52 protein-coding genes (1 of these 52 running past the window's edge) are annotated in these 57,671 nt (G+C 31.6%); 27 read left to right on the top strand and 25 right to left on the bottom strand.

The features are described 5' to 3' along the window. On the bottom strand, positions 1 to 1,120 hold the 5' portion of the coding sequence (locus tag ACKTTV_RS08700; protein ID WP_408030448.1) for a peptide chain release factor 3. 470 nt of this gene lie to the left of the window's left edge; 1,120 of the gene's 1,590 nt are visible here — the first part of the coding sequence; it begins with the start codon at positions 1,118 to 1,120; its stop codon lies beyond the left edge, outside the window. Positions 1,121 to 1,294: 174 nt separating this feature from the next. Between ACKTTV_RS08700 and idi the strand changes: the two genes are divergently transcribed. Genes idi through ACKTTV_RS08685 form a run of 3 tightly spaced genes read left to right on the top strand, consistent with a single transcriptional unit; the run spans position 1,295 to position 3,231 of the window. Next, a complete protein-coding gene (gene idi, locus ACKTTV_RS08695) occupies positions 1,295 to 1,816 on the top strand; it encodes an isopentenyl-diphosphate Delta-isomerase (protein ID WP_408030447.1) in 522 nt (173 codons plus the stop codon). A 3-nt stretch (positions 1,817 to 1,819) separates the two neighbouring features. Continuing rightward, the gene (locus ACKTTV_RS08690; protein WP_408030446.1) at positions 1,820 to 2,236 is read left to right on the top strand and encodes a 6-pyruvoyl trahydropterin synthase family protein; all 417 of its coding nucleotides are present in this window, start codon (positions 1,820 to 1,822) and stop codon (positions 2,234 to 2,236) included. Between the two features lie 17 nt (positions 2,237 to 2,253). Further along, entirely contained in the window at positions 2,254 to 3,231 is a 978-nt protein-coding gene (locus tag ACKTTV_RS08685; RefSeq protein WP_408030445.1) for a type I phosphomannose isomerase catalytic subunit, read from the top strand. Positions 3,232 to 3,249: 18 nt separating this feature from the next. Here the strand turns inward: ACKTTV_RS08685 and ACKTTV_RS08680 are convergent, their stop codons facing one another. From ACKTTV_RS08680 to ACKTTV_RS08665, 4 genes are all read right to left on the bottom strand, one after another. Further along, positions 3,250 to 3,714, bottom strand: coding sequence for a hypothetical protein (locus ACKTTV_RS08680; protein ID WP_408030444.1), 465 nt, complete (start codon positions 3,712 to 3,714; stop codon positions 3,250 to 3,252). 1 nt (position 3,715) lies between these two features. Further along, entirely contained in the window at positions 3,716 to 4,261 is a 546-nt protein-coding gene (locus tag ACKTTV_RS08675) for a hypothetical protein (RefSeq protein WP_408030443.1), read from the bottom strand. 30 nt (positions 4,262 to 4,291) lie between these two features. Then, positions 4,292 to 4,837, bottom strand: a complete 546-nt coding sequence (locus ACKTTV_RS08670; protein ID WP_408030442.1) for an RNA polymerase sigma factor — start codon at positions 4,835 to 4,837, stop codon at positions 4,292 to 4,294. A gap of 64 nt (positions 4,838 to 4,901) precedes the next feature. Next, positions 4,902 to 6,347 (bottom strand): TonB-dependent receptor, encoded by a 1,446-nt coding sequence (locus ACKTTV_RS08665; protein ID WP_408030441.1) that lies wholly within the window; start codon positions 6,345 to 6,347, stop codon positions 4,902 to 4,904. A gap of 82 nt (positions 6,348 to 6,429) precedes the next feature. Between ACKTTV_RS08665 and ACKTTV_RS08660 the strand changes: the two genes are divergently transcribed. The 3 genes from ACKTTV_RS08660 (at position 6,430) to ACKTTV_RS08650 (ending at position 8,881) form a co-directional block, all read left to right on the top strand. Next, positions 6,430 to 7,215 carry an MBL fold metallo-hydrolase gene (locus ACKTTV_RS08660; RefSeq protein ID WP_408030440.1) on the top strand — a complete coding sequence of 262 codons (786 nt, stop codon included), beginning with the start codon at positions 6,430 to 6,432 and terminating at the stop codon, positions 7,213 to 7,215. 168 nt (positions 7,216 to 7,383) lie between these two features. Beyond that, complete coding sequence (gene yaaA / locus ACKTTV_RS08655) at positions 7,384 to 8,142, top strand: peroxide stress protein YaaA (RefSeq protein WP_408030439.1); 759 nt, start codon at positions 7,384 to 7,386, stop codon at positions 8,140 to 8,142. A gap of 94 nt (positions 8,143 to 8,236) precedes the next feature. Next, positions 8,237 to 8,881: a SanA/YdcF family protein gene (locus tag ACKTTV_RS08650; protein WP_408030438.1), complete on the top strand. Its 645-nt coding sequence runs from the start codon at positions 8,237 to 8,239 to the stop codon at positions 8,879 to 8,881. Between the two features lie 28 nt (positions 8,882 to 8,909). Here ACKTTV_RS08650 and ACKTTV_RS08645 read toward each other — a convergent pair whose 3' ends face one another. The 6 genes from ACKTTV_RS08645 to ACKTTV_RS08620 all read right to left on the bottom strand — a co-directional run bounded on the left by ACKTTV_RS08645 (position 8,910) and on the right by ACKTTV_RS08620 (position 13,315). Next, the gene (locus ACKTTV_RS08645) at positions 8,910 to 10,337 is read right to left on the bottom strand and encodes an L-serine ammonia-lyase (RefSeq protein ID WP_408030437.1); all 1,428 of its coding nucleotides are present in this window, start codon (positions 10,335 to 10,337) and stop codon (positions 8,910 to 8,912) included. 84 nt (positions 10,338 to 10,421) lie between these two features. Continuing rightward, on the bottom strand, positions 10,422 to 10,763 hold the full coding sequence (locus ACKTTV_RS08640) for a DUF2853 family protein (RefSeq protein ID WP_408030436.1): 342 nt from the start codon (positions 10,761 to 10,763) through the stop codon (positions 10,422 to 10,424). Positions 10,764 to 10,889: 126 nt separating this feature from the next. Continuing rightward, complete coding sequence (locus ACKTTV_RS08635) at positions 10,890 to 11,903, bottom strand: hypothetical protein (protein ID WP_408030435.1); 1,014 nt, start codon at positions 11,901 to 11,903, stop codon at positions 10,890 to 10,892. Next, positions 11,900 to 12,082, bottom strand: coding sequence for a hypothetical protein (locus tag ACKTTV_RS08630; RefSeq protein WP_408030434.1), 183 nt, complete (start codon positions 12,080 to 12,082; stop codon positions 11,900 to 11,902). Before ACKTTV_RS08630 ends, ACKTTV_RS08635 begins: the two co-directional genes overlap by 4 nt. Next, entirely contained in the window at positions 12,079 to 13,056 is a 978-nt protein-coding gene (gwsG, locus tag ACKTTV_RS08625) for a grasp-with-spasm system ATP-grasp peptide maturase (protein ID WP_408030433.1), read from the bottom strand. Before gwsG ends, ACKTTV_RS08630 begins: the two co-directional genes overlap by 4 nt. Positions 13,057 to 13,102: 46 nt before the next feature. Further along, positions 13,103 to 13,315, bottom strand: a complete 213-nt coding sequence (locus ACKTTV_RS08620) for a hypothetical protein (protein WP_408030432.1) — start codon at positions 13,313 to 13,315, stop codon at positions 13,103 to 13,105. Positions 13,316 to 13,629: 314 nt separating this feature from the next. Here ACKTTV_RS08620 and ACKTTV_RS08615 point away from each other — a divergent pair, with 314 nt between their 5' ends. From ACKTTV_RS08615 to gap (ACKTTV_RS08595), 5 genes are all read left to right on the top strand, one after another. Beyond that, complete coding sequence (locus ACKTTV_RS08615) at positions 13,630 to 16,113, top strand: M14 family metallopeptidase (protein WP_408030431.1); 2,484 nt, start codon at positions 13,630 to 13,632, stop codon at positions 16,111 to 16,113. Positions 16,114 to 16,251: 138 nt separating this feature from the next. Beyond that, positions 16,252 to 17,622: a tetratricopeptide repeat protein gene (locus ACKTTV_RS08610; protein ID WP_408030430.1), complete on the top strand. Its 1,371-nt coding sequence runs from the start codon at positions 16,252 to 16,254 to the stop codon at positions 17,620 to 17,622. A 330-nt stretch (positions 17,623 to 17,952) separates the two neighbouring features. Continuing rightward, entirely contained in the window at positions 17,953 to 18,939 is a 987-nt protein-coding gene (pfkA, locus tag ACKTTV_RS08605; protein ID WP_408030429.1) for a 6-phosphofructokinase, read from the top strand. 14 nt (positions 18,940 to 18,953) lie between these two features. Further along, positions 18,954 to 19,988: a type I glyceraldehyde-3-phosphate dehydrogenase gene (gap, locus tag ACKTTV_RS08600; protein WP_408030428.1), complete on the top strand. Its 1,035-nt coding sequence runs from the start codon at positions 18,954 to 18,956 to the stop codon at positions 19,986 to 19,988. A 161-nt stretch (positions 19,989 to 20,149) separates the two neighbouring features. Beyond that, positions 20,150 to 21,142 carry a type I glyceraldehyde-3-phosphate dehydrogenase gene (gene gap / locus ACKTTV_RS08595; RefSeq protein ID WP_408030427.1) on the top strand — a complete coding sequence of 331 codons (993 nt, stop codon included), beginning with the start codon at positions 20,150 to 20,152 and terminating at the stop codon, positions 21,140 to 21,142. A 147-nt stretch (positions 21,143 to 21,289) separates the two neighbouring features. Here the strand turns inward: gap (ACKTTV_RS08595) and ACKTTV_RS08590 are convergent, their stop codons facing one another. Both ACKTTV_RS08590 and ACKTTV_RS08585 read right to left on the bottom strand, forming a co-directional pair. Continuing rightward, positions 21,290 to 21,670, bottom strand: a complete 381-nt coding sequence (locus tag ACKTTV_RS08590) for a Rid family detoxifying hydrolase (protein WP_408030426.1) — start codon at positions 21,668 to 21,670, stop codon at positions 21,290 to 21,292. A 127-nt stretch (positions 21,671 to 21,797) separates the two neighbouring features. After that, a complete protein-coding gene (locus ACKTTV_RS08585) occupies positions 21,798 to 24,428 on the bottom strand; it encodes a putative LPS assembly protein LptD (RefSeq protein ID WP_408030425.1) in 2,631 nt (876 codons plus the stop codon). Positions 24,429 to 24,592: 164 nt separating this feature from the next. Between ACKTTV_RS08585 and ACKTTV_RS08580 the strand changes: the two genes are divergently transcribed. The 12 genes from ACKTTV_RS08580 to ACKTTV_RS08525 all read left to right on the top strand — a co-directional run bounded on the left by ACKTTV_RS08580 (position 24,593) and on the right by ACKTTV_RS08525 (position 36,073). Further along, positions 24,593 to 25,822 (top strand): N-acetylmuramoyl-L-alanine amidase family protein, encoded by a 1,230-nt coding sequence (locus ACKTTV_RS08580; RefSeq protein ID WP_408030424.1) that lies wholly within the window; start codon positions 24,593 to 24,595, stop codon positions 25,820 to 25,822. Positions 25,823 to 25,889: 67 nt separating this feature from the next. Beyond that, positions 25,890 to 26,846: an MlaD family protein gene (locus tag ACKTTV_RS08575; protein ID WP_408030423.1), complete on the top strand. Its 957-nt coding sequence runs from the start codon at positions 25,890 to 25,892 to the stop codon at positions 26,844 to 26,846. Positions 26,847 to 26,849: 3 nt separating this feature from the next. Continuing rightward, on the top strand, positions 26,850 to 27,452 hold the full coding sequence (locus tag ACKTTV_RS08570) for a carboxymuconolactone decarboxylase family protein (protein ID WP_408030422.1): 603 nt from the start codon (positions 26,850 to 26,852) through the stop codon (positions 27,450 to 27,452). 14 nt (positions 27,453 to 27,466) lie between these two features. Next, positions 27,467 to 28,783, top strand: a complete 1,317-nt coding sequence (locus ACKTTV_RS08565; protein ID WP_408030421.1) for a 4Fe-4S dicluster domain-containing protein — start codon at positions 27,467 to 27,469, stop codon at positions 28,781 to 28,783. Between the two features lie 65 nt (positions 28,784 to 28,848). Beyond that, positions 28,849 to 29,628 (top strand): (Fe-S)-binding protein, encoded by a 780-nt coding sequence (locus ACKTTV_RS08560; RefSeq protein ID WP_408030420.1) that lies wholly within the window; start codon positions 28,849 to 28,851, stop codon positions 29,626 to 29,628. A 102-nt stretch (positions 29,629 to 29,730) separates the two neighbouring features. Then, positions 29,731 to 30,141, top strand: coding sequence for a hypothetical protein (locus tag ACKTTV_RS08555; protein ID WP_408030419.1), 411 nt, complete (start codon positions 29,731 to 29,733; stop codon positions 30,139 to 30,141). Positions 30,142 to 30,717: 576 nt separating this feature from the next. Beyond that, entirely contained in the window at positions 30,718 to 31,659 is a 942-nt protein-coding gene (gene menA, locus ACKTTV_RS08550) for a 1,4-dihydroxy-2-naphthoate octaprenyltransferase (protein WP_408030418.1), read from the top strand. 104 nt (positions 31,660 to 31,763) lie between these two features. Then, a complete protein-coding gene (locus ACKTTV_RS08545) occupies positions 31,764 to 32,441 on the top strand; it encodes a metal-dependent hydrolase (RefSeq protein WP_408030417.1) in 678 nt (225 codons plus the stop codon). Positions 32,442 to 32,456: 15 nt separating this feature from the next. Beyond that, the gene (locus ACKTTV_RS08540; protein WP_408030416.1) at positions 32,457 to 33,014 is read left to right on the top strand and encodes an SRPBCC family protein; all 558 of its coding nucleotides are present in this window, start codon (positions 32,457 to 32,459) and stop codon (positions 33,012 to 33,014) included. Beyond that, the gene (locus tag ACKTTV_RS08535) at positions 33,007 to 34,044 is read left to right on the top strand and encodes an o-succinylbenzoate synthase (RefSeq protein WP_408030415.1); all 1,038 of its coding nucleotides are present in this window, start codon (positions 33,007 to 33,009) and stop codon (positions 34,042 to 34,044) included. Before ACKTTV_RS08540 ends, ACKTTV_RS08535 begins: the two co-directional genes overlap by 8 nt. Before the next feature lie 3 nt (positions 34,045 to 34,047). Continuing rightward, complete coding sequence (locus ACKTTV_RS08530) at positions 34,048 to 35,019, top strand: CPBP family intramembrane glutamic endopeptidase (RefSeq protein ID WP_408030414.1); 972 nt, start codon at positions 34,048 to 34,050, stop codon at positions 35,017 to 35,019. Beyond that, the gene (locus ACKTTV_RS08525) at positions 35,012 to 36,073 is read left to right on the top strand and encodes an AMP-binding protein (RefSeq protein ID WP_408030413.1); all 1,062 of its coding nucleotides are present in this window, start codon (positions 35,012 to 35,014) and stop codon (positions 36,071 to 36,073) included. Before ACKTTV_RS08530 ends, ACKTTV_RS08525 begins: the two co-directional genes overlap by 8 nt. A gap of 79 nt (positions 36,074 to 36,152) precedes the next feature. On the opposite strand, the gene ACKTTV_RS08520 is transcribed toward ACKTTV_RS08525, so the two are convergent. Beyond that, positions 36,153 to 37,025: an aldose 1-epimerase family protein gene (locus ACKTTV_RS08520; protein WP_408030412.1), complete on the bottom strand. Its 873-nt coding sequence runs from the start codon at positions 37,023 to 37,025 to the stop codon at positions 36,153 to 36,155. A 272-nt stretch (positions 37,026 to 37,297) separates the two neighbouring features. On the opposite strand from ACKTTV_RS08520, the gene ACKTTV_RS08515 reads away from it, so the two are divergent. After that, a complete protein-coding gene (locus ACKTTV_RS08515) occupies positions 37,298 to 38,740 on the top strand; it encodes a hypothetical protein (RefSeq protein ID WP_408030411.1) in 1,443 nt (480 codons plus the stop codon). A 76-nt stretch (positions 38,741 to 38,816) separates the two neighbouring features. Here ACKTTV_RS08515 and ACKTTV_RS08510 read toward each other — a convergent pair whose 3' ends face one another. After that, positions 38,817 to 39,290, bottom strand: coding sequence for a nucleoside deaminase (locus ACKTTV_RS08510; protein WP_408030410.1), 474 nt, complete (start codon positions 39,288 to 39,290; stop codon positions 38,817 to 38,819). Positions 39,291 to 39,539: 249 nt separating this feature from the next. On the opposite strand from ACKTTV_RS08510, the gene ACKTTV_RS08505 reads away from it, so the two are divergent. Next, complete coding sequence (locus ACKTTV_RS08505; protein WP_408030409.1) at positions 39,540 to 41,006, top strand: hypothetical protein; 1,467 nt, start codon at positions 39,540 to 39,542, stop codon at positions 41,004 to 41,006. Between the two features lie 154 nt (positions 41,007 to 41,160). Then, positions 41,161 to 41,811: a hypothetical protein gene (locus tag ACKTTV_RS08500; RefSeq protein WP_408030408.1), complete on the top strand. Its 651-nt coding sequence runs from the start codon at positions 41,161 to 41,163 to the stop codon at positions 41,809 to 41,811. Between the two features lie 93 nt (positions 41,812 to 41,904). Here the strand turns inward: ACKTTV_RS08500 and ggt are convergent, their stop codons facing one another. The 8 genes from ggt to ACKTTV_RS08460 all read right to left on the bottom strand — a co-directional run bounded on the left by ggt (position 41,905) and on the right by ACKTTV_RS08460 (position 53,571). Then, the gene (gene ggt / locus ACKTTV_RS08495) at positions 41,905 to 43,602 is read right to left on the bottom strand and encodes a gamma-glutamyltransferase (protein ID WP_408030407.1); all 1,698 of its coding nucleotides are present in this window, start codon (positions 43,600 to 43,602) and stop codon (positions 41,905 to 41,907) included. A gap of 15 nt (positions 43,603 to 43,617) precedes the next feature. Further along, complete coding sequence (locus tag ACKTTV_RS08490) at positions 43,618 to 44,211, bottom strand: acyl carrier protein phosphodiesterase (protein ID WP_408030406.1); 594 nt, start codon at positions 44,209 to 44,211, stop codon at positions 43,618 to 43,620. Between the two features lie 46 nt (positions 44,212 to 44,257). Beyond that, complete coding sequence (locus tag ACKTTV_RS08485; RefSeq protein WP_408030405.1) at positions 44,258 to 45,916, bottom strand: hypothetical protein; 1,659 nt, start codon at positions 45,914 to 45,916, stop codon at positions 44,258 to 44,260. 11 nt (positions 45,917 to 45,927) lie between these two features. Beyond that, positions 45,928 to 47,145, bottom strand: coding sequence for a DUF4249 domain-containing protein (locus ACKTTV_RS08480; RefSeq protein WP_408030404.1), 1,218 nt, complete (start codon positions 47,143 to 47,145; stop codon positions 45,928 to 45,930). A gap of 11 nt (positions 47,146 to 47,156) precedes the next feature. Continuing rightward, entirely contained in the window at positions 47,157 to 48,374 is a 1,218-nt protein-coding gene (locus tag ACKTTV_RS08475) for a DUF4249 domain-containing protein (RefSeq protein ID WP_408030403.1), read from the bottom strand. 5 nt (positions 48,375 to 48,379) lie between these two features. After that, the gene (locus ACKTTV_RS08470) at positions 48,380 to 51,106 is read right to left on the bottom strand and encodes a TonB-dependent receptor (protein ID WP_408030402.1); all 2,727 of its coding nucleotides are present in this window, start codon (positions 51,104 to 51,106) and stop codon (positions 48,380 to 48,382) included. Between the two features lie 31 nt (positions 51,107 to 51,137). Then, on the bottom strand, positions 51,138 to 51,827 hold the full coding sequence (locus tag ACKTTV_RS08465; protein ID WP_408030401.1) for a hypothetical protein: 690 nt from the start codon (positions 51,825 to 51,827) through the stop codon (positions 51,138 to 51,140). Positions 51,828 to 52,107: 280 nt separating this feature from the next. After that, positions 52,108 to 53,571: an aminoacyl-histidine dipeptidase gene (locus ACKTTV_RS08460; RefSeq protein WP_408030400.1), complete on the bottom strand. Its 1,464-nt coding sequence runs from the start codon at positions 53,569 to 53,571 to the stop codon at positions 52,108 to 52,110. Between the two features lie 128 nt (positions 53,572 to 53,699). Here ACKTTV_RS08460 and recR point away from each other — a divergent pair, with 128 nt between their 5' ends. Beyond that, positions 53,700 to 54,317 (top strand): recombination mediator RecR, encoded by a 618-nt coding sequence (recR, locus tag ACKTTV_RS08455; protein ID WP_408030399.1) that lies wholly within the window; start codon positions 53,700 to 53,702, stop codon positions 54,315 to 54,317. Positions 54,318 to 54,332: 15 nt separating this feature from the next. On the opposite strand, the gene ACKTTV_RS08450 is transcribed toward recR, so the two are convergent. Beyond that, entirely contained in the window at positions 54,333 to 55,598 is a 1,266-nt protein-coding gene (locus tag ACKTTV_RS08450) for a hypothetical protein (RefSeq protein WP_408030398.1), read from the bottom strand. A gap of 339 nt (positions 55,599 to 55,937) precedes the next feature. After that, on the bottom strand, positions 55,938 to 56,783 hold the full coding sequence (locus ACKTTV_RS08445; RefSeq protein WP_408030397.1) for a LytR/AlgR family response regulator transcription factor: 846 nt from the start codon (positions 56,781 to 56,783) through the stop codon (positions 55,938 to 55,940). Between the last annotated feature and the right edge of the window lie 888 nt (positions 56,784 to 57,671).

Raw genomic sequence — 57,671 nt, 5'->3', positions numbered from 1 at the left:
CTCCAATTTTAAAGTTTCCTGTATCATGTAATCCTACAATATCTCCAGGGAAAGATTCATCAACGATTTCTTTCTTTTCCGCGAAGAATGCATTCGGACTAGAAAACTTAACTTTTTTACCCAATCGAACATGTAGGTAAGGAGTATTTCTTTTAAAAGTTCCAGATACAATCTTAACAAAGGCTAAACGGTCTCTGTGTTTAGGATCCATATTAGCATGAATTTTAAAAACAAATCCACTTAATTTTTCCTCTTTAGAGTCAACCAAACGTGTATCAGATTGTTTAGGTTGAGGATTAGGAGCAATGTCAATAAAGCAATCAAGTAATTCTTTTACTCCAAAGTTATTTAATGCAGAACCAAAGAACACGGGTTGTTGATCACCAGCAACATAATCTTCCATACTGAAAGGAGGATATACTTCGTATACCAATTCTAATTCCTCACGTAAAGTATCAGCAGCTGTTTCGCCAATAATTTTATCTAATTCTGGAGAATCTACATTATCAAACTCAACACCTTCAGAAATAGTTTGTTTATTATCTCCAGAAAATATGTTTAATTTTTTATCCCATATATTATAGATACCCTTAAAATCATATCCCATTCCAATAGGGAAACTTAAAGGAGTAACTTTTAATCCAAGTTTTTGCTCTACTTCATCTAATAAATCAAAGGCATCTTTTCCTTCACGATCTAACTTATTGATAAAAACAATCATTGGAATTTTACGCATTCGACAAACTTCAACAAGTTTTTCAGTTTGTGCTTCAACCCCTTTTGCAACATCAATTACAACAATAACACTATCTACTGCCGTTAAGGTTCTAAAAGTATCTTCAGCAAAATCCTTGTGACCAGGAGTATCCAGAATATTTATCTTCTTGTCTTTGTATATAAAAGCTAAGACAGAGGTTGCTACAGAGATTCCTCTTTGACGTTCAATTTCCATGAAATCAGAGGTAGCTCCTTTTTTTATTTTATTGTTTTTTACAGCACCCGCTTCTTGAATAGCTCCACCAAAAAGAAGCAATTTTTCTGTTAAGGTTGTTTTACCAGCATCCGGGTGAGATATAATACCAAACGTTCGTCTTTTTTGTATTTCTTCTAAAAAACTCATCTATAAAATTTAAGGTTGCAAAGTTAGTCTTTTATAAGAGTTTTGACAATACCGAGTAATAAAATGTGGAAAAGGTTATAAGTGCTATGTATTTACTTAAATAAATATTAATTAGATGGTAAAATGAAGTTCTCTAAATTCTATTTTGTATGTTTGTTTTAGGAAAAACAACATATGAAGGAACAAGTAATTTTAGTGGATGAACAGGACAATCCTGTTGGTATGATGGAAAAAATAGAAGCACATGAAAAAGCCTTGTTACACAGAGCATTTTCAGTTTTTGTTTTTAATAAGAAAGGTGAATTAATGTTGCAACAAAGAGCAAAAGAAAAATACCATTCTCCTTTACTTTGGACTAATACATGCTGTTCTCATCAGCGCATGGGAGAAACCAATTTAGAAGCAGGTAAAAGAAGGCTTCAGGAAGAAATGGGGTTTAGTTGCGATTTAGAGGAAGTTTTTAGCTTTATTTATAAAGCTCCTTTTGATAATGGATTGACTGAACATGAACTCGATCATGTAATGGTGGGAAAGTATGAAGACGATCCGTTAATAAACAGAGAAGAGGTTGAGGCTTTTAAGTGGATGCCTTTAAATGAAGTTAAAGAAGATATAGATAACAAACCTGAGTTATATACTGAATGGTTTAAAATTATATTTAAAGAGTCTTACGAAAAAATTTCAAAATATATTTAAAGTATGCCGAGAGTAACGGTTCATAGAAAAGCACATTTTAACGCTGCACATCGTTTGCATAATCCGAATTGGTCAGATGAGCGTAATTTGGAAGTTTTTGGTAAATGTAACAATCAATACTATCATGGTCATAATTATGAATTGATAGTTTCATTGACTGGAGAAATTGACCCTGAAACTGGATATGTTTATGATTTAGGAAAATTGAAAGACTTGATAAAAACGGAGATTGAAGATGTATTTGATCATAAAAATATAAATATAGAAGTAGAAGAGTTCAAGAATATACCTGCTTCAACAGAATACATGTCCGTGGTTATCTATAATAAGTTAAGAAAAGTAATTGAAGAAAAGTTCGATTTAAAAATAACATTGTACGAAACACCTAGAAACTTCGTAACCTATTCTGGAGAAGAATAAGAAATAAATTATACCTCATGTCTATTAAACAAAACTTTATCAAATTTACCCCAATTTTAAAAGAAAAGATTTGGGGAGGAGAGAAATTAGTTTCACAATTAAATAAGGAATCAAAAAGTAATAATGTTGGAGAAAGTTGGGAGATTTCTGATGTGGAAGGAGACACTTCAATTGTAGCTAATGGTGAGTTGGTAGGAAAATCTTTAAAAGAGTTAATTGCTAACTACAAGGACGATTTAGTTGGGAAAAAAGTATACAAGCAATTTGGAGAAAAATTCCCTTTGCTTATTAAATATATTGACGCAAAAGAGGCTTTAAGTATCCAGTTACACCCTCATGATGATTTGGCGAAAGAAAGACACAATTCGTTTGGTAAAACGGAAATGTGGTATGTTATGCAGGCCGATGAAAAGGCGAATTTAATAGTTGGTTTTAAGGAAGACTCGAACAAAACTGAATATTTAGAGCATTTAGAAAACAAGTCGCTATTAGATATTTTAAATGTTGATGAAGTATCTAAAGGAGATGTATATTTTATTCCTACAGGTAGAATTCATGCCATTGGAGCAGGGGTTATGTTAGCAGAAATCCAACAAACATCAGATATAACTTACCGTATTTATGACTGGGATCGCCAAGATAGTCAAGGTAATTATAGAGAACTTCACACAGAACAAGCACTAGATGCTATTGATTATGTGGCTCAAGAAAAATATTATACGGATTATAATAAGTCTGTTAATCAGTCTTCTGAGATCGTTTCATGTCCATACTTCACTACCAATGTATTGCCAGTAAATGGAAATGTATCAGTTACCAATCAGGAAGATAGTTTTAAAATATTTATGTGTGTTGACGGAGAGGTTACTTTTTCAAGTAATGGTCAATCAGAAATATTAAAATACGGAGAAACATTATTGGTTCCTGCCAATGTAAAGGAATTTACGATTATTTCTGAAAATAATTCAGAAGTGTTAGAGGTTTATATTCCTTAATATTTAAAGCTTGTTCAATTAGTGTTTGTACTTTTTAGAACCTCTTAGTTTTCTTAAAAGTTTCCTGTTGAATTCATGTTCAGCAACTTCTAATTTTAAAATTTTCCTATAAGATAAGAACTTAGATACCTTATTAAAAAATGAGGATTTAAGTTCATTTCTTTTTGTTTCAACATCTGTTATACGACCAAGTATTTCTTTAGCTTGGTCTTCAGTTAGTTTGTCAATACCTCCAAGTTTGTCAATTCGTTTTTTAATTTTATAACGTTCTTCTCTATGAAGTTTCATCATTTGATCATTATATTCATTATAAATTGGCCAAAATTTTTCCGCTTCTTGAGAAGTAAAATTTAATTTTTCCGTTATATGCGCAACTTTATAAGCACGAATTTTTTTATGACGATCGTGCTTATGTCCATCTTGAGCATTTAAGAGTGAACTCAAAAAAACAAAAGTGAAAAGCAGTAGTAGGTGTTTTTTCATCTTATTGAATTTCATTTATTATTGTGTTTTCTTCTAAATTGTCTAAGTAATCTTCCATATTTTCATAATCGAGTACGATAGAATCAAAAGTTTCAATTTCAAAATTGATATCGGTCTCGTCAAGAGCAACAATTAATTCATCTCCAGAAGTATCTATATAACCATTTTCATACAAGTTTTCAATTTCTGAAGAAGATATTGAGTTGAAGTCAATAGCACCTGTAGTTTTTGTGTACATATACCCAGCGAAAATTAATACTGCTGCTGCCGCAGCCGTAGGTACAAGTTGAACTAATCTTTTGTATAAAGGAATAACCTTTTGTTTAGAGGTATCCTCACCCTTGATTTTTTCAAACAGCGTTTCTTCCAAAGAATCAAAATATGAATCTGGCGCTTTAAAAGGCGTTTGATTGGATAAATTAACGCTCTTTTGATTCAATACCTTAGCATCAAAATCATTAAGATAATTTTCAGGAACAGCAAAACCATTTTCTTTTTTGGTTTTCTTGTCAAGAAAATCGATGCTATTTTTTAAATCATTGTTCATAACTATAAGACTACACGTTTATCAAAAGGTTTAATTTATATTTTTTATATAGGTTTCTATCTTTTTAACAGCATGATGATAAGATGCCTTTAAACTACCAATACTAACATTAAGTATTTCAGAAATGTCATTGTATTTCATTTCATCAAAATACTTCATATTAAAAACTAGCTGTTGTTGTTGAGGAAGTGTAGCTATTGCCTTTTGTAAAATAAGCTGAATCTCGTCACCATCAAACCAATAATCACTGCTTAAATTAGAAGTGATTTGTTGTTGATAATCAGTAATATCAAGGTTTTGTGCTTTTGCTTTTTTACTAACAAAACTGATAGCTTCGTTCGTTGCAATTCTATACAACCAAGAGTATAACTTGCTATTTCCTTTAAAAGAGTCAATATTTTTATATACTTTAATAAAAGTATTTTGCAATACGTCATCGGCATCATCATGAAGATAAACTATCTTTCGAATATGCCAATAAAGACGTTCTTTATATTGATTCACTAAAGTTTTAAATGCAAGCTCTTTGGATGAGGCATCTTGTAACTGATGAATGAATAGTACTTCGTCTGTCAACTAGTTTAAATTTAGTTGTTAGACTATAAAAGTATTAAAAGGTTTAAGGTAAACAAGAAAAAAATTAACGATTTCTTCTGTTGGAGAAACCAAATAAACGTTTTTCTTTAATGGTTTCAGATACTCCTTTTGGAAGCATTTCTTCCCATCCTTCTTCGTTGTTCTTAATTTTTGAAAGTACAGTTCTTGAGAAAATATGCAGAACTTCAGGATCGAAATTCTTTAAATCAACAAGACGTCCATTTTGTTTAAAAAACTTATACAGATCTTTCATTCTAGGGTGTACCTTTAAGTTCTCACTAGTTAAGTACTCTCCAGTATCTTGTTCTTTATAAGGGTATAAGTATATTTTTAGATCTCTATAGAATAACTTTCCAAAAGCTTCAAGAATACCACCACTTAATCCACGGTAATACTTTTCATCAAAAATTTGAATGAGATTATTAACCCCCATTGCTAAAGCCATACGTTCACGAGTAAACTCACTGAAATATTCTACAAGTTTGAAGTATTCTTGGTAGTTGGTAATCATTACGTTTTGCCCTAAAGAACAGAGTAATTCTGCTCTATCAAGAAAATCACGTTCATTAATTTCTCCTTCAGCTTTAAGGTTACTTAAGGTAATTTCAAAAATCATCTGAGTACGCTCAGGATTAACTTTGCGTTCTTTTAAAAATAATTCTTTAGATTTTTCAAACATGTCCATATTTACCTTCGTAACAGGTCTGAAACTACCTCTAAGTGCTAAAATGTTTCTTTTGTAAAGTACTTGTGCTGGTAACAAATTGTTTCCATCAGGACCAAACATTACAGCATTGGTCATACCATTTTTAACAAGTTGTAAACTCATTAAACGATTGTCTACATAGGTAAAGCGTGGTCCAGAGAAATTAATCATATCAATTTCTAAACGATCTTTATCAATATTATCGTAGAAAGACTTTAATAACTCTTTTGGGTTGTCATTCAAATAAAAGGCACCATAAATAAGATTTACCCCAAGAACACCTAAGGTTTCTTGTTGTAACCTAGCGTCAGTTTCTTTAAAACGTAAGTGAAGAATAATTTCGTTATAATCTTCTAAAGGGTCTAGTTGAAAACGAATTCCAACCCAACCGTGTCCTTTAAACTTTTTAGTAAAGTTAATTGTAGCCACGGTATTTGCGTAACTAAAAAATAATTTGTCTGGATGTTTTTGACGGTCTAAACGATCTTCAATTAAGATCATTTCATGTTTCAACATCTTTTTTAATCTAGCTTCAGTTACATATCTTCCGTCTTTTTCAATTCCGTAGATAGCATCTGAAAAGTCTTTATCATAAGCACTCATGGCTTTCGCAATAGTACCAGAAGCACCACCAGCCCTAAAGAAATTTCGAACAGTTTCTTGACCCGCACCTATTTCGGCAAAAGTACCGTAAATGTGTTGGTTTAGATTAATTTTTAAAGCTTTCGATTTTACCGTTGGTACCGTATTGATCTTTTGATCTCCTTTTAACGTAATTGCCATTTTATTTGTTTTTGTTACGCGCAACAAATGTACTGAAAATAGCAGCTATCAGTCAATTTTTATTGTATTTTTGTTATAACAAATGAGCAAAATTAAACAGTTAAAAGTAACTTTTCTTGGTACGGGCACTTCTACAGGAGTACCTATGATTACAAGTACCCATCCAGTGGCATTTTCTAATGATCCTAAAGATAAAAGACTTAGGTCTTCTATTATGATTTCTTGGGATGAAACTACCTATATTATTGATAGTGGACCTGATTTTCGTCAACAAATGATTCGTGAAAATGTTCAATCAATTAATGGAATTTTATTTACACATGAACATTCAGACCATATCGCTGGTTTTGATGATATACGTCCTTATAGTTTTAGAATGGGAGAGGTTCCGATTTACTTAACAAATAGAGTTCTAAGAGCATTGGAAAAGCGTTATGACTACATTTTTGCTACAGAAAATAGATATCCTAGTGCAGCCAAAGTGAAATCACATATTATTTCTAAGGATAGTATTTTAGATTTCGAAGGAGTAAAGGTTATTCCTGTAGAGGTAATGCATGGAAATTTACCAGTATTAGGGTTTCGTTTTAACAATATTGCTTATTTAACAGATATTAAAACAATTACACCTGAAGAGAAAGAGAAGTTAAAGAATCTTGATACTCTAATTGTAACAGGTTTAAGAAAGGAAGTTCATTCAACACATTTTAATATTGAGGAAGCGCTAGAGTTTATTGAAAGCCTTAATCCGAAAAAGGCTTATTTAACACATATTAGCGAGTTACTTGGTTTTCATGAAGAGGTGGAAAAAGAACTTCCTAAAAATGTTTTTTTAGCATATGACGGTTTAAGTTTTACAAGTGAGTGATTTTATGATAGTTTTTTCTAATTTTAATATAGAATAATATGACTTTAATAAGGCTTTAAAACTAAATAAGATTAATACATTTATATCTGAAAAAATGGAACGGATATAGTAATGCTATAAAATTAACTTATACAATAGCATTTGATCAACAAAAATTAAAACGAACAAATGAAAATAATTATATCTCCTGCAAAATCTCTTGATTTTGAAACTAAAGCAAATACTGAAGAATTTACACAGCCACGTTTTTTGGAGTATTCTGAAAAACTAAATAAAAAACTGAAAACGCTTTCTAAAAAAAAGTTATCCGAGTTAATGAAAATTTCTGATGATTTAGGAGCTTTGAATTATGAAAGAAATCAAAATTGGAATCCATTATTTACAATTGAAAACGCAAAGCAAGCGGTATATTCTTTTACTGGAGAGGTTTTTAGAGGACTAGATGTAACTTCGTTAGAATCTGAAAAAATAGCTGTGTTAAATGATAAGTTACGTATTCTTTCTGGTTTGTATGGTATATTAAGACCTTTAGATTTAATTCAACCATATAGGTTGGAAATGGGAACTAGATTAAAAGTAGGTAGAGCGGATAATTTATATAAATTTTGGGGAGATTTGTTAGCGAATTCTTTGAATGATGAAATGGAAGAAGGGGAGCTGCTGATTAACTTGGCAAGTTCTGAGTATTTCAAAGCTGTTCCGAAAAAGACATTAAATACAAATATGATTACTCCTGTTTTTAAAGATTTAAAGAATGGTCAATATAAAACAATCATGACCTATGCTAAAAAGGCAAGAGGACTAATGGTTAGATATATCATTGATAATAATGTTGAGACCTTAGATGAATTAAAAGGGTTTAATGTTGAGGGATATGCATTTTCAGAACCAATGTCTTCAGAAAACGAATTAGTTTTTACCAGATAGGAAAATTCCTTAGTTTATTTTGTTAAGTTAAGATGTCTCTGTAGTCTTCATATCATAAGTTTATGATTATCTTTGGTTTCTAAAAGAAGTTTATATGAAAAGGAACTCAAGAAAAATTGTAAAGCGAAGTTTTGGAATAATTCTTTCAATTTTTTTGATTTTAGTCATTTGCAATGTACTAATCTATTGGAATGCTCGTAATAAAACATATTCTAAGTTAACGACGGTTCCAGAAATGAAAGTCGCTCTATTATTGGGAACCAATAAGTATTTGCAAAATGGTAATGTGAATTTATATTACAGATACAGAGTAGAGGCTGCGGCAAATCTTTATCGAAAAGGAAAGTTTGAATACATTATCGTTAGTGGAGATAATGGTAAGAAGGGATATGATGAGCCAACTCAATTTAAGGAAGATTTGATGAGAAAAGGAGTCCCCGCCGATAAGATATTCTTGGATTACGCTGGATTTAGAACTTTGGATTCAGTTGTTAGGGCGAAAGAGATTTTTAACCAGGATAATCTTCTAATCATTTCTCAAAAATTTCATAATGAGCGAGCAATTTACTTAGCAGAAAGTAAAGGAATAAAAGCGATAGGGTTTAATGCTAAGGATGTATATGGAAGGTCAGGAGCCAAAGTTAAAATCAGAGAATATTTGGCCAGAGTAAAAGTATTTGTTGATCTACTTTTTAAAGTAAAGCCAAAGTATTTAGGTAAAAAAATAGAGATAAAATAAAAGCATCCATTATGGATGCTTTTGTATTTTAACAGTCGGCCAAGCCAACGGTAACCGCAAGCCCTCCTTCTGAGGTTTCTTTATAATTCCTATTCATATCTTTGGCAGTCTCCCACATCGTATCAATAACTTTGTCAAGTGGAACTAAAGATTTTTCAGGGTCAGTTTCCAATGCTAATTCAGCGGCATTAATAGCTTTTATCGCTCCCATAGCATTTCTTTCAATACAAGGAACTTGTACCAAACCACCGATTGGATCACATGTCAATCCTAAGTGATGTTCCATAGCAATTTCTGCAGCAACTAAACATTGTGAAGGAGTTCCTCCTAATAGTTCTGTTAAGGCTCCAGCGGCCATGGCAGAGGAAACACCTATTTCAGCTTGGCATCCACCCATTGCAGCGGAGATGGTGGCGTTTTTCTTGAATACACTCCCTATTTCTCCTGCGACTAATAAGAATTTTTTAATGTGCTCGAAATCTGCCTCGTGATTTTCAATAACAAGGTAGTACATTAAAACGGCAGGAATTACCCCAGCACTACCATTCGTTGGTGCTGTTACCACTCGTCCTAAAGAAGCATTTACTTCATTTACAGCAAGAGCAAAACAACTAACCCATTTTAAAATTTCTCTAAACTTTACTTCGGTACTCCTAATGGCAGAAATCCACTCTTCTTCATTCGTATATTGAGAATCTTTTATCAACTTTTTGTGGGTTTCAAAGGCTCTTCTCTTAACATTTAAACCGCCAGGTAAAGTACCTTCGGTATGACAACCAATGTACATACATTCTAGCATGGTTTCCCATACCCTTTTTAGTTCTACATCGATTTCGTTGTTGCTTTTTAAAACTAATTCATTAGAAAGAACGATATCAGAAATATTCTTCTGTTTATTATTACAATAATTTTCTAATTCAGTTGCTCTGTTAATTGGAAAAGGAAAATTCTTTTTGTTGATTTCATTTTCTTCAGAAGCCTCTATTTCCTCCTGAATAACAAAACCACCACCGATAGAATAATAGGTTTCAGAAGAAATAATATCGTTTTCTTTTGAAAGAGCTATAAAGGTTAGTCCGTTGGAATGAAAAGGAAGAAATTCTTTATTGAAAATCACTTGATCAATAGAGAAGTCTAAAACTTTCTCACCATTAAAATCAAGAGTATTTGTGCTTTTAATTTTGGAGATAATATTCTCAATATCTTCAATAGGAATATATTCGGGATCAGTTCCACTGAGTCCTAATAAAACTGCTAAATCGGTAGCGTGTCCTTTTCCAGTTAGTGATAATGATCCGTAAAGATTCACTTTTACGGTACTTATGTTATTAATAAGTTGGTTATCCTTTAACTTTTCAATCCATTGCTGAGCGGCTCTCCAAGGTCCCAAAGTATGGGAGCTAGACGGTCCTACCCCGATTTTTAGCATGTCAAAAACGCTAATAAATTGAGACATAGAAATATTGTTGTTTGTTGGTCGCTAAAATAAAAAATCCTGCATTAATTTAATGCAGGATTTAAATTTAAAAAAGAAAATATCTTATAATCCGTAAACAGATTGCTTATTAAATTTTTCAGCAAGCATATAGTATACTACAGCTCTATATTTATTTCTTTCTGATTTTCCAATTTTTTCAATTACTTCTGCAATTGCTTCATCTAACTGTGGTCCATCAGATAAACCTAACTTTTTGATTAAGAAATTGTTTTTTACAGTCTCAAGCTCTTTTTTGTCTGTTCCAGATACAGTTTCTGCATCTTTCTTATAAATAGAAGGTCCTAGCCCTTTGGTTACAGCATTTAGTAAATCAGCGTTTAAAGAGATGTTTTTATCATCCATAAACTTCTTATACAATTCTACTTTTTCGTCAAACTTACTCATGATTTTTTGTTTATAAATTATATTTATTTATTTGAATTTTTAATTCTCTCAAATATAGAAAAATAATTGAATCATTCAAATTTGATCCTTTTTAAAGCTAGTGCCATTTTCTTTAAAGCGTTCTTTTTATTTCCATTCCCCGATGTAAGGGTCATAATTACATTCTTCTTTATGGTACCATTCTTGGTTATTTAGTTTATGAGGTAACGGTAACCTATTGTCAACACACATAGGTTTGTATGAACAATCTTTACAAATGGCAATTTTTTCTTTGGTAATAGACCAATACTTTTGAAAATCAGAAGAGGAAACAATCTTTAATATATCTTCCGTCGATCTTATGTTTTTTATGTTACCAAATGATTTTTTATACTCAGGAGCATTCATAATATCACCTTTTTCATCAAAAAAGATTTTACGATTGAAATAGGTGTGATAGTGGTAAGATTCAAGAGCTAAAGTTCTATTGATTTGTAGATAATCTTTGGACATAGATCTAGTTTTTTTAAATAGATTGTCCGTTTTGGTCGAGTAAACTACAAAGGTATCCTCGTATAGTTTTTCTACAGTATTGGATTTGCTGTTATGTACATATATTTTATTAATTCTTGGATTTTTCTGAACTAAACTTTTATAAAAGTTAAGATTTTCAATATCGTAACTCAACGATAATTCAATGGATCGAGCTACACATGTTGATAAATGGGTAACTACTTCTTCAACTTTATTGAATACTTCCATGTTAACATGAATAAAAATACCTTCAATCATTAACGAATCTAATATTTCGATAAATGATTTATCTAAAATATTTTTGATAGTATGATCTGAAACCACTAGTGAAACATTGCTTATAGTATTTCTGAATTGTAAAGCGGTATTTATTGAAGGGAACTTCCAAGGCTCAGATGTATTAAAAACTAACTCTTCTTTTCTTAAAAAAGAGATTAACGAATTGAATTCAGTGTCTATTTGACTATTTAGTATTCCTGTTTCTAAGGCGTCTAATATGCTTGCATATCTTGTTGAGAAGGAATAATAATCTTTACGCTGGATATCTATTAGTAATATTTTGGAGTAACCTTTACTTATTAAAACACAGCTAAAGAGCTTAACATAAGTCTTTTCATTTAAACTCATAATTCAAAAGGTTTGTGAATTAGCTTATAGAAACTAGAAACGGCATAATTTTTATTGTCAATTGCATTACAAGAAGTGTAAATATGTTTTATGTTTTTTTTTGTTGTTACTTTTTTCTCTTTAACAACTGAAAATGTTACTGGTAAAAAAGGACTATTTTTTTCTTCTATTTTTTTCATTTCTTTAAGTTTTCCTTTGTTAAATACATTGCTATCTCTTCTTCTAAGTTGTAATTACAAGGGTAAGATACCATTCCGAATTGACCGCTTGGATTCACTTCTAAAAAATAATACTCTCCATCATTAGATGATTTTATGAAATCAAATGATCCTGTAACAAGTCCCATTAGATCCATAAACTCAATAATCTTTTTTTGTAACTCATTGGGTATAATGTATGGAATCATTCTGTTTGGCTTTTCTAAGTTATAATCTCTAAAATCCACTTTTGTTTGTGCATCCTTTTGAGAAAAAATTGCCATACTGAATATTTTTTTATCAATTACAAAGGTTCTTATTTCGTATAATTTCTCTATTTGTTTTTGAAATATGGAGGGTAAAAATGTATCATGAAGTTGTTCTATTTCATCTACTTTATAGGTTAGTAAAGGGTAATAATACTCATCTCTGTAAATAGTCTTTGATGCTTTCAAAGATTTTGTAATAATATTTGTTTCTGATTGTTTGAATTTCTTTAATTCGATTTTGTTATTTGTTATGAGGTAACTGGGAACCTTCATGTTAACTTTCTCCGCAATGCGTAATTGTTTCAATTTATTGTAATCTGCTGGTGGGTTAATCCATTTACTATTGTAAAAAATACTTTTCAACATTTGTAAAAAACCATAGAATTCTGAAGATATATAAGTTAGGATATCATTATCGAATAGTTTTTTCGATTCATTAAATAGTTCAGTTTTAGAGAAAAAACCAAATTTTCTATTCCAAATAACGTGTCTTTCATGATAGTTTATTTCGTAATAGGTCTGTTTAACTTTATATTTAAGTGTAGTGTTGTCGATACTGATGTGAATACTTGAATCTTTTGTGAACAAATCATCATTTATTCTTACATATGGAGCTTTGTGGAGAGATAATAACTTACATACTTCATCGGTGGAAGCATCTCCGTGAGTTGATAGAATAATTATCATGTTAAAGAAAAGGAGGGATTTAAACCTCCTTTTTTAACTAATTTGGTTAGCGAGTAGCTGTATGACCACTAACAGCTGAATGACTGCCAACAGGAGCAGCTTCTTCCTCACAATCTTCGTCATCAGTTCTAGCAGGTTTTCCATCAGCATATATTGTTACACTGCAACAAGGATCACTTCCTGTTTGTAACCCTCCAAAAACTGTTGACATGTCAGTTCTTCCAATTTCTTCTTTTTGAAATTCATTAAAATTTTTCATAATAATTACTTATTTAGTTAATATAATCCACTACACTCTGTAGTTTGGTATCATCAATAATAACAATCAATGTGGCCAATATCTCTTTGAAACTCTGATGATATATTAGATAGTATTCTGTTAAGATATTTCATTACCCAATTTTTTAGATAAACTTAAATGCTGTTGATACAAAGTTTTGTTTATAACTAATGTTCAAAAAATATAGAAGTAGAAGGTTTCTAGAAAAAAAGTATGAGTTTGCTCTGACGGTTTTACGTAAGAATAAATTAAAAAAGGAATGCCTAAATTTGATTCGAACTAACACACAAATTATGAAACTTAAAAATTGTTTTTTTGCGATCCTGTGTATATTCTTTATTGTAAGAGCACAAGGACAGTCGGTACAATCACCATCTGATTTTTTAGGCTATGAACTTGGGACTAGGTTTACCAGACATCACAAGGTGGTCGATTATTTTAAATATGTAAGTAAGTCTTTATCGAATGTGAAATTTGAGAAATATGGAGAAACTAATGAATTTAGGCCTCTTTTTTTGACATATCTTTCATCACAGAAGAACATCGATCGTTTGGATGAAATTAGAAAAAATAATCTCCAACAAACAAATAATAAAACTAATGCTTCTGAAAATATAGCTATTGTATGGCTGAGTTATAATGTACACGGTAATGAGGCGTCTGCAACAGAATCAGCCATGAAAACTTTGTATGAGTTAGTGACTTCAAAAAAGGAGTGGTTGGATAATACGGTGGTTATTGTGGATCCGTGTTTGAATCCGGATGGTCGAGATCGTTATGTGAACTGGTATAATCAAGTTAAAAGTAGTCCTTATGATATTGATAAAATGGCAATAGAGCATAATGAACCATGGCCAAGAGGAAGACCAAATCATTATTTGTTTGATCTAAACAGAGATTGGGCGTGGGCTTCTCAAGAAGAAACAAAAGCACGTTTGAAAGTGTATCATAGATGGTTACCACATATTCATGTTGATTTTCATGAACAGGGAATGAATGCACCTTATTATTTTGCTCCTGCGGCAGAACCTTTTCATGAAGTAATTACAGATTGGCAACGCGATTTTCAGACGCAAATAGGAAAAAATCACATAAAATATTTTGACAAAGAGGGGTGGTTATATTTTACCAAAGAGCATTTTGACTTGTTTTATCCTAGTTATGGTGATACTTACCCTACTTATTTGGGAGCAATTGGGATGACCTATGAACAAGCTGGAGGAGGTGCTGGAGGGCTTGGGGTATTTAATAATGAAGATGAAATATTGACCTTAAAAAATAGAATAAAGCACCATACAGTATCTGGTTTGTCTACAGTAGAAATAGCTTCGCAAAACGCTGGAAAATTAAATGCTGAGTTTAAAAAATTTTTCAATAATGAAACTTTAAAATACAAGAGTTATGTTTTAAAGAATGATAATTCAGATAAAATAAGCAAGTTGAAGGCATTACTAGATACTCATCATATTAGTTATGGTTCTTGTAATAAAGGAACGGTAAAAGGATATGATTATTCCTCTCAAAAAGAAGGTAAAATGGAGGTTGATAAAAATGATCTTGTTATTAACACAAACCAACCGAAAGGAAAAATGATAAAAGCGTTGTTTGAACCTAATGCCAAATTATCTGACTCTCTTACTTATGATATAACTGCTTGGTCTCTTCCATATGCACATGGAATTAAAACAATAGCATCGAAAACCAAAGTTGCTATGAGCGATTTTTCTACATCGGTAAAAACAAAAACTAAAGTAGAAGGTAAAGCCTATGCATATTTGTCAAAATGGAATAGTATAAATGATGCTAAGTTTTTAAGTGCTCTCATTAAAAATAATATTAGAGTACGTTTTTCGGAAAAAGATTTTAAAATATCAGGTAAGAAATTTAGTCGCGGTTCATTGATTATTCTTAGAGCAGACAACCAAGAAATGGAAGGTTTTGATGCTAAGGTTGTTGCAATAGCTAACAATTCAGATAGAACTATTACACCTGCTTTTACTGGTTTTGTTGAATTAGGAAAAGACTTTGGTTCAAATACTGTAAAGCCAATTAATAAACAGAAAGTAGCAGTATTAACAGGAGATTCGGTTTCTTCTTTAGGTATGGGGGAAGTTTGGCATTTCTTCGAAAAAGAATTGGAATATCCATTGTTAAGAATAGATACAAGGACTTTTTCTCGAGTAGATTTACAGAAAATAGATGTTTTAATTTTACCCAATGGAACTTACAAAAAAGTGATTGATACAAAAAAGTTAAAAAGCTGGGTTCAAAGAGGAGGTACAGTTATAGCAATAGGGCATGCTTTAAAAGTTTTTGCTAATAAAAAAGAATTTGCACTTAAAACGAAAAAGAAAGCAGTTAAAAAGGATTCTTTATCCGAAAGCTTAACCCCGTATAATATGAGAGAAAGAAAAAATATAGAAAACTTAATAACAGGAAGTATTTTTGAAAGTAAGGTTGATATAACACATCCACTTGCATTTGGTTATAATAATTCGTATTTTTCATTAAAACTAACCAGTGAAGCGTATGCTTTTTTACCGAAAGGAAGTAATGTGGCATATTTCAATTCAACTAGCAAAAACGTTGCTGGTTTCGCTGGAAATAAAGCATTAAAAAAGGTTCCTGAATCTCTGTTGTTTGGAGAAGAAAGGGTAGGTAGAGGAAGTATTGTGTACATGGTAGATAATCCACTGTTCAGATCATTTTGGGAAAACGGAAAGTTATTTTTTGTAAATGCCGTATTTATGGTGAACTCGGATGAGTTAAGAAATTAAAAAATAACACTGTTTTATCTATAAGAGAAAGAGCCAGTAAGGGCAATTGTTAATTACTTTGTTAACAAGAAAAGCCTTAGGAGTGTCGAATGCCATTAATGTTATTGTAATTTTAAACGTATTTCAAAGGAAAAGCCTATGCCAGTATCAAAATTTGAATCAATGCTAAAGACGAATGATGTTTATTTTTTTGATGCCACAGAGTTTGAGGAGATTATCGAACATTATTTAAATATAGGAAAGCATTCATTAGCTAAAAAAGCAGTAAAATTAGGATTAGAACAACATCCTACGTCCATACAATTAAAGCTAATGCGAATTGAATTACTGATTTTTGATGATAAATTGCCTTTAGCAGAACAACTACTTGCGGAAGTAGAAGCTGTTGAACCTCATAACGACGAGGTTTTTATTCAAAGGGCAACAATTTTATCTAAAAATAAAAACCACAAAGAAGCAATTTCAGTTTTAAAATCATCTCTCGAGTTTGTTAAAGATCCTGAAGATATTTGGTCCATGATTGGAATGGAGTATTTGTATTTGGATGATTTTGAAAACGCTCGTTTAAATTTTGCAAAGTGTATTGAAGTTGATTATGAGGACTATTCTTCCTTATATAATATTGTGTATTGTTTTGATATGCAGCAAAATAATGAAGATGCAATTAAGTTTTTAAATGCTTACTTAGATAAAAATCCATATAGTGAAGTAGCATGGCATCAAGTTGGAAGACAGTATTTTGAGATTGGTATGTACGAAGAAGCTTTACAGTCTTTTGATTTTGCAGTTATTATTGACGATTCATTTATTGGAGGTTATTTGGAGAAGGCTAAGACCTTGGAAAAATTGAAAAGATATCAAGAAGCAATTGATAACTATTTGATTACATTAGAACTTGATGACCCTACAGCTTATGCATACATTCGCATTGGAGAATGTTATCAGAAACTGGATAATTTAGCAACGGCAATACATTTTTATAAAAAAGCAGTCCATGAAGATCCACTTCTTGATAGAGGTTGGATGCTTTTAACTTCGGCCTGTTATACCAATAAGAACTTTCCGAAAGCATTGTATTATATTAATAAGGCAATACAAATTGATGAAACCAATCCATTATATTGGAGAAAGTACGGTGATATCAATTTAAAGCTAAATTTTTACGAAGAAGCAGTAAAGGCTTTTTATAGGTGTATTGAACTTAAGGATGATGCAATTGAAATTTATGTTGCTCTTACTGACATTCTTTTGTTTTTAGGAGAGTATAATGAATCATTAGCCATTATGATTAAGGCAAAAAAAATATATAGAGAGTTTGCTGAAATAGAATATAGGTTATGTGGCTTGTTTATGATATTAGGAAAAGAGGAATATAGCCTTACACATTTAAAAAATGCATTAAGTATAGATTACGAATATCATTTTATAATAAAAGATTTATTTCCTTCTGTATTTCATAATTTGAAAATACAAGATACAATTACTCACTACAAGAAAGTTATTAAATAAACTTTTGAACTCAAGCAAGTGACGAATCCTTTCTTTTTTAAGAAAGGATTTTTTTATGGTAATTTAGATGTTAATAATAATTTAAGATTTAATGTTTCCTCTTTTAAGGAGCAATAAAACTAAAAAGAAGTAGTATTATTGTTTTAAAGACATATAAAATAATCAAACATATATAGCAACTTATTTTTTTAAACATGAAGAAGTTAGGAGGTATGTAATAACATATTTAAATAGCTCTAAACCCAAGGTTTTTAAAGGGTTTGCTCGAAAACGATTTCGTTTTTTTTAGAAATATCAAAGCAAAAAATAACTAGATTTGACAAACAGATTATGGCAAAAAGATTGAAAAAAATAGCAGTTATGACATCTGGAGGAGATGCTCCAGGAATGAATGCGGCAATTCGCTCGGTTGTGAGAGCATGTGCATATTATAGAACAGAATGTGTAGGAATATATCGTGGATATCAAGGAATGATTGAAGGAGATTTCGTTACCATGACTGCGAGAAGTGTGAACAATATAATTCACAAAGGGGGAACAATATTAAAGTCGGCTCGGTCGAAAGATTTTAGGACCAAAGAAGGAAGGCAAAAAGCCTACGAAAACTTAAAAGAACAGGAAATAGATGGTCTTGTTGTTATTGGAGGAGATGGTTCTTTTACTGGTGGAGTTGTATTTAACCAAGAGTATGATTTTCCAGTGGTAGGAATACCTGGAACAATTGATAACGATATTTACGGAACATCTCATACCTTGGGGTATGACACGGCTTTGAATACAGCAATGGAAGCGATTGATAAAATTCGCGATACGGCTTCTTCACATAACCGATTATTTATAGTTGAAGTAATGGGAAGAGATGCAGGGTTTATTGCTTTAAATGCAGGTGTAGGAGCAGGAGCAGAAGAAATTTTAATACCTGAAGAAAACCTTGGTTTAGACAGAATGTTAGAGTCTCTTAAAAAGAGTAAAAGATCAGGTAAATCTTCGAGTATTGTTGTAGTTGCTGAAGGTGATAAATCAGGAAAGAATGTTTTTGAATTGGCTGATTACGTTGAAGAAAACCTACCTGAATATGAAGTGAGAGTGTCAGTTCTTGGTCATATGCAACGTGGAGGTTCTCCTTCTTGTTTTGATAGGGTATTGGCAAGTAGACTGGGAGTAAAAGCAGTAGAATTACTGATTGATGGGCGATCGAACCTTATGGTTGGATTACAAAATAATCAAGTGGTGGCTACAGATTTAGAAAAAGCAATAAAAGGTATACAAGAAATAAATATGGAACTCTTACGAGTTTCGGATATAATGACTACATAAAAATAGAATATATTATGATTAAAATAGGGATTAACGGATTCGGTAGAATTGGTAGATTAGCTTTTAGATCTGCAGTGAAACGTTCAAATGTTCAAGTTGTGGCTATTAACGATTTACTAGATGATGTAAATTATTTAGCTTACATGTTAAAATATGACTCTGTACATGGAGAGTTTGATGGAACAGTTGAGGTTGCAGGTGATAAGTTAGTTGTGAATGGAAATGAAGTGAGAATAACTGCAGAACGTAATCCTGAAAACTTAAAGTGGGATGAAGTAGGAGTAGATTATGTTTTAGAGTGTACAGGTATTTTTAAAACTATTGACAAAGCGCAATTACATATTGACGGAGGAGCTAAGAAGGTTGTAATTTCAGCACCTTCTCCAGATGCACCTATGTTTGTAATGGGAGTAAACAATAATGAATTAAAGAGTACTGATACTATTTTCTCAAATGCATCTTGTACTACTAACTGTTTATCTCCAATCGCTAAGGTACTAAACGACAAGTTTGGTATTGAGGAAGGTTTAATGACAACTGTGCATGCTACTACAGCAACTCAAAGAACAGTTGATGGACCTTCAATGAAAGATTGGCGAGGAGGAAGAGCAGCCTTACATAATATTATTCCATCTTCTACAGGTGCAGCAAAAGCTGTAGGAAAAGTAATTCCTGAATTAAACGGAAAACTAACAGGTATGGCGTTTAGGGTTCCAACTATGGATGTTTCTGTTGTAGACTTAACCGTAAGATTAAAAAACAAAGCTTCGTATGAAGATATCAAAGTAGCAATGAAAGAAGCTTCTGAAGGAGAAATGCGTGGTGTTTTAGGGTATACTGAAGAATTAGTGGTATCACAAGATTTTGTTGGAGATACTCGTACTTCTATTTTCGATGCCAACGCAGGTATTGCATTATCTGACAATTTTGTGAAAGTCGTTTCTTGGTATGATAACGAAATGGGATATGCAACTAAATTAGTTGATTTAGCAGAGTATTCAGCATCATTATCTAGCGTAAAAGAAAAAGAACTTTCTTCATCGTTGTAAACATATATAGTAAATTTGTTCAAAACTGGTAGGAATTCTTTTCTTGCCAGTTTTTTTGTCTTTATATAGTTTATATTTGTACTCCTTAAAAAATAAGGTGTTAAGTCTTGATTTTACCAAGGCTTTTTATTAGGTTAAATACGATAAATTAAAAAAGGGACATGATAAAAGTTGGAATCAACGGTTTTGGTAGAATAGGAAGAATAGCTCTTCGTTCTATAACTCTCAGAGATAATATCGAGGTGGTAGCCATTAACGATTTAGTGGATGTGGATTATTTAGCCTATTTGTTGAAGTACGATTCGGTTCATGGTCGTTTTCCAGGAACAGTAGAGGTTAAAGAAGGTAATTTAATTGTTAATGGAAAAGAAATTCGGATTACAGCCGAAAGAAATCCAGAGAAATTAAAGTGGGATGAAGTTCAGGTCGATTATGTTATTGAATCTACAGGTCATTTTACGGATAAAGATAAAGCTTCACTTCATTTAAAGGCAGGGGCAAAAAAAGTTATTATTTCGGCTCCCTCGAAGGATGCGAAAATGTATGTGATGGGAGTAAATCATAAGGAATTAACAAAAGAAGAAACGGTGTTTTCTAATGCTTCATGTACTACAAACTGTTTGGCTCCTGTAGCGAAAGTTATAAACGGTAATTTTGGGTTAAAGGAAGGACTGATGACAACAGTTCATTCTTCAACATCTTCTCAAAATGCGGTGGATGGACCTAATAAAAAATGGAGAAGAGGGAGGACTCTAGTTAATAATATAATTCCAACCAGTACAAGTGCGGCTATTGCCGTAACTAAGGTAATGCCTGAGTTAGAAGGAAAATTAACTGGAATGGCAGTTAGAGTTCCCGTACCAAATGTGTCGTTAGTTGATTTGACTTTTAGAACTGAAAAGTCAACGTCTTTAGAACAAGTATTAACTTCTTTTGAAAAAGCCTCTAAAGGAGAATTAAAAGGAATTTTGGGATATACGGAGGATGAGGTCGTGTCTCAGGATTTTGTTTCAGAGCCAAGGACTTCTGTAATAGATGCTGATGCCTGTTTAGAATTAAATGAGAATTTCTTTAAGGTTATATCTTGGTATGATAATGAGTTTGGATACGCGACTAAAATTGTTGATTTATTGATATATTCATCTAGTCTATAGGAACTTAGAATAACCTTTAAAACATACTCCCGCTTTTAAGCGGGATTTTTTATATAGAGATTATAATTAAATTAGATGTAAAAAAAATGCCAAGAGAAAATTCTCTTGACATGGTATTTTGTTATTTTAAATTTAGTTATTTCGCGGCTATCTAATAGCAATCATACTAATTTCTACGTTCACAAATTTCGGAAGATTAGCTACTTCAACAGTTTCTCTGGCAGGAGCTGTGTCTTCATTGAAATATTGACCATATACTTCATTAATCTTTGAGAAATTATTCATATCTGAAATGAAAATAGAAGTTTTTACTACGTTTTCGAAGTTCATATTTGCTGCAGCTAAAACCTCTTTCATATTTTTCATAACCTGTTTAGTCTCTGCTTCAATTGAATCTAATACTAGTTCTCCAGATTCTGGATTAATAGCAATTTGTCCAGAAGTATAAAGCGTATCTCCTTTTAAAACTGCCTGGTTATATGGACCAATAGGTTGTGGTGCTTTGGTAGTTGTAATAATTTCTTTCATCTGTATGTTGTTTTATAATTTAAATCAGATGTAGCCTTTATTTCTTGTATAAAAATGAATTTTGGCCAATGAGATTTTCGATTAGTTATATTTAAAGTTTTATGGCTTCTAAATTAAGAAGAATAGATTAGAACAACACTCTATCTGGTGGTTTATTCTTATCCCATTTCAAATCACTCATTACAGAAGATTTTACCCCAATAAAGAAGTAGTAGGCTGAGTTTCTACCAAAAGGAGTCCAGTTGAAATTAAATCTCCAGCTATCCAAATCTCTAGAAAAGTTTAATCTTGTGAATGTAAAAGCATTATTTTTAATATCATATCCGGAAGAAAAACCAACTTTCCATTTTGGAGAGAGTTCAACATTACCACTAAACATTAAAGAATTATTGCTGATGTTTCCAACGTTTCCAGGTTTGGAATAATTCATTGCATAAACTAAGTTTAGACTCCAAGGAATTTTAGCCTTATATAACTTCGCTACTTTTGTTTTAGAAGAATTGTCCTCTCCGTCTCCAATTCCATTATTACCAAAAGCATTGGTGTTTGGAATATCTTGTCCAAAAACGTCAGGAGTATTTTGAGCACCATTACCATTGTCCTTTTCTTCTTTTTCATTTTCGTCCTTTTTTTCAAAATCTTTACTAGAAATTGAGTAATTGGCTGTAACACCTACATTGGTAAGTCTAAGAAGACCAGGATTTATTTTTTCAATTCTTTCACCATCCTCATTTAATTGATAAAGATCGAAGCTGGCATTTACATTAAGTGCCATTTTATCTTTAAATAAGCGTGTTCCTGCGCTTGCGCTAACCGGAGACCAACGAAAACTCTCTGCGGCAATATTATAGCTGGTACTAAAATTTAAGTTGTTAAGAATGGTTACTTTTTCGTCTTCTTCATCACTATCAGGGTCCTTAGGAGCTACTTTCGCTTCAAGAACATTATTTACGGACATACTAATAGAATTAGATAACCCGCTACTCGGTCCACCATAAATTCCACCTTCAAATGGAGAATATGTTAGAAAGTCAGTAGCAACGCTACTTTGACGAACTTGTAAATTATGAGCATTTGCAAAGTCAGGTCTATAACCATAAGAAATAGTGGGTCTTATAGTATGTCGAATTGCTTTTAATCGCCCTTTTTTAAAGTTAAAAGTACCATAAATATTTGTAGACATCGAAGCCCCAAAATTATATTCATGGAATCTTGTAAATCCTCTAAGAGTATCATTAACAACAGCACCTAGGTTTCCTTGACTGTTGGTAACATCTGGATCGTAATGTTTTCTAATTTGTCTGAAATACCAAACATCCTTATAGTTCACAGAAGGAGATAAAGTAAAATATTTAAAGGCTTTAATATTGGTACTAGTACTTAGGTTATGCTGCACACCAGCTTGTGCTTCTCTGAACATTTTTTCAGTAAAAAACTCCTCATCCGTAGTATTAATACTATACTGACCACTCATGCTATAATTTAGCCCCATTTTTTGAATAGGGTTCTTTTTAACTCCTCCCTTTCCCGCAAATGGAAAAATTCGATCCATATTTACTTGCAATGATGGGAAAGTCATTGAGATGGTATTGTTATTTGTATTTTGTTGATGTGTTGCAGTAATATTCATATTAAATGGAGTTCCTACGAACTTTTTATAATATGAAATAGATGAACTTAATGTATTAGTTAATCTTTGCGAATTGTTAAATTCATTTAATGATTGACTATAATATTGACTACTACCTAAGTTTACCGATGCAGAAAATCGTGAATTTGGGCTAGATTTAGCATCTTGACTATGGCTCCATCTAATATTAAAGTTTGAAGATTTGCTATAACCACTTAAACCTCTAATTCCTTGAATAATATTTTCAAAACGTACGCTAAAATTTCCACTAAACTTATAACGAACATAATAATTAGAATCAGCCCTCAATCCCCAACTTCCATTGGTATAAACATCACCTAACACCGTTAAATCAAAATAGTCACTAACAGCAAAATAATACCCTCCATTTTGTAAGAAAAAACCTTGACTATTACTATCACCCCATGTTGGAATAATAAAACCTGAACTTCTTTTGTCCGTTAAAGGAAAGTAGGCAAATGGTAAATATAAAGGAGTCGGAACATCTGCTAACACTAGATTACTACCTCCAACAATAATTTTCTTGCCTGGCACTAACTTGGCTTTACTTGTAGCGATATAATAATCAGGAATTTCTTTTTGAGAGGTTGTAAAACGTAATTTACGCATGTAAACAGTAGAATCGTTTACGCGTTTTGTTTTGGTACCATAGGTAATAATATCGCTTTGAACGGTTTTTACACCATAAATCAATGCTTTTTTAGTTTTGAAATTAAATAGAATAGAATCCTGTTCACTTTCCTGAGCACCTTGTTTAAACTGAGGTCTTTGATGGTACCCTAAACTATCTTTTATTCCTTTAGCATAAACAGTATTGTTTTTATAATCCAAAATAATAATACCAGCCTTTAAATCCATATCCGTATAGGTTACTCTAGCTTTATTATAAAGCGTAATGGTTTTATTCTTGGCGTCCTGAATAGTATAATCCTCTGCATCATGGGTAATAATACCGTCAATTACTTCTTTAGGTTTTACGATAGAATCATTAGGAATAGAATCTTTAGAAGGTTTTATTACGTCTTTTAAGTTTCTGCCAAAAACAGTATCTTTTGCAATGTTTAAAGAATCTTTAGTTTTTTTTGTAGGTTTATTTTGTGTATTCAAATCCTGAGAATAACCTTGGTAAAAGCTAAGAAAACTTAAAAATAAAAGTATGTAAGTTAGATTTGTTCGCAATACTATAAATACTATTTTTGTGTTAAATTAAAATTATGGCTTACTATTTGAGTATACAAATTTTAAACGCCAAAATTACTTAAAAATAATTGATGAGAATCTTAAAATTCAGCAAATATATTATCAAAAAGTTAAGTTTTATCCTTTTTTTAGGATTTGTCTTTGTATATGGTGTAGCATCAGTCAGTGCACAGAAAAAATATACTGTAGTATTGGATGCTGGCCATGGAGGTAAAGATTATGGAGCTTCAAGAGGAGGATACATAGAAAAGAAAATAGCTTTAAGTTTAGCTCTTAAAACAGGTGAAATTCTCAAGAAAGAAAAGGATTTAAACATACTTTATACTAGGAAGAAGGACGTTTTTATAGAGCTTCATAATAGAGCCAGAATAGCAAATGAGAAAAATGCTGATTTGTTTGTTTCAATTCATTGTAATGCAAACAATTCAAGTAGACCTCATGGTGCTGAAACCTATGTTTTGGGATTAAGAGGAAATAAAGAAAATTTGGAGATTGTAAAAAAGGAGAATGAGGTAATTCTACTTGAAGATGATTATAAGAAAAACTATGATTACGATCCCAATTCTCCAGAAACCGTAATCGCATTATCGGTGTTACAAGAGGAAAATTTAGATATGAGTTTAGCTTTTGGTGGACTTGTACAAAGAAATTTCAGAGGAATAAAGCGATATGATAGAAAAGTAAAACAAGCTAATTTTTTGGTTTTAAGAGAAACGGTAATGCCTAGTGTTTTAATAGAGTTAGGTTTTATTTCGAATAAAGCAGAAGGATATTTTTTAAATTCAAGAGCAGGTCAATATAAAATGGCAAAAGCAATTGCTGATGCTATTAAAAAATACATTAAGCAAATAAAGATAAACTCAGTAGGGGATACTCCAATTGTTTCAACAGAGAAAAAAGAAGTAAAAAAGAAACCGGCTGAAAAAAAGATAAAACCTGCGGTAAAAAAGGAAGAAACAAAAAAAGTAGTAGCTAGTAATTCAAAAGAGATTAAAAAGAAGAAAGATACCCCGAAGAAGATAGAAACGAAAAAGAAAATAGAAAAAGGGGTACACTTCAGAGTGCAAATAGCAGCTTCCAGAAGTAAACTTTCAAAAAACTTTAACTTTAAAGGATTAAGTAATGTCGAATCACTTTTTATTGAAGGTTACTATAAATATTATTATGGTAAAACGTCTGATTTTCAAAAAGTAAAACGAATGCAGGGTAAAGCGAGAGAAGTAGGACATAAAGGAGCTTTTGTTGTTGCATTTAAAGACGGTGAAAAAATCTCAGTTAAGGAAGCACTTAATTCTTTGTAATTTAGATCAAATCTACATACTAACTACCGAAAATAATTGTTATTTTCGCTTGTAATAATCATTTTGCATGTCTAAAGAATTAAAAACAGGAATAGTTGCAGTAATTATTATAGCATTATTCGTTTGGGGCTACAATTTTCTGAAAGGTCAAGATCTTTTTAATCCAGGTACAAGATACTTTTATGTTGAATTTGATAACATAAGTGGATTAAATGAAGCTAGTATTGTTTCCATTAATGGATTAAAAGTAGGAAAAGTTTCAGAAATTAATTTTAATAAAAAGCCGGAGAGAAGAGGTAACTTAGTAGTGAAACTAAGTGTAGAAAATAGGTTTAAATTTAGTAAAAACAGTATTGCTAAAATTTATTCGGCAGGATTAATGGGAGGTCAAAACTTGGCAATTATTCCAAGTTATGAAGGAGAGGAAGCTGAGTCAGGCGATTATTTAAGAGGTGAAATAGAAAAGGATCTGATAGGTTCTTTGAGCGATAAAATAACGCCAAGGTTAGAACATACTATGGATGGAGTTGATTCTTTAGTTACAGGATTCAACCAGGTATTAGATTACAAATCTCGTAAAAGTTTAAATAGAACTATTTTAAATTTCGAAAAGACAATTATGGATGTCAGAACAACATTGGCATCTGTAAATTCGATGTTGAAGAATAGCAAAGGGAACATCGAAGAAACAGTTAGAAACACGAAGAAGATTACTGAAGATTTTTCTAAAGTTTCGGAAGATTTAGCTAAAGCAAATCTTGGAGCCACGGTGAAAAAGCTAGAAACTACATTAACGAATGTAAATGCGATTTTAGCCGATATGAAGAGTGGGAAAGGAACACTTGGAAAGTTAATGACGGATAAGGCAATGTATACTAACTTAACCAATGCTTCCAAAGAATTAGAAGAGCTTTTAAGAGAAATGAAATTAAACCCAAAACGTTTTGTACATTTTTCATTATTTGGAAAAAAAGCAAAACCGTATAACGAAGAAAATAACATTAAAAACGTTAGTAATAAATAACTAATGAGCTGGATTAAAATTATTTCATTTGAAGAGGCTCAAGGAAAACTAAAAAAACTTTATCAAAAAGTAACAGGCCCAAACAATAATGTTGACAATATAATGCTTATTCATGGCCTTAGACCACATACTATGGTCGGGCATATGGCATTATATAAAAACGTATTACATAATAGTAACAATACTTTGCCTAAGTGGTATTTGGAAACCATTGGGGTTTATGTAAGTATGTTAAATAAATGTGATTACTGCGTTGAACATCATTACTCAGGACTGGAAAGATTGTTAAAAGATGATAAACAAGCTTCTGAACTAAGAAAAAGTTTAGAAACGAATAATCTAAGCCATGTATTGGATCATAAATATGCAGAAGGCTTAGAATATGCCAAACAACTTACTCTAAAACCTTCAGAGTTAACTGAAGAGAATGTCAATTTCTTAAGAAAAAAGGAATTTAGCGATGGTGAAATCCTAGAAATAAACCAAGTCGTCAGCTATTTTAATTATGCTAACAGAACGGTTTTAGGTTTAGGAGTTTCCACCAAAGGAGATATTTTAGGATTGTCACCTAATAGCTCCGAAGACGACAATTGGAATCATCAATAACTAACAAATAATACATGGAAAATTACGTACCAAACATCTTTTTTGCAATTATATTAATCGCAGGAATAGGATACTTTGTAATGAATGTTCGAAAGCTGATTAGAAATATCAAACTAGGTAAAGATATTGATAGGAATGATAGGAAGCCCGAGCGATGGAAGAATATGGCAAAAATTGCCTTAGGACAATACAAAATGGTAAGAAGACCCATTTCTGGAATCTTACACATTGTTGTTTATATTGGATTTATAATTATTAATATAGAGATGCTCGAAATCGTTGTAGATGGTTTGTTTGGAACGCATAGAGTATTTCAAGAACCATTAGGAAATGGTATTTATGGCTTTTTAATAGGAACATTTGAAGTGCTTGCTTTATTAGTTTTCGTTTCTGTAATTATATTTTGGTTCAGAAGAAACGTTGAAAAAATTAAACGTTTTTGGAATAAAGAAATGACAGGATGGCCTAAGAACGATGGAAATATTATTCTATATTTTGAAATGGTATTGATGTCGTTATTTTTAATTATGAATGCCACAGATGTTGGATTTCAGGAAGCTGGAGCTGGAAATATTATTTCTCAATTTATAGCACCTTGGTTTGAAGGATTTTCGCATGATCAACTTCATGTAATTGAAAAAACGGCTTGGTGGGTTCATATTGTAGGAATACTTATATTTTTAAATTATTTATATTATTCTAAGCACTTACATATTTTATTAGCGTTCCCTAATACTTTTTATGCAAACTTAAATCCAAAAGGACAGTTTACAAATGTTGCTTCGGTAACTAAAGAAGTAAAAATGATGATGGACCCGGATGCAGATCCTTATGCAATGCCTGAGGAAGGAGAAGATGAAGGTGAACCTGAAAAGTTTGGAGCATCAGATGTAACAGATTTAAACTGGGTACAATTAATGAACGCCTATACATGTACTGAGTGTGGTCGTTGTACATCGTCATGTCCCGCAAATTTAACAGGTAAAGAATTATCGCCTCGCGCAATTATGATGAAAACTCGTGATCGTGTTGAGGAAGTTGGAAATAATATAGATTTCAACGGTGGAGAATTTAAACCCGATGGTAAACAATTACTAGATGATTATATAACAAGAGAAGAACTTTGGGCATGTACAAGTTGTAATGCTTGTGTACAGGAATGTCCGATTGGAATTGATCCTTTATCAATTATAATGGAAATGCGTCGTTATTTAGTTATGGAAGAGTCAGCCGCTCCTCAAGAACTAAATATGATGATGACCAACATTGAAAATAATGGTGCACCTTGGCAGTATAGCCAAATGGATAGATTAAACTGGAAGGATGAATAGTCGTTCAGTTTTAGTGAAGTAAGATTAAAATAAGAAATGTATCAACAATTAAACGATAAAGAATTATGAATGTACCAACAATGGCAGATATGATGGCTCAAGGAAAGCAACCAGAAGTGTTGTTTTGGGTTGGAGCAGCTGGAAGTTATGACGATAGAGCAAAAAAAATAACAAGAGCTTTTGTTAAAATTTTACATCAAGCAAATGTTGATTTTGCGGTATTGGGTACTGAAGAGAGTTCGACAGGTGATGCGGCAAAAAGAGCAGGAAACGAATTTTTGTTTCAAATGCAAGCCATGATGAATATTGAAGTTTTAAATGGATATGAGATAAAAGCGATTGTAACTTGCGATCCTCATTCCTTTAATACATTTAAAAATGAATATCCTAGTTTAGGAGGAAATTATAAGGTATATCATCATACTCAATATATAAGTAAGTTAATTAGTGAAGGACGTCTTTCAGTAGAAGATGAAAACCTTAAAAATAAAAGGCTAACGTATCATGATCCTTGTTATTTAGGAAGAGCGAATGATGTTTATGAAACTCCAAGGGAATTAATTAAGCGTTTGGGAGTAAAAATGACCGAAATGAAGCGTCATAAATCAACGGCATTATGTTGTGGTGCGGGTGGAGCCCAAATGTTTAAAGAACCTGAAAAAGGTGATAAAGATGTAAACATTTTAAGAACAGAGGATGCTCTTGAAACAAACCCTCAAATTATAGCAACAGGTTGCCCATATTGTAATACCATGATGACAGATGGTGTTAAGTTTAAGGAAAAAGAGGAGCAAATAGTGGTAAAAGATATTGCCGAGCTTATAGCTGAGGCCAATAATTTATAATAAGAATATAAAACTTTCTTAAAAGCGTGTTACAATTGTAATGCGCTTTTCTATTGGTATAAACTTTGTGTGTTTTGTCATGTTAATAATTCAAAATAAATTATGATGAAATATCTATTTACAATTGTTTGTGCAATCATGTTAATATCATGTGAAGGGAACTCAGATTTTCCAAATAACGGAGAAGGAAGGCTAACTTCCGTTAGTATTGTAGTATCCAAAACCTCTGGAGCACATAAAGGGAAAATTAACACAGTTTTTGAGGAGAATGATTCTTTTAAACATGAAAACTCCGCAGAAACCAATGTTTTTCCATATAGAAAAGGATACACGGTGAATCTAAACCTCAAAGCGAACTTTGACTTTACTTACGAGGATTTGACCGAATTCAATTTCACACCATATTCAATTTTTGTAAAATCATTGCAAGATAATAATGTTATAACTGAACGTGAATTTGTAATAGGAGAACGCGGGCAGAAAGTTAATTTTAGTTTTCAAGTGAACAGATAAATTAATTGAAAGTTAGTTTAGGCTAATTAGAGTTTTTATTTAATATTAATGGGTTGATAGGAATTTATACCTAATGTTAATTTTGTTTTGGTGAAGTATTCTGAATGTAAACTACTCCAAGATATTAAAGATTTTAAAACTCTTAAATTTTATGTTTCTGACTTTGCAGAGTAGACTTCTTTTGTTGTAGAATATGTGGATAACAAAAATCTGAGTCAAACGCAATGGTCAGAAACATTTATTTATATCGAAGGATAAAGTAACCCTAAATGTTTATGCTATTGGAATAGTAAAAGTTCTTCAAGTAAAAAGGAATACCTTATAAGCTTCAATAGTTATCTACTCCTTATACCAAAATAACGGGATAAAAATTATAAATATCTAGCGCAAAGCGCACTAATTATTTATTTCTAAATTGAATAACTAAAATATACAGCATATGTTATTTCATGTCAAATAAGTATCTTTGATACTTTATAAAACTCATATAAAACCTTAATTCGTTTGAGGTATATGCCTCACAATTTGAAAAGAGGCATTTCATTTGAAAATATAAAGGACAATCGAGATAAACATATGAAAAACTACATAAAGGCTGCACGATTACGTACATTACCGTTGTCAGTATCTGGAATAATTGTTGGAGCTTCAATTGGTATTACTCATGGGATAGTAAATTCATTATCGAAAAATATAGGTATTGAATTAACAAATACAAATATTTTACAATCTTCAATTTTTTGGTTAGCCATACTTACTACCATCGGCTTTCAAGTATTATCGAACTTTGCAAATGACTATGGTGATGGAGTAAAAGGAACGGATGATAACAGAGAAGGAGAAGCCCGTATGGTGTCATCAGGAGCGATAACTCCTGCCCAAATGAAAAAAGCCATGATAATTACAGCCGTTCTTACGTTAATTATTGCTGTTTTATTGATATATGTAGCTTTTGGTAAGGATGATTTTGGGTATTCTTTGTTGTTTTTTGGGTTGGGTTTAGCATCGATTGCAGCCGCTATAAAGTACACAGTAGGTAAATCGGCATACGGATATAGTGGTTTTGGAGATATTTTTGTCTTTTTATTTTTTGGATTATTAGCCGTTGTCGGAACTTTCTTTTTATATTCAAAACAATTAGAATTTACGGTTTTTCTTCCTGCTTTTACTATCGGATTATTAAGTACGGCTGTATTAAACTTAAATAATATGAGAGACCGAGTAAATGATGCAAAATCAGGGAAAAACACGCTAGTGGTAAAAATAGGTTCTGAATTTGCCAAATACTACCACTACTATTTAATCGGTGCATCTTTGTTATTTACATTGCTTTACACAGTTATAAAGTATCATTCTCCAGCTCAATTTTTATTCTTACTAGCATATATTCCTTTAATTAAGCACGTACTGTTTGTAATGAAAAATAAGGAAGAGGCAAAGTTAGATGGAGAACTTAAAAAAGTAGCCCTGAGTACATTTCTTTTTGCAATACTTTTTGCTTTAGGTAGTGTTTTATAAATTTATAAAAAGAATAAAACTAACTTGTTTAGGATGTTCCTATATTATTGAATGATATTCTTTTAATTACAGTTTAGGTAACAACTAAAGAAATAAATAAACATATGAAAATAATATTTTACGGTCATGCATGTTTCGGTATAGAAATCAATGGAGTTAATATTGTGGTAGATCCATTTATTACAGGAAATCCATTAGCATCGAATATTGATTTAAATACGATAAAGGCAGATTATATTTTAGTAACTCATGCACATCAAGATCATATTTTAGATGTTGAGGCTTTAGCTAAAAAAACAAACGCCTTGCTAATATCAAATTATGAAATTGTAATGTATTTTGGTGAAAAAGGATTGCAGGGACATCCAGTAAATCATGGAGGTACATTTAGTACAGATAATTTTTCTGCTAAGTATGTTAACGCTGTACATACCTCTTCTTTCCCTGATGGAACTTATGGAGGAGAACCAGGTGGATTCGTTGTTACAGCTGGAAATAAGTCGCTTTATATAGCTGGTGATACGGCTTTAACAATGGATATGAAATTAATACCAATGACTACAAATTTAACCGCATCAATATTACCAATTGGAGATAATTTTACAATGGGAGTTGATGATGCTGTCATTGCTAGTGATTTTGTTGAATGTAATAAAGTTATAGGTTGTCATTACAACACTTTCCCTCCGATAGAAATTGACACTGAAGAAGCAAAAGAGAAGTTTTCAAATAGTCAAAAAGAGTTGATTCTTCTTGAAATAGGAAGTAGCATAAATTTATAAGATAATTTTTTAAATATGTCAAAATACAATAAGGCTGACCAAAAGAAAATGAAGATAGTAAAGATAATACTAGGTATTGTAGTAGCATTATCTATAGCGTTCTTTGCTCTTGGAATTTTTGTTAGAGAATTAACATATTCATCTGAAGTAACTATTAACAAACCATTACCTGAAGTATTCAAAATATTTAATAATGATGAAAAACTATCGGAATGGATTCCTGAAATTAAATCTATTAAATCGGTAGTTAAAACCGAAGAGGTAAAGGGGAGCACATATATGATTACAGTTAATAATCAAGGAAATGAAATTGTACTAGAAGAAAAGGTTTTAGATTTTGTGAATAATGAGCGAGTTAAATTATTTTTCAACGGTGGAGGAATGTTAAAGATTGATGATTATACTTTCGAAACATCATCTAATGGTAACACGAAATTGTCTTTAATCACCAATGTAAAAAGCGATAACTTTATATTAGGTTGCATGTTACCCTTGGTTAAAGGTAAACTGGCCGAGCAAGATCAGCAGTATTTGAATAATTTTAAAAGATTTGTAGAAAGTTCAAATGATTAAAGCTTCTTATAAAAGATATATTTTAGAGTTTAAGCAGGCCAGCGGTACTTCAAGGGGAATATTAAAAACAAAGGAAACTTGGTTTTTATTCTTAGAAAAGGAAGGTGAAAAAGGAGTAGGAGAATGCGGATTGTTTAGAGGGTTGAGTGCTGATGATAACCCTAACTATGAGTTAAAGTTACAATGGGTTGTTGAAAATATTAATCTCGGTTTGGAAAAGCTTTTAGATCATACGCAGGAATTTCCTTCAATTCAATTTGGTTTAGAACAAGCATTTTTATCATTAAATAGTAATGATTTATTCAATTTATACCCCTCAAAATTTACAGAAGGAGAAAAATCTATTGGAATAAATGGATTAATATGGATGGGAGATAAGGCCTTTATGCAGCAGCAAATAAAGGATAAATTAGAGCAGGGCTTTAGAACCATAAAAATGAAAATTGGGGCTATTGATTTTGATACTGAATTAGCATTACTTCAGTCTATAAGGAATGAGTTTTCTGTGAAGGAAATTGAGTTAAGAGTTGATGCTAATGGAGCATTTACCCCTGAAAATGCTTTGGAAAAATTAAAGAAATTGTCTGAGTTAGAGTTACATTCTATCGAACAACCTATTAAACAAGGTCAGTGGCAAGAAATGGCGGAACTTTGTAGTAAAACACCATTACCAATTGCTTTAGACGAGGAACTAATTGGAGTATTTTTCACAGAAAATAAGGTTAAATGTATTGAAACAATAAAACCACAATATATCATTTTAAAACCAAGTTTAGTCGGTGGTATTAAAGGTAGTAACGAATGGATAGAAATTGCGTCTAACCTTAACATAGGTAACTGGATAACGAGTGCTTTGGAGAGCAATGTTGGTTTAAATGCAATAGCACAATGGACTTATACTCTAAATAATCCATTGCCTCAAGGTTTAGGAACTGGTGGATTGTTTACAAATAATTTCAATTGTCCTTTAGAAGTAGTACAAGGAAGTTTGCATTACAACAACAACGAAAAATGGTATTTTAATTTATAATATATGAACTTTATACAACAAGCATACAAAGGAAGAAACGAATGGTATATTTATTTACTTGTATTATTCGTTGTTATTTTAGGATGGCAATTTATTGGAGTACTTCCTCTATTGATAGCTGCAATCATGCATTCTGAAGACATGGATGAATTTACCAGAGCTGCTCAGGATAGCTTTATGACTTTGGGTATAAATAGCAACTTATTTTTGCTTTTGATGATTATAACTTTCGCTTGTGGTTTGTTGTTTTTATTTATGGGGGTAAGGTTTCTTCATAAAAGGGCTTTCAAAACCATTGTAACGAGTAGAAACCATATTGACTGGAAAAGGTTTTGGTTTGGTTTCATTAGTTGGGGACTTATTTCAATTTTTGTAGTTGGACTAGGAATTGTTCTCGAACCAGCAAATTACGTATGGAATTTTAAGCCTATACCATTTCTTATATTAATCACAATTTCATTTTTATTTATACCAATTCAAACTTCTTTTGAAGAGTTGCTATTCAGAGGGTACCTTATGCAAGGTTTGGGAATATTAGTGAAGAACAGATGGTTTCCTTTGATAATTACTTCGGTTGCCTTTGGATTATTGCATGGTGCAAACCCAGAGGTTGATAAATTAGGTCCTATTTCAATGGTATTTTATATTGGTACAGGTTTCTTTTTTGGAATTGTGACACTGTTAGATGAAGGAACTGAATTAGCACTAGGACTACATGCAATTAATAATATTGTAGCTGCTTTTTTTGTTACTACAGATTGGACTGTTTTTCAAACCGAAGCTTTATATATTGATACATCAGAACCGTCGGTTGGATTGGAAATGTTTTTACCTGTATTAGTTTTGTATCCCATTTTACTTATAATTTTTTCGAAAAAATACGGATGGACAAATTGGAAAGAGAAATTGTTTGGAAGGATAGATAAACCATTTAAGGATGAGAATGTTGAAGAAATAAAAGGATTTAATGCATAGACAAATGTATGTTCATTCTTGTTTTCGATTAAATGACAATTGGTTTGAATCTTCAAATGAATTATTGGATTTCTCCCGAACACTTTCAACAGAGATTAACAATTTTTTGAATGATTGGTTTAACGAAGAGGATTTTGTTATTGTAAATACTTCTGGGTCTACGGGGCAACCAAAACCTATTAAGCTGAGAAAAGAACATATGATAAACTCAGCAAAAGCAACTGGAGCGTTTTTCGGATTGTATGAAAATACTTCTGCCTTGTTATGTATGTCAGCAGGTTATATTGCTGGTAAAATGATGTTGGTAAGAGCAATGGTACTTGGTTGGCATATCGATGTTGTAGCACCTGCGGCAAATCCTTTATCTGCTAGTAAGAAAATATATGATTTTTCTGCAATGGTTCCAATGCAATTGCAAGCTAGCCTTGGAGAACTCAACAAGGTGAAAAAATTAATTGTTGGAGGAGGAGTTGTCAATAATGACTTGAGAAAAGAAATCCAAAATAGCTCTACCGAGATTTTTGCAACTTACGGAATGACAGAAACAATAACTCATATTGCAGTTAAAAAACTAAATAAAGAGAATAGACATAATTCATTTTATAATACTTTACCAAACGTTTCATTGGATATAGATAATAGAGGTTGTTTGATTATACGAGCTCCAAAAGTTTCGGAAGAGCTTGTGACAACAAATGATATAGTGAAATTACACTCGACCACTTCTTTTGAATGGTTAGGCAGATTTGATAACATTATCAATTCTGGTGGAGTAAAATTAAACCCAGAAACCATAGAAGAAAAATTATCTGATATTATTGAAGAACGTTTTTTCGTTTCTGGTATTCCTGATGCCGTTTTGGGAGAAAAACTAGTATTGATTCTTGAAGGAAATAGAACAGAAAGCAAACTAATGGAAATTAAGAGAAAGGTTAAGGAGTTGGTAACTTTGACAAAATATGAAAAACCAAAAGAGGTGTTTTTAATCCCAAAATTTGTGGAAACAGAAACAAAAAAAATCCAACGTAAAAAAACATTGGATTTGGTATTGTAACAATATTCTTTAAGAGCTAATCTTGACTTTTTGTTTTTTAGGAAATAGGAAAAGTCAAAATAAGTTTAGAGTTTTATTATTAAAAAAACTCCATTGAATATTGATTTTCGTACGATTGATTTACATCTAAATTCATAATTCCTGTTTTGGTTTCAAATACTTGATCTGTATTTTCTTCATCAGCGATTCCCATCCAAGGCTCAAAACAGATAAAAGGAGCATTACCTTTTTGAGTCCAAAAAGCCATGTATCTCCAGTTAGGAATGTAAAAATGAACACCGTGTTCGTGTTTATTTGATTTTAGCGAAATTTTTTTCGATTCAAGGCCTTCAAACATAAGAGCATCGTTGTCAAACAAGTTATATGAAAGAGGAATAGTTTTATCCAGCTTTACTCTTTCCGTATCTTTTTTTCTGAAACCAGTTTGTGGATTCAATGAATGTAGAATAGGATGCTCTTCTTTTTCAAATTCAATGAAATAATCATTAAAAGAAGTACCCTGCGATATAGGGCAGTTAAAAGCAGGATGCGCTCCAATAGAGAAATTTATAGATTTATCATCTTTATTGATAACGTTGTAAGAGACATCGATGCGACTTTCTTTTAATTCATATCCAATTTGTAAAGAAAACTTATAGGGATATTTTAAAAGTGTTTCTTCTGAATATTGAGTTTCTAAAAGAATGCTATTGTTCGTTTTATTCAAAACTTCAAAGTCTAAATCTCTTGCAAAACCATGTTGAGTTAATTCATATTTTGAGTTATTAATAGTATAAGAATTACCAAGAAGTTTACCTACAATAGGGAATAAAACAGGAGAATGTCGTTTCCAAAATTGAGGATCACCTTTCCATAGGTAATCTAAACCTGTTTGTTTTGAATATACTTTGCAGAGTTCGGCACCAACTTCCTTTATTTCTATTTGTATATAATCGTTTTCTAGTGTAATCATAGTAAAAAATAATTGTAAAAAGAGTAAAAATCTTTGATCTAAAGATAAAAAAGATAAAGAACGAAGTTTAAAAATATGCATTAATAAATGCAATTTATTAGTAAACAGAATAAATGTGGAGTTCATGGCTTGTTTAATTGGTTGATTGCGAGTGATTTTCAGATATGGTGAAAATTGTTACTCTTATACTTTAAAATTAGACTCTTAAGGAAAAAAACGACCTGCGTTTTATTTCGCTGATTATCTTAGGTTTTAACAAAAACCAACAAATCATGGAAAAAATAATAAAGGCAACCTATTGCTTTGTTTTTGCTTGCTGTATTGTTTTCAGCATATCTTGTAAAAAGGAAAAGAGTAAAAAAGAGAATGATGTAAACATATCGAGTTATAATGAAGTTTCAACTAAAGAATTATGTGAAAGCTCTTGGTTTCCTCATGCTCAAACACCTCCTCCAGAGGAAGGCAAAGGAAGTCCTTTCGATACAATTAGTACTACCAATGCAATATTTCACCAATGGTCATGGCAAAAGTTTTTATGGCTTACAAAACCGATACCTTCTAATGGAGGCAGTACACCATTATTTTTAGATTCCAAAGAGCTACTTCAAGTAGATTCACATATGTTTCCAGTAGAACAACAGTCTGGAGCGTTATTGGTATTATCAGATACTTTACAAGCGGGGTCTAGTGGTGTATTGAAAACAAATCCAGCTTATGGAACTACAGGGAAGGAAGGAACTGTGTTTTATTCAATTCATACAAATGGGATAATGTTAAAGGCTGCGGAGAGTTTCAAAGACTCTATTTTAAATAGTAGTTTGCAGAGAGATAATCAGTCTGTTTTTCCAGTTGGTTCTTTAGAATTGAAGGTGTCATGGGTGGCAACTACCGCTATTGCCAAGAGCAATTTGAATAATTATTACACAGCTATTGCAGCCATTACAAGAGATGGTAAAAACTATGAGAATACGGAAGTGGCCATGTTGGGAATGCATGTTGTTGGAGTAGTTGAAAACCATCCAGAGTTTATTTGGGCAACGTTTGAGCATAATGAAATGGCACCCAATTATAATTGGAAAGATAATAAGGCAAGTTCTGATAAGGACTTATTGTTATTTAAAAAGGGGGAAACATCTGGAATTAATGGAATTACCTGGATGGGATCCTCAGCAAAAGAAAAGTATAAAGCGTTTGATTTGTTTCAATATGGAGTACCCAAGAATGAAGGAGCTAGTCCTATGGAAACTAGCCAAAAAGAACCTCTGAACTTTGAGAACATTGAAAATATAAACGCATGCGTTAAGAAAAATTTAAAGGATGTTTGGAAAAATTATTTTTATAATGGTTCTATTTGGTTAAATACCGATGGTTTAAGTCCGAAACAGCAGGCAGAATTGTTGGTTAAATTAAAGGGAAGTATTTCCGACGCAACTCCAGACTCATACGCTAGGGGTTCATTGAATTGTGCTAATGTAACTATGGAAACGTATACGCAAACTTTCCAAGATAGTATAGAGGAAATTAGTGTAGGGAATTTAGCTAATTGCTTTAGTTGTCATAATTCTATTTACAGTGATCATAATTCACCATTGTATTTAAGTCATATTTTTAGAGGTTTTGTAGGAAGAAAGGTTGATAATAAAACCTTTGAAGAGGTAGAATTAGAAAAAAGTAAGCAAGAATTATTGGATTACCAGAGAAACAAATTAAAATAAAGTTTTACGATTGAGTATAGATTGAACCTCTCTGGACTTTATAGAAAAGAGAGGTTTTTTTGTATTAATCTTTTTTTTAATACTCAATTCTATCATTTTTACCTGCCCATTTTTGAAAGGGTTCAAGAGCTATTTCTCTTCCTATTTGTTCAAAAGGAATACTTCTTTTGTGGTACGGCAAAGGAATTTCTTTATAAATAAAGGCATCATCAAACCCGATATCAGCTGCATCTTCCTGTCCACTTCCGTAGTAAACTTTATCAGGGCGAGCCCAATAAATTGCACCTAAACACATAGGGCAAGGTTCACAAGAAGTATAAACAACACAACCATCTAATTGAAAAGTACCAAGATTTTTACAAGCATCACGAATGGCCGTTACCTCGGCATGAGCTGTCGGGTCGTTCGTTGAGGTAACCATATTATTTCCTCTTCCTACAATTTCACCATCTTTAACGATAATGCATCCAAAAGGACCTCCTTCATTATTTCTCATTCCTTTTAAAGCAGCTTTTACTGCTTCAGTCATAAATTCATGATGTTTACTCATTGTTTGTTCGTTTTCTTAAAGATAATAAAAAGAGATAAAAAAAATCAGTAATATCTAAAGATATAGATCGAATTTAAGGTTATGTTGGTAATTGTTTTAATACCTTATCAAGCCAACAATTGAAGCAGTTGTTACAATTATGATCGAAATTTAGCTTGTTATAACCAATTTCAACGAGCTCATGACTTTTTCTTGACTTCAATAAAATTATTGTTTCACTTTTGCAGGCAATTACAAAACTAACATACTATGAGATTAATTTTAAAATCAACTTTAGGTATTACACTTTCTTTAGGTGTTGTATTCTTTAGTTCATGTAAAAAGAAACAAGAATCATCTAAAAAGGAAATTGATTCAGTCTATGCAACGTCTTCCTCAACAGAATTATGTGAAAAATCATGGTTCCCTCATTCACAAACGAAAAACCCAGCGGAAGGTAAAGGAAGCCCATTTGATACAGATAGTTCTACCAATAGAATGTTCCATCAGTGGTCTTGGCAGAAGTTTTTATGGCTGACAAAACCAACATTAGTTGAAGAAGCTGAAATACCACTTTTCTTAAATCATGAGAAAATATTTCAGGTAGATTCTCACATGAAGCCAGTTAAAGATGTGGAAGGAGTAAATGTTATATTAACAGATACATTACAAGCAGGTCCTGGAGGTGTTCTTAAAACAAACCCTAAATTCAACTCTGATAATAAATCTGAAACGGTGTTTTATTCAATTCATATTGATCCAATTTTGAAGAAATCTGCAGAAAAATTTAAAAACGCTATTATAAGTGGAGAGCTTGATGAAAATAATTATAAAACTTTTCCTGTAGGAGCCTTGGAACTCAAGGTTTCTTGGGTTGCGACTTCAGCAATACCTAAGGAAGAACTATCAAATTATTATGTAACTACCGCCGCTATTAGTAGAGATACAATTAACTATTCTAAAACAGAAGTAGCAATGTTAGGGATGCATGTAGTTGGAGTAGTAGAAAACCATCCAGAATTTATTTGGGCAACTTTTGAGCATGATGATTTAGCACCAAACTATAATTGGAAACAGAATAAAGCTACTTCTAAAGATCAAAAGCTATTATTTGAGAAAGGAGAAACCTCTGGTTTAGATGCTATAACTTGGGATACATTGAAGCATCAACCAAATGTAAAAGACAAAGCTTATGATTTGTTTCAATATGGTGTACCAAGAAATCCTGATGGAAGTTATATGAAAACATCTCAAGGAGGTAAAAAGAATTTTGACAATGTCAATAACCTCAATGAATGTGTAAAGAAGAACTTAAAGGATGTTTGGAGAAATTATTTTTATAATGGTTCCATATGGATAAATACGGATGGTATGAGCCCAGAAGAACAAGCTAAAAAGATTGTTGAATTGGGACAAGGTATAGATAATGGTAAAGAAGGTTCTTTGGCAAGAGGGTCATTAAATTGTGCTAATGTTACAATGGAAACTTATACGCAGACATTCCAAAATGATTTATCAAAAATAAAAGCGAATACGTTAGTGAATTGTTTTACTTGTCATAATGCTGTGAATTTTGATGTAGAAGATAAAGATAACCGACCGAGCTCTCCTTTATATTTGAGCCATATATTTAATGGTTATGTAGAAAGAGAAAGAGGTAAATCAGCTAAGGAAGTTGAGGTCTTAAAAGCAAAACACGAGCTTGAAGAGTATATGAAGAATACGTTAGAAAATTAAGAGGATAACATATTATTTTATTGGTAAAAAACACTCCATTATTTATGGGGTGTTTTTTGTTTTTTTAAAGAGGAATTCCAAATTAAATATTTGAAAATATGTAAATTACCGTAGCAAAATAACCAGTAAATCGTCTTAAATATAAAAACTTACCATGAACAATCATAAAATAGGAGGGTACTCCGCTATAACCGAAGCATTTCTATATGTAATTGGTTTTACATATTTAGTTTTCTTTTTATCTCCAGGAATGGAAGGCCTTATAGAAGACATTGACAAATTAGAATTTGTTTTAAATAATAAAACATTATTTCAAGTTTGGAACTTACTCATTTATGTTCTATTTGGAATTATCCTTATTCCTTTAACTATTGTTATAAATGATAATTTTAATAAAAATTCCTTAATGGCATCCAAGGTAGCACCAATTTTAGGCTTTATTTGGTCAGGATTGGTTATTGCTAGTGGAATGGTTGCAAATGTTGGTTTGGAATCGATTGCAACGATATTTGCTACCGACAAGTCTTCAGCAGTAACTGTATGGAAAACAATTGATGCAATCCAAGGAGGATTGGGTGGTGGAATTGAAGTCGTAGGAGGGTTGTGGGTATTTTTTATAAGTTACTTCGGAATAAAACAAAGAGTTTTCTCAAAATTCTTGAATTATTTAGGGCTAATCGTTGGAGTGGCTGGAATTGCTTCTGTATTTCCTGGTTTATCGGATTTAGGGGCAATTTTTGGATTAACTCAAATCGTTTGGTTTGCTTGGATTGGAATAGTTCTTCTAAAGAAAAGGGAGAAGTGAAAAACAGTTTAAATTTTTATTAAAAATATTCAAACCCCGATACTTTTGTATCGGGGTTTGGGCAGATTAATTTTTGAAATACTTTTTTTTTGGCTAAAAACCAATGGCTGTGTCATCACCTCTTCGATCAGCACCTCCTTCTAATGTACCATTCGGTAATACTAAAATCGCATCTACCTTACCAATTACAGGAGAGTTTGCTTCGTCAATAGTATATCCTTTTTGGGTAAGAGCAGTTTTTACTTCTTGAGGAAAACTATTTGGTTCCATTTTTACTACATCTGGTAACCACTGATGGTGAAACCTGGGTTGATCAACAGCTTCCTGCATTCCCATATTATATTCATGTACATTCAAGATGGTTTGCAACACGGAAGTAATAATTGTAGATCCGCCCGGTGTTCCAACAACCATCCAAAGTTTACCTTCTTTTTCAATAATTGTGGGAGTCATAGAGCTCAACATTCTTTTTTCTGGAGCTATTTCATTTGCTTTAGCTCCAACAAGCCCAAACATATTAGGTTCTCCTGGTTTACTGCTGAAATCATCCATTTCGTTATTTAAGAAAAAACCAAGCTCAGAAGCATATAATTTCGATCCAAATGCGGCATTTATCGTTGTGGTAACAGAAACAGCATTTCCGAATTGATCAACAATCGAGTAATGCGTAGTTTCATCACTTTCAATAATTTCAATGTTGCCATGAGATAAATCTTTAGATTTTGTTGCTTTTTCGAAAGAGAATGAACTCATTCGCTCTGCTGCATAGGCTTTACTTAATAACTTGTCCATAGGAATAGATACGAAATCAGGATCTCCTAAAAAATAACTTCTATCGGCATAAGCTCGTCTTTCGGCTTCTGTAATTACTTGAATTGATTTCGAAGAATTGTGCCCGTATTCATGCAGATCAAAAGGTTCAATGGCGTTCATGATTTCCGTAAGACATACACCTCCACTTGAAGGAGGCGACATAGAAATAATTTTTAGGTCGTCATAAGAAAATACTATAGGAGTTCTCCATTTTGCCTCATATTTGGCAAGATCTTCTTCGGTAACATAACCTCCTTCTTGCTGTAAAAAACTTGCTAGTTTTTTCGCAGTTTCACCTTTATAAAATTCATCTCTACCATTTTCTAAAACTCTAGTTAATGTTTTCGCTAAAGCGTTGTATTTTATGGTATCACCAGATTTCCATGTCTTGGCCAAAGGAATGGTATCTTTATTTACTCTGAAGAAGTCTTTTTTATGTTTTTGAAGGCGTTTTTCTTGTTTTTCAGTAACAACAACACCTCTATTAGCAAGGTCAATTACTGGTTGAATGATCTCTTTTATAGTTAAACTACCAAATTTTTTATGAGCTTCGAATACACCCGCAATGGTTCCAGGTACTCCAACTGCTGTGGCTCCGGAAGTGCTTTTGTTTTTAATAATATTCCCATCCTCGTCCAAATACATATCTCTATGAGAAGCTAAAGGAGCTTTTTCTCTATAATCTAAGGCTCCAATTTTTCCTTCGTTTGTGCGATAAACCATAAAACCACCACCACCAATATTGCCAGCATAAGGATAAGAAACTGCTAAAGCGAGTTCTGTGGCCATCATAGCGTCGAAAGCATTTCCACCTTTTTTTAAAATATCAATTCCTATTTTGGAAGCCTCTTTTCTAGCAGAAACAACCATTGCCTTATCAGCAATTATTCCTTTAACTACTTTTTTTTCAGGAACACTAGTTTTACAACTACTAATTAGAAAGCAGCTGCTAATGAATAAGATTAGTGATTTTTTCATTTGATTAAAATTAGATTAGTTTGTCAATAGTTCGTTTGTTTTAATTTCAGAAAAATGTTGAAGGTCTTTGAAGAATTTGGTGAAGTCGTTATGAAAGGAATCATAATGTAGTAGTAGATCTTCGGTAGCAAGATTCATCATTGATTTTCCATTAGTTCTATTATTCATTCCATTAAGAACATCTTTAATTCCTTTTGCAAATTGATAGTTATATAGCCAATTATATTTAACCATATAAGGAAGTAGATGCTGTGTTTTCTCAGGAAGAATATCGAAGTTGTTTTCAAGTAGTTTATAAACAGAGGACACATAGATGTCTAAAGGTATTTCAGAATAATCACGCCAATTGATGGCTAAAAAATGGTCGTAAAAAATATCTATGATAATTCCATCATAATGTCCATATCTCTCATGTAATCTTCTTTTACTTATACGAACGATTTCATGAGAGTCTGTATAAGAATCAATAGCTCTATGAAGTATAATACCTTTTTGAATGTTTTCGGAAAAATGAGAAAACTTATTACCTTTTATATGATCGGCAATGAAATTACCAATCATGATTTCGTCATTGTTTTTTGAAAGGTATAAATGCGCTAGAAAATTCATCGCATAAAAGTAAAAAAAAACAAGGACTTAAGCCCTTGTTTTTTTACTATTGAACTGAAAAGGTGCGTTTGAGGGAAATAAATTTACCTTGGTCGGTATATCCAACAAGATCTATTTCAAACTCACCTGCTACATCAGAAGTGTAAAATGTAACTTCTTTTGTTTTTAAACCAATATTAGGATTCCAATATAACTGGGTTCTAAAATCTGGTATCCTTTCATTTTTGGCATTACTGTTGTTTTGAAAGAAGTATTTCTTTTCAGGTTGATTTGGAAGTACTTTTATTTCATGGAAATTAGAAAAGTCGTCAAAGAAATCATTTTTAAAAGTATTAATTATAATAACACCTTGGTAAATAGTGTTCCCATAAAAGTAATTGTTTTTAACGAGCGAAATTGAGTTGATTTTTCGCGCATCATAATCTAAGAGCTTTTCGTGATCGACAACAATTCTTCCATCAATAATTAAAAGCGTAGGTTGATGTTTTTGATGGAGGGATGAGGTTAAATTAGTTACTTTTAAAGCTTGTTTTCCATTGTATTTTGTAAAACCTGCTCTATCAATAATTTCGACGAAAGTTTCTTTAACGGTTTTGAATCTTTTGTAGTCATCTAATTTATATGTTACATCCACTAGACTCATGTAATTATTCTTTTTATTTTCCTGAGCAATACTGTCTTTTTTGATAGAATAATAAGCATTTTCAATTTGTGAATAAATACTTCTACGATCAATAATATCATTAACAGCGTCGTTTAAATATAGTTCAGGAAAGTAACCATAGTTTTGAGATAGTGGTTTTTTTTCTAAAAGCTCAATTTTATAATCTTCACGTTTGTTTTCGAGTATTTGAATGTATAATTTCTCCGTATTTATATCGGAAATATTAAAATAAAATTCATTTTTACTATTAGTTACTGCAGTTAAAGGTAGACTGCCTTTATTGTTAACTTTAGACAGCGATAGTTTTATACTTGAGGTAATAGGTTGTTTAGAAGTTACTTTTCCATGAATAATGGAACCTCTTAGTTCTGGAAGATAGAACTTTGAAGAATTCTTTTTTGAACTATTTAAAGTTGCCTTGCTTTCTAATTCAAAATTGTTTTTTTGTTTGATAGATATGGAATAGGTACCTTTTTTACTTAATAGACTATTTAAATTTAGGGTAACTTTCTCTCTTTTGCTAAAAACACCTTCCTTTCCATAAAAGAGATTAGGAGTACTTGCGTTTTTTGAGATTGAAGAAACAGGTTCTGGTCTTGATTTTTCACTTGACGTTTTTAAGTTGTTAGAAAAAGGATTTACAATAAAAATGTTCTTTTCAAAAAAAGACTTTTTATTTTTCATCCAATTTGTGTAAGCGATAATTTTGTAGGTACCTGTTTCAATATTTTCATTAATGAAAATATCGCCGTATCCGGTTCCTTCTTTCAATGTTATTTTTTGAGTAACTACACTTTTATTGCTGTTATTTATCAATTCTAGGTAAGCGACTTTGCTGAATTGACTGAACTTATCATTACTCAAACAAAATACATTATAGTACAAAGTTTCGCCTGTTAATAGAAAATTACTATTGTTGTGCACAAAAATATTTTCTTCAGGAAACTTATTTGCGTTCAAATGCATTGAGGCTTGAGATTGCCCTAGAACTATTCCACAGAGCAAAATATTTATAATTAGTATATATTTTTTTATAATCATGATGTTATGTTTTATTCGATCCAGAAATCAGGACGATTTATAGCCCCCAAATGGCTGCAATCACCACACTTCTTTTTAGTTAATAAATACGGCGTGTTAGGAGGGGGAGGGAAATCTGGGTGTGGAGCGGCAAATATCCATCCAGTGCGTAAATAATCTAACAGCGGAGAAGTACCAAAGCCATCGTTAATTTCAGGTTCTATCATTGTTCCGCAATCGGTTGCACTAGCATAATTTTGATAGAATGAATCTGTGATGTCAGATCGATTGAAAAAGACTCTTTTTTCATTGATTGTAGAAACTTCAAAGAAACCAATAACCTTTTCTGAATTTGGATCTGATTCAGGACTAACATTACTTGGAATATTTCCAATCTGAACTTGTGAGAATATATTATCTGAGTCAGAAAACTTATCTAACAGAGTGTAAAAATCAAATGTGTTTTGATTTAATACGTATTGCCTAACAAGTATTGAATACCTTAAACCTATGATATAGCTGTCTATAGCTACTTTTCTGAGAGGAAGCCCAGAAATTTTATCTTGATTTAGAGTTTTAGTTTCTGTAAGCATTATCGTTTTTGATGATGTATTTCCATAACATGTTCCCGTTCCATAAATCGTTACATCTTTAGGAACAAGTGAAAATGAATAAGGCTGAACAGCTGACTCAATTTCTATTCTAAAATTGCTCCATAAGGGAGGGGTAATCTTGTAGGTCTCTTCATATTCATATCGATAATAGTTTCCATTTCCTTCAGATAATTTACTGTTTACTCTGAAAAAAACATCTTGATTGCTGGTAATAGGGTTATTTTCTATAGTGAAAAACACATCTTCAATTTCCCTAACCTTTGGAAGTGTTTCTTCAGTTGAGGCGTAATTTTTTCCGTCTTTTGTAGTTATTTTTAGAGTATATGACCTTGAAGATTCTGCCGCGAACTCTTCAGTTGAAATATATAAACCACTTTCATTTTCTTGAAAATTATAGGTAGTTCCTAGGTCATCAATAATGGTAACGATGGCATTTTCTTCAGGTTGTATTTTTACAGAGTCAATAGGTACCGTTCTTGATAATTCAACAGTATGATTTTTAAATTCGTTTGTTAAAATTGAGCTAACAACCAAATGATTGTCGAAAGTTTCTGACTGAAAGTCAATGGACTCAATGCAACCATTCGCAAAGAGAACTATTAAAATTAAATTAATCCAAATTGTATATTTTTTCATAATGTTATGTTTTATTCAATCCAGAAATCAGGAGGATTTATAGGTCCCAAATGCCTACAATCACCGCACTTCTTTTTAGTTAAAAAATATGGTCCACCTGGTTGAGGAGGAGAACCTAAATTGCGCGAGGCAAATATCCACCCAGTGTTTAAATAATCTAATAGGGGAGAATAACCGAAGTTATCTTCAACCTGAGGGGTTATCATTGTTCCGCAATCGCTTACACCTGCATAATTTTGATACAATGAATCGGTGATATCGGATCGATTAAAAAAGACTCTTTTTTCATTGATTGTTGAAACTTCGAAAAAACCTATAACCTTTTCTGAGTTTGGATCTGATTCGGGAGTAATGTTACTAGGAATGTTTCCAACCTGAACTTGCGAAAAGATATTGTCCGAGTCTGAAAATTTATCTAACAGAGTGTAAAAATCAAAGGTGTTTTGATTCAATACATATTGCTTAACAAGTATTGAATACCTTAAACCTATAATATAGCTGTCTATTGGCATTGCTCTGAGAGGAAATCCAGATACTTTATCTTGATTTATCGTATTAGTTTCTGTTAGCATTATTGTCTTAGATGATGCATTTCCGTAGCATATGCCTCTACCATAAACTCCAAAGTCTTTAGGAACAACAGCAAAAGAATAGGGTTGAACATCAGACAGGATTTCTAGTCTGAAATTGCTCCAAAAAGGAGGGGTAACCTTGTAGGTTTCGTCATATTCATATCGATAATAGTTTCCATTTCCTTCAGATAATTTACTGTTTACTCTGAAAAAAACATCTTGAGTATTACTAATGGGGTTATTTTCTACAGTGAAAAAAATATCTTCAATTTCCCTAATGTTTGGAAGTGTTTCTTCAGTTGAGGTATAGTTTTCACCATCTTTTGTCGTTATTTTTAGAGTATATGACCTAGTAGGTTGAGCCGCGAACTCGTCAGTTGATATATATAAACCACTTTCATTTTCTTGAAAATTATAGGTCGTTCCTAAATCATCTATAATTGTAACAATAGCATTTTCTTCAGGTTGTATTTTTATAGAGTCAATAGGTACAGTTCTTGATAATTCAACAGAGTGATTTTTGACTTCGTTTGTTAAAATTGAACTTACAACTAGATGGTTCTCGAAAGTTTCAGATTTAAAGTCAATTGATTCAATACATCCATGTATTAGGAAAACTGTTATAATTAAGTTAATCCATATTATAGTTTTTTTCATAACTACTAAAATTTGAAGTTATAAGTTATAGTAGGTATTGGTCTTGAAAAGATTGAGCTTTGATAGGCTTCGACATTTCCAGAATCAGATGTTTGAAAGAATACTGAATACGGGTTGTTTCTTCCTAACACATTATAAATTGAAATATTCCAGAAACTATGAGCAAATTTCTTAATCTTATGGTTTCCTTCAATGTTTATTCCAATATCCAATCTATAATAATCAGGTATTCTAAATTGATTTCTATTACTATAGGTTAAATATTCTACATCTCGAATTGTAAATCTTCCAGTAGGGTAGGTTATCGGTCTACCAGATTGATATGTAAAGTTGGTAGAAAAACTATATCGTTTCGTAAACTTATAGTTTAATACAACGTTTACATCATGAGGCTTATCGTAATTAGTTGGAAAAAACTCTCCGTTGTTAACCCTTTCTTCACTAAAAATACTGTTTAGCTGAATTAGCGAACGAGAATAACTATATCCAAGCCACCCATTTAGTCTTCCTGAATTCTTCTTAAGTAAAAACTCAATACCATACGATTTTCCATTACCTTGAATTACTTGTGTTTCAACTTGATCATTTAATAAAAGAGTGGCACCCACTTTATAATCTAGTAAGTTTTTGTATTTCTTATAATAACCTTCAAGGCTCATTTCATATTGATCATCATTAAAGTTTTTGAATAGTCCGAGTGATATTTGAGATCCTTCCTGTGGTTTTATATTCGTGTCAGAAAGACGCCAGGTATCTACAGGAGTGGCTGTAGTATTATTATTTAAACGATGAATGTATTGAAACGATTTGTTGAAACTAGCTTTTAATGACAGGCTTTCACTTAGTTCGTATCGAGTAGCTAATCGATAGCTTAATCCGTTATATGTTTGAAAAACTTCGTTGTTACCATAATCAGTTGAATTTACAAGGGTTGATTGGTTTTTAGGTCTATTAGCTTCATATTCTCTTTGAGTAGAAGGACCTAGAGCAAGGTATTGATTAAACCTTAAACCAAGATTGAAATTTAATTTAGGACTAACATTAATTTCATCAGATATAAACAATCCATTTTCTAAAGCTCTTTCATCCCTTATTGTTAGTGGGATAACTTCTGAATTATCTCCATTTGGAACGATATTACCAGGACTTATATTATATAGTTTCGATTCTAGACCATAAGTAAATTTATGAGATTTTGAATAGTCATACTTCAATTTGAGTTTTAAGTTGGTTTCGTTTATCTTATAATTAAGGAAAAAACCATTGGTAGTGTTTTCGTTTTTATAATCTATGTCAAAACCATAACTACTATTAGATAAAATCAAATTTCCATGATGTTTTTCATTAAATTGGTGTTTCCAATTCAAAGAAAACATGGTGTTTCCATAGGTATTTATAGTATCTGAAGCTATCTGATATTTGTCATGACTATAATACCCAGTAAGTGTTAACGTGTTTTTGTCGTTAAACTTATGACTATATTTTCCGACGATATCATGAAAGGAAACACTACTTTTTTCAAAGTCTTTGTTGTCTATTAAGCCTAACACCCAATCGGAGTAAGTACTTCTTACACCAAGATTTAAACCTGATTTGTCTTTTATAATTGGAATTTCAAGGTTAATATTACCCGTTACTGGACCTATTGAAGCCTCACCTTTGAACTCTTTATTGCTAGCATCCTTGGTACTAATATCAAAAACAGAGGAAAGTCTTCCACCATATTCAGAAGGAATATTTCCAGTATATATTTTTAAGTCATTAGTGGTAAATGGATTTATTGCAGAGAATAGACCTAGAAAATGTGTCGGGTTATAGATAACACCATCATCCAATAAGAATAAGTTTTGATCTACTTTTCCTCCTCTAACATTAACTCCTTCGGAACCCTCTCCAGTTGATTTAATAGCAGGAAGTGTTGCGGCCACTTTTAAAATATCTCTTTCTCCCAATACAAGTGGAATATTTTTAATTTCTTGGGCCTTAATTTGACTGATACCTGCAATTGTTTGCCTAATATTTCTGCTTTTATTTGCATTAATTACGACTTCTTCTAACTCTTCAGATTTTGGGTTGATTGAAAAGTTTAGTTTACCATTTCCATAAAGAATTAGATTTTTTTGTTCAATTTCAAAACCAACAAAAGATGATTCTAGAGTGTTTTTTCCAAATGGAAGTTCAATAGCGTAATAACCATTTTTATTAGAGGTCGTATAAATGTTTTTTTCTCTCTCAACAATAGTAACACCTTCAATAGGTTCACCATTTTTATCATTTCTTATAATACCCGATAACTTATAAGATGCTTGTTTTACTTCCTGTTCTTTTCCTATTTTTAAGTACGTAGACTCTCCGTTAAGATCAGAATCTACTAATATTGGAATGGAGCTTTGATTTTGTGATGCTGCATTTGACTGGACATATGTAGGAGGCTTTTTTATTAAATTACCATTGGTAAGAATAATTTTATACTTATCGAGTATATAATAATTTATTTTACTGCTATCAAAAAGTGTGTATAATACTTTTTTGATATTGGCATTTTCTAAACTAAAGGTCATTGGAGTGGTATCGAGCCATTTATCAATAAAGTAAAATTTATAGTTACTTTTTTTTTCGATTAACTCTATTATTTGAGTTTTCGTTAAGTTTTTGGCATCTAAAGAAACTAAAGGTTCTGTTTCCTGTGATAGTAGGGGGTATGACACAATCAAAATAATGATTGTGAACAAATTTTTTATAAAAGAATGCATTTTTTAAGACTTAAATATGGTTCATGAGCTTATGTACAAAGGCCGTGAAATCATTTTTCCGTAACTCTTTTTCAGTTTTGAAATGTTTAGAAATGATTTCTTTTTGGTTTGGAAAGACTGCGATAAAATCTTTTTTGGACTTTACTTCATGATAATTATTACCATATTTAATGAAAAATCGATCTTTCTTTTTTTTGAATACGTGATGAACAAAATGCAGGTCTTTTTTGCTTCTAGCAAGCTTTTTATGTTTCTTAAGAATTGAAAAATTCTCGGCTTTAACAAGTTCTTCTAAGAAGCCATATTTTTCATCGAAGGTATTGATAAAGTTAGAGTTATTTATCTTAAAAGTATCTACTTGTTGTTTTTCAAGAACAATTGCAATAGATTCATTTTGATTGTTGATTCTAGCGACTAAGAGATCATTTACAACATCATATTTTAATTCGATGTTAAAAAAAATATCTCCACGATAGCTGACACTACCTTTTAAGAATTCATCTTTAAAAAAGAAGTTGTGGTTGTTTTTTGTGATTTTTCTGTATTGTTCTTCAAAAACATCACCATAACTTAAATTGGTGTTGTATGCTCCTAGGGTTTCGTCAAAAGAGGAGTAGATTTCTGAGACAGTAGAACTGTTCTGGGAGGTGCCCGTGCAAATGAGCCCAACCAGAGAGGTGGTTAGTAGTAGTTTTTTCATGGATATAGTAGTTTTTCACTTAAGTTGTGATTAGTTTGGTTTTGTGAATATATTATTTTTTTTTGCAAAAAGTAATTAAATTAACTTTTTTGTGTGGTTTATTTAGATTAATTAAGGGTTTGTTGTGATTGTTTCAAGTTAAATAAGTTTTCAATATACTATCCATAATTTTAAGTTTAAAAGTTGTAGTAAATCGAATAAGAAGTAGCTTTGGGAAGCTATTAACCAAATAAAAAAACAAGGACTTTTGGTCCTTGTTTTTTACTTTTTTGATTTATGATTAGTTTTTACTTGGAGTATTTTTTAAAATTTCAAGTAAGAACTTCCAAAATTTTTGAGTTGAAGAAATTTGAGCTCTTTCATCAGGAGAATGTGCTCCACGAATATTGGGGCCAAAAGAAACCATATCCATGTTTGGGTAGTTTTGTCCTAATATTCCACATTCTAATCCTGCATGGCATGCAGCAACATGAGGTTTCTCATTGTGAAGTTCTTCATATAATTTGGTTACAGTATTCAAAATTTCAGAATTAATATTAGGTAACCATCCTGGATATGAACCTGAGAATTCAACATCAAAACCAGCTAATTCAAAAGAAGATCTTAAAGAGTTTGCTAAATCCCACTTATTAGTTTCCGAAGAAGAACGTGTCAAACATCCAATTTTAATATCTCCATTTTTTACAATAACTCTAGCAATATTATTTGATGTTTCAACCAAACCTTCAATATCAGGACTCATACGATATACTCCGTTTAATGCTGAGTAAATAGCTTTAATAAATCCTTCTTGAACACCTAATTCCATTACATTTTCTGGTGAAGAAACCTCTTTTAATTCGATAGCAAGGTTTGGCTCAATACTTTTATACTCAGCTTTTATATTATTAATTAACTCGTTTAATTCGAATAAAAATGGTTCCTTAGAAACTGTGTCGATAACTACTGTAGCAAAACTTTCTCTAGGAATAGCATTACGCAGACTACCTCCATTAATTTCAGAAACACGCAAACCAAAATTAGTAAAACCATCAAATAACAAGCGATTCATTATTTTATTGGCATTTCCTAAACCTTTATGAATATCCATTCCTGAATGACCTCCGTTTAGACCAGTAATTGATATTTCGTAAGAAGAGGAGTTTTCAGGGGTACTTTCTATTTCATAAGTTCTAGTAGCTGTAATATCTACTCCTCCGGCACATCCCATTCCAATTTCATCATCTTCTTCAGTATCTAAGTTTAACAGAATATCACCAGTTAAAACATTTCCTTCCAATCCCATGGCACCTGTCATTCCAGTTTCTTCATCGATAGTAAATAACGCTTCAATTGCTGGATGAGCAATATCGGAAGACGACAAAACTCCCATAATAGCAGCAACCCCAAGTCCATTATCGGCACCTAAGGTAGTTCCATCGGCTTTAACCCAATCGCCATCAATCACCATTTTAATTCCTTCACTATCAAAATCGAAATCGGTATCTGCATTTTTTTGATGAACCATGTCGAGATGACTTTGAAGAACAACAGTTTTTCTGTTTTCCATCCCCTCGGTAGCTGGTTTGCGCATAATTACATTACCAACTTTATCAACAAAAGTTTCTAATTGTAACTTCTTTCCGAAATCAACCATAAATTGAATAACTCTCTCTTCTTTTTTTGAAGGGCGAGGAACTGCATTTAAATCAGCGAAATGACTCCAAACAGCTTTTGGCTCTAAGTCCTTTATCTCTAAATTCATATTAAATCCTTAATTTTTGTTTAGTGGATCAAAGGTAGTTATTTTGATAATTTTTGCCTAACTAGAACGACTATATTATGGTTGAAAATTGGCGTTAATTTAAGTTTTAAATATCGTAATTTTGTAGAATGGATTTTTCTTCGAAGTTACTTGAAAATGCGGTTAATGAGGTGAGCCGTTTACCTGGAATCGGAAAGCGAACTGCATTGCGATTAGTATTACATTTATTAAAGCAGCCTAAAGAATCGACAAAGTTTTTGACGGAAGCACTGAATGTTATGAGAAATGAAATAAAAACATGTAGAAAATGTCATAATATTTCAGATACAATATTGTGTGATATTTGCGCAAATCCAAAGAGAAATACTGAAATAGTTTGTGTTGTAGAAGATATTCGAGATGTGATGGCTATTGAAAATACCGCTCAATATAAAGGAGTATATCATGTACTGGGCGGAAAGATTTCACCTATTGAAGGTATTGGTCCCCAGAACTTACAAATAGAATCATTAGTTGAAAAGGTTCGTTCTGGAGAGGTTAAGGAATTGATTTTTGCATTAAGTTCTACAATGGAAGGAGATACCACTAACTTCTATATATACAAACAGGTTGAAAAATATGATATTGTAACTTCAACCATTGCTAGAGGTATTTCTGTCGGTGATGAATTGGAGTTCGCTGATGAGGTAACCCTTGGACGAAGTATTATTAACCGGATTCCTTTTGAGAATTCATTAAAGGGTTAAAAACTAAAACTATTTCTATATAAGTTTCTTTAAAAATACTAATCCAATTACTACTAAAATAACAATATAGAGTAAGCTCGAAGCTATTTTGCCAAAAAAACCAATTCCCCAAGAAGGAATCAGAACATCGGCAAGTGTTCTTCTGTAAGGAGGAAGAGGTTTATATTCGGGAATAATTGAGTTTGGAATACGAATGTCCCAGTTACCTCTTACAAGCAAAGGCATAACCAATTCGAACGATATTTTCTCATCACCTTTGCGAAAAAGGTTTCTATAAGTTCCAATATTAGAACAATATACTTTTGCGTAAATAGGTTTGTTCCATACAGTAGCATCACCTGCTTTGTCTTCAATAAGCTTTTCAGGGGTGTTTAAGTTGTTATAATAATCTTGTTTAACTAAAGGTAGTTGAATTCCAGGTTCACTTGGACTAACTCCAATTTTGTCATCATCTTCTGGGAATTTGGTAATTTTATTTACATAAATAGCACCAACAGCAATATCTGGTTTTATGTCAAAAGAATTCCCTGTGTTAACATACCAAGGAGATACATTTGGGTAAATTTTTAGATCGACTTCGAAAGGGTAGTGGCGCTGATTTGCTATTTCTCTTCGACCATCATCTTCACCATCTCTTCTCCCTTGCCACGCTTTTGTTTCAAGAGTGATATTAAATTTAGTTAACCATAAATCCATACGAATTCTTTCGATTTTTATGGTCGAATCAATAATACTAAATACCTCTTTAGTATAAGTTTTATATGGTTTTCCTTCGGATTCAAACCCAAGTGAATTCACTATACTCAATAAGTTTTTATTTTCGATAGGATTATAAGCTCTTGGATCTGTAACTTTGATGTTTAAATCTGGTTTTCCTCTTGTTTTACTATCTGGATCAAAAATTAGCTCATGAATATTAAAACCACCAACAAACTCTGGGTATTTGTTTTTATGTTTAATTACGGAATCTCTAAAGTATTCTTTTCCGTTATAAATTAATTTTTCAAGATGAACTTGAGGTCCCTCAAATTGGCTACTCGTGGTTCCAAGAAAATTATTGTAGTCGTTTTGCCATTCTGTTTTTTCTGCAAGATTTAATCGAGATTTAAGCTCGGTAAGAATATTTTCTTTAAATGAAAGATACTTATCTCTACTAGCTTTTTCGTATTCCTGATACGAATATTCTTCTACATAGTCATCAGAGTAATTCCCTTTGAAAATTCCCGAAATTAAGAGAATCAAGGCAATTATAAGAACAATTCCAAGAGTTTTCTTATTCATTTGATTAAAGTTTGTAGTTTGTTGGTAGTGCTAAAATTAGTGTTTTTTTTCTAGCGTGATTTTATTAAAGTAAGAAAATAGGGAAAAACCTGAAGATAAAAGGAGGTTTTATGGAAAAAGAAAAGAGAAAAGGCCAACCAAGTTAGAAAACCTTTCCTCCCAACTGATTTAAAATTAGTTTTTTATGTTTAACGTTTTCTTTTTAAAAGATTAATGGAAGTCGGTTTGTCGATGAAATGTTAATCTTTTATGTTGGACCGTATCTTTATAATCTGAAATTTATAACTAACATGCATTATAATTGAATACTAAAGTATTTTTAATATCCGATAAGTGTAATCAGCTTTTGGGATTTAAATATTGTATAAGGTATTTGGCTTTATTCGAGCTCACTGGAATTCTACTGTTATTAGCTTTTAATACAACATGTGATTTACTACCATATGAGTTGATGTATTTAACATGAAGCATGTTAATTAAGTAAGATTTATGGCATCGATATAGCATTTCATAGGAATGAAGCTTTTGCTGGATATTAGATATGTTTTCTCGAAATAGAATACTTTTTACGTCGTGATTTTCACTGAGTAAGTAGAATATATTTATATAATGTCCTTCTGACTTAATGTATAGTAAATTTTTAATTGGAATTAAAAGTGTTTCATTTTTGTTTTTACCAATAATTTCAACCAGTTGAGTGTCGCTTAATTCAATATTAAGAGGTGTGTTATTTAGAACATATCGTAACAAAGTAAAAAAGCTTAATGTAGTGTAGATAAAAAAACTGAAAACAATACCTATAGTAAAAGCATCTATAACAAAACCTTTAGATATGTGATCTGGAAAAATTATTCGTGTGCTACCCAAAATTAATATTACAGATACAATTGTAGTGCTACATACTAATATTATTTCCTTGAAGTAGGTCCAGTTTTCAGAAGAAATGGGCTTGAGTATAATTATATTAATTATTAAAGAGCTGGTAATTAGAAAACTATAAAATATATTAAGTGTTACAAACTGGAATTGAGTAGTTTTTGGGAAATTTTTAACTGGAAAAAGCAGGAGTAAGATAAGGGATAAAACAAATACAGATGTAATAACACGTCTTCTTTTAAAAAGTTTTGAGGGCCTGTAATGTCTTTTAGCGACTTTCGCATACAGTTTTGAAAGGTTTTTATTCATATACAACTAAGCAAAAAAGATTAACTTTTACTTAGTAGTAGTTTTTATATTAGAAGGTCATATAAAAATAGTAAAAAAGCTAGGTTTTCAAAAATTGCAAAGGTTTTTATGATTAAAAACTTAAAAATCAAGTGTTTAGTTTTGGTTTTAGATGTAATAGTGTTAGGTTAAATTCTTGTTAATCAGTTGTTTATATTTGTTTTTGTGTAATATTTTCCTCAATATTCTTAAACAGATAAATTATGACATTAGAAATTGTATCTTTAGTATATAAAATTTGAAGTTTCAAAATAATTGTAGTCCCGCTACTTGTTGAATTTCCCCTTATTTAAGTGATACTTAAATTTTATATTTCATTAAGAATGAGAAGGCGATCTAAAAGTAATTTCTTTAGACCGCCTTTTTTAGTGGTTGTAATTTTGAGGTCAAAATACTTCGAACTGATTTCTGTGCTTACTTATAGTAAGAGCATTGTTAGGTATTCACGATTTATTTTTTTGAAAATTGTTGAAGATTAAAGGACGAGCTAATCTTTATGTTACTGCAGTGTGTGTTGTTAAAATGAAAAGAGGAAAGGCCAACAATTTGAAAACCTTTCCTCCCAACTGGTATTTATTTATTAGAAGAATAAAATGGATAAATGTTACAATATTAAATGTTAAAAAATGTTAATATTTGTTTTTAATGTTTTGTTTAATAGGTTTTTATACTGATGAGGTGCGTGCTGTTAAAATGAAAAGAGGAAAGGCCAACAATTTGAAAACCTTTCCTCCCAACTGGTATTTATCTATTAGAAGAATAAAGTGTATAAATGTTACAAATATAGATGTTAAAAAATGTTAATATTTGTTTTTAATGTTTTGGTTAATAGATTTTTATATTGATTAA

Source organism: Tenacibaculum xiamenense, from assembly GCF_964513065.1.
GTDB classification, from domain to species: Bacteria; Bacteroidota; Bacteroidia; order Flavobacteriales; family Flavobacteriaceae; genus Polaribacter; species Polaribacter xiamenense.
Note: the sequence above shows the minus strand (reverse complement) of the source record. Positions and strands in the feature narration are given on the sequence as shown.

Excerpts from the sequence above, each read along its gene's own strand:
- idi (WP_408030447.1), top strand. The coding sequence starts at position 1,295 with ATGAAGGAACAAGTAATTTTAGTGGATGAACAGGACAATCCTGTTGGT.
- ACKTTV_RS08690 (WP_408030446.1), top strand. The coding sequence starts at position 1,820 with ATGCCGAGAGTAACGGTTCATAGAAAAGCACATTTTAACGCTGCACAT.
- ACKTTV_RS08685 (WP_408030445.1), top strand. The coding sequence starts at position 2,254 with ATGTCTATTAAACAAAACTTTATCAAATTTACCCCAATTTTAAAAGAA.
- ACKTTV_RS08680 (WP_408030444.1), bottom strand. The coding sequence starts at position 3,714 with ATGAAAAAACACCTACTACTGCTTTTCACTTTTGTTTTTTTGAGTTCA.
- ACKTTV_RS08675 (WP_408030443.1), bottom strand. The coding sequence starts at position 4,261 with ATGAACAATGATTTAAAAAATAGCATCGATTTTCTTGACAAGAAAACC.
- ACKTTV_RS08665 (WP_408030441.1), bottom strand. The coding sequence starts at position 6,347 with ATGGCAATTACGTTAAAAGGAGATCAAAAGATCAATACGGTACCAACG.
- ACKTTV_RS08660 (WP_408030440.1), top strand. The coding sequence starts at position 6,430 with ATGAGCAAAATTAAACAGTTAAAAGTAACTTTTCTTGGTACGGGCACT.
- yaaA (WP_408030439.1), top strand. The coding sequence starts at position 7,384 with ATGAAAATAATTATATCTCCTGCAAAATCTCTTGATTTTGAAACTAAA.
- ACKTTV_RS08650 (WP_408030438.1), top strand. The coding sequence starts at position 8,237 with ATGAAAAGGAACTCAAGAAAAATTGTAAAGCGAAGTTTTGGAATAATT.
- ACKTTV_RS08645 (WP_408030437.1), bottom strand. The coding sequence starts at position 10,337 with ATGTCTCAATTTATTAGCGTTTTTGACATGCTAAAAATCGGGGTAGGA.
- ACKTTV_RS08640 (WP_408030436.1), bottom strand. The coding sequence starts at position 10,763 with ATGAGTAAGTTTGACGAAAAAGTAGAATTGTATAAGAAGTTTATGGAT.
- ACKTTV_RS08635 (WP_408030435.1), bottom strand. The coding sequence starts at position 11,903 with ATGAGTTTAAATGAAAAGACTTATGTTAAGCTCTTTAGCTGTGTTTTA.
- ACKTTV_RS08630 (WP_408030434.1), bottom strand. The coding sequence starts at position 12,082 with ATGAAAAAAATAGAAGAAAAAAATAGTCCTTTTTTACCAGTAACATTT.
- gwsG (WP_408030433.1), bottom strand. The coding sequence starts at position 13,056 with ATGATAATTATTCTATCAACTCACGGAGATGCTTCCACCGATGAAGTA.
- ACKTTV_RS08620 (WP_408030432.1), bottom strand. The coding sequence starts at position 13,315 with ATGAAAAATTTTAATGAATTTCAAAAAGAAGAAATTGGAAGAACTGAC.
- ACKTTV_RS08615 (WP_408030431.1), top strand. The coding sequence starts at position 13,630 with ATGAAACTTAAAAATTGTTTTTTTGCGATCCTGTGTATATTCTTTATT.
- ACKTTV_RS08610 (WP_408030430.1), top strand. The coding sequence starts at position 16,252 with ATGCCAGTATCAAAATTTGAATCAATGCTAAAGACGAATGATGTTTAT.
- pfkA (WP_408030429.1), top strand. The coding sequence starts at position 17,953 with ATGGCAAAAAGATTGAAAAAAATAGCAGTTATGACATCTGGAGGAGAT.
- gap (WP_408030428.1), top strand. The coding sequence starts at position 18,954 with ATGATTAAAATAGGGATTAACGGATTCGGTAGAATTGGTAGATTAGCT.
- gap (WP_408030427.1), top strand. The coding sequence starts at position 20,150 with ATGATAAAAGTTGGAATCAACGGTTTTGGTAGAATAGGAAGAATAGCT.
- ACKTTV_RS08590 (WP_408030426.1), bottom strand. The coding sequence starts at position 21,670 with ATGAAAGAAATTATTACAACTACCAAAGCACCACAACCTATTGGTCCA.
- ACKTTV_RS08580 (WP_408030424.1), top strand. The coding sequence starts at position 24,593 with ATGAGAATCTTAAAATTCAGCAAATATATTATCAAAAAGTTAAGTTTT.
- ACKTTV_RS08575 (WP_408030423.1), top strand. The coding sequence starts at position 25,890 with ATGTCTAAAGAATTAAAAACAGGAATAGTTGCAGTAATTATTATAGCA.
- ACKTTV_RS08570 (WP_408030422.1), top strand. The coding sequence starts at position 26,850 with ATGAGCTGGATTAAAATTATTTCATTTGAAGAGGCTCAAGGAAAACTA.
- ACKTTV_RS08565 (WP_408030421.1), top strand. The coding sequence starts at position 27,467 with ATGGAAAATTACGTACCAAACATCTTTTTTGCAATTATATTAATCGCA.
- ACKTTV_RS08560 (WP_408030420.1), top strand. The coding sequence starts at position 28,849 with ATGAATGTACCAACAATGGCAGATATGATGGCTCAAGGAAAGCAACCA.
- ACKTTV_RS08555 (WP_408030419.1), top strand. The coding sequence starts at position 29,731 with ATGATGAAATATCTATTTACAATTGTTTGTGCAATCATGTTAATATCA.
- menA (WP_408030418.1), top strand. The coding sequence starts at position 30,718 with ATGAAAAACTACATAAAGGCTGCACGATTACGTACATTACCGTTGTCA.
- ACKTTV_RS08545 (WP_408030417.1), top strand. The coding sequence starts at position 31,764 with ATGAAAATAATATTTTACGGTCATGCATGTTTCGGTATAGAAATCAAT.
- ACKTTV_RS08540 (WP_408030416.1), top strand. The coding sequence starts at position 32,457 with ATGTCAAAATACAATAAGGCTGACCAAAAGAAAATGAAGATAGTAAAG.
- ACKTTV_RS08535 (WP_408030415.1), top strand. The coding sequence starts at position 33,007 with ATGATTAAAGCTTCTTATAAAAGATATATTTTAGAGTTTAAGCAGGCC.
- ACKTTV_RS08530 (WP_408030414.1), top strand. The coding sequence starts at position 34,048 with ATGAACTTTATACAACAAGCATACAAAGGAAGAAACGAATGGTATATT.
- ACKTTV_RS08525 (WP_408030413.1), top strand. The coding sequence starts at position 35,012 with ATGCATAGACAAATGTATGTTCATTCTTGTTTTCGATTAAATGACAAT.
- ACKTTV_RS08520 (WP_408030412.1), bottom strand. The coding sequence starts at position 37,025 with ATGATTACACTAGAAAACGATTATATACAAATAGAAATAAAGGAAGTT.
- ACKTTV_RS08515 (WP_408030411.1), top strand. The coding sequence starts at position 37,298 with ATGGAAAAAATAATAAAGGCAACCTATTGCTTTGTTTTTGCTTGCTGT.
- ACKTTV_RS08510 (WP_408030410.1), bottom strand. The coding sequence starts at position 39,290 with ATGAGTAAACATCATGAATTTATGACTGAAGCAGTAAAAGCTGCTTTA.
- ACKTTV_RS08505 (WP_408030409.1), top strand. The coding sequence starts at position 39,540 with ATGAGATTAATTTTAAAATCAACTTTAGGTATTACACTTTCTTTAGGT.
- ACKTTV_RS08500 (WP_408030408.1), top strand. The coding sequence starts at position 41,161 with ATGAACAATCATAAAATAGGAGGGTACTCCGCTATAACCGAAGCATTT.
- ggt (WP_408030407.1), bottom strand. The coding sequence starts at position 43,602 with ATGAAAAAATCACTAATCTTATTCATTAGCAGCTGCTTTCTAATTAGT.
- ACKTTV_RS08490 (WP_408030406.1), bottom strand. The coding sequence starts at position 44,211 with ATGAATTTTCTAGCGCATTTATACCTTTCAAAAAACAATGACGAAATC.
- ACKTTV_RS08485 (WP_408030405.1), bottom strand. The coding sequence starts at position 45,916 with ATGATTATAAAAAAATATATACTAATTATAAATATTTTGCTCTGTGGA.
- ACKTTV_RS08480 (WP_408030404.1), bottom strand. The coding sequence starts at position 47,145 with ATGAAAAAATATACAATTTGGATTAATTTAATTTTAATAGTTCTCTTT.
- ACKTTV_RS08475 (WP_408030403.1), bottom strand. The coding sequence starts at position 48,374 with ATGAAAAAAACTATAATATGGATTAACTTAATTATAACAGTTTTCCTA.
- ACKTTV_RS08465 (WP_408030401.1), bottom strand. The coding sequence starts at position 51,827 with ATGAAAAAACTACTACTAACCACCTCTCTGGTTGGGCTCATTTGCACG.
- ACKTTV_RS08460 (WP_408030400.1), bottom strand. The coding sequence starts at position 53,571 with ATGAATTTAGAGATAAAGGACTTAGAGCCAAAAGCTGTTTGGAGTCAT.
- recR (WP_408030399.1), top strand. The coding sequence starts at position 53,700 with ATGGATTTTTCTTCGAAGTTACTTGAAAATGCGGTTAATGAGGTGAGC.
- ACKTTV_RS08450 (WP_408030398.1), bottom strand. The coding sequence starts at position 55,598 with ATGAATAAGAAAACTCTTGGAATTGTTCTTATAATTGCCTTGATTCTC.
- ACKTTV_RS08445 (WP_408030397.1), bottom strand. The coding sequence starts at position 56,783 with ATGAATAAAAACCTTTCAAAACTGTATGCGAAAGTCGCTAAAAGACAT.